A 49,507-nucleotide genomic window follows, 5' to 3' on the forward strand; every position below is an offset into this window, starting at 1 on the left:
TAAACCCAGCACCAGAAAAAAGCCCTGACTTCCCTACTCTATAACCCCAATTTCACCACAATGAACTACCTTAAAAGGAGACATTTTAATCGGGGAATAATGAGGACATTTTAAAAGAGAGAAAACAACGCTAATGAGCTTCATTTAAAATCGAGGTTATAAGCCTCGTTTTAATATGTTTTCATCCGCTAGAATAGCCAAAATAGAACATGTCTATTTTGTTAAAAGTGTAATGAAATCAGCCAACAGCGCGGTTACTCTTAATTGTTATTAAAACAGCGTAAAACCGACATTGTGTAGCATGGTTAAATGTTCTTATTTATCACAGATGTTTACCATGGCATGTTAAAGCAGCACGATTCGCGCTACATTGTTTTAATGTGCGCCATCTAATTGATTTAGCTAAGTGTTTCAATATCGACAGTTAAATCATCAGCTAACTGTTCTAATTGTTGTTGAATCATGGCTGCACTGATTTCAAGGGGAGTGTGTAACTGAAATTCAGCCACAAAAATAGGGTAGCCCCAGTTAGGTGCGCTTTGGGTGTTGGTTTTAAGTTTGGCAATATTGACGCCAAGTTGGGCTAAATGGCGTGTTACTTCTTTTACTATGCCCCGACGATCATTACCTGTTACGGTAAGCTGTTGAGTGACATAAGCGGTCACGGTTTGAGTGTGATCTTCTACGATGTGAATGTGTAATGCTTCAATGTCAGTTAATGCTTTGCGAAGTAATTGAAAGTGTTCTGTTGCAACGTCTATTTGTATTATTCCTGCAAACTGCCCGCCAAGTTGGCTAAGTGAACTGCTGAGCCAATTGGCATGATTAAAGTAGACGGTATCGGATAACTGCTCTACAAGCCCTGGTTTGTCTTTACCTATAATGGTCACAATCAGTTGTTTCATTAGGTCAGTCCTTGTCGCTATAACATGATGATGGTGTTTATTAGAGTGGTTGTTTTTAAGCATGGCTGTAAAATACGGTTTAGCCAACTCAAATCATCATCACAATGGTCTTTGTCATAAATCTGTCATTAAATAGCAATACACTTTTGAGCGTATAAATAGGTTAGAGGTCATAATGGCAAACGCCAGCACATTACTAAGGAAAGAAAATCGTTTTCGTCGAGGTAAAGATCAATTAACTCGCGTCGGCGTGACGGCGGGTGGTATTTTTGTTTTGATCACCTTGATGCTGATTTTCTTTTATTTACTGTATGTGATTGTGCCTATTTTCTCATCTGTTGCTGTTAATCCTAAACAGCACTTATCATTATCTGTAACCAGCAAAACAGCGTTGTTAGGGGTTGATGACAGTAATAAGATTGCTTATCGTTTTAGTCACGATGGTAAGGTTATTTTTGTCGATCTACACTCACCATCGCCATCAGCAACCATACTAAAACAACAGACGATCATTAAAAATCCGACTGCGTATGCGGTGAGTTTGCCGCGTGATGATATGGTGGCTTATGCTACGGCACAAGGACAGGTTAAGATCGTTAAACCTGCGTTTGCCCTTACTTTTTCTGAGGCAAATAAGCACTTACAACCCAGCATTCAATATCCTTTTGGTCAAACGCCATTAGCACTTGCTCCCGCAGGAGAGACCATCACGCAATTAGCTATTTCTGGGCGTGATGATCGTACTATTGTGGTCGGTAAAACGGCGACTAATCAACTTTATGGGTTGAGCTTATTACTGCCCGAAAATGTGGTGCAACGGGCGAATGGATGGCAACAGCAGCGGTTTGATATTACTAATACCCCCGCTAAAATTGATGATTTTCAATTAACCCCAGATGGTAAGACGCTGTATGTGTTGAGTGGATCCAATTTATATTTATATAAGTTAACCGCTAACACGGCTTTTCTGCGTAAAATTGAAAATATTGCTACAGGTAACAGTAAGCCAGTATCGATTACCCTGTTGTCTGGCGCAAATTCATTATTGATTACCAATTCTGATAATACGATTTCGCAATGGTTTGAAGTGGTAAAACAAGGAAAGCGTCAGTTAATCAGTGTCAGAACGTTTCATTTTTCGGCCAGCCCATTAGTTAAAATTGTGCCTGAATATTACCGTAAAGGCTTTTTTGCGATTCAGAAAGACGGCACGACCTCGGCTTATTACACTGCTGAGCGTAAAGTTATATACAAAGATAAAGTCTTCACTAAAGTACCGACTGATATTGCCATTTCTCCCAAAGCGAATTTATTAGTAACGCTCGATAATGGGCAATTGCAGAGTTACCAAGTTAAAAATGCGCATCCTGATATTGGGTTATCATCGTTATTACAAAAAGTATGGTATGAAGGTTATGCCGAACCTGATTATGTATGGCAATCCACCTCTGCCAGTGATGAATTTGAGCCGAAATTAAGCTTAGTGCCGATCGTGTTTGGGACGCTGAAAGCGGCGGTTTATTCGATGTTTTTTGCGATTCCATTAGCATTGGCTGGCGCGATTTATACTGCTTATTTTATGTCAAATAAAGTCAGAAGGGTGATCAAACCCACGGTTGAATTGATGGAAGCCTTACCTACCGTTATTTTGGGATTTCTAGCGGGAGTATGGTTAGCGCCTATTGTTGAGCAATATTTAGCAGGCATAGCGCTTGGAATTGTGTTGTTACCGTTGGCTATTATTGTCGTTGGTTGGAGTTGGTCAATGTTGCCCGGACAATGGCGATCACGTGTTCCCAATGGTTTTCATATTGCCTTGTTAATCCCGGTGATTATAGCGGTAACCTATGGTTGTTTTGGTTTAAGCCCGTGGATTGAAACGCAGTTTTTTAATGGTGATTTACAAGGCTATTTAAATAACCATTTAGGTATCGGTTATGATCAGCGTAATGCGCTTATTGTTGGTATCGCGATGGGGTTTGCGGTTATTCCGACGATTTTTACTATTGCCGAAGATGCTATTTTCTCGGTGCCAGCGCATTTGACCAAAGGCTCATTAGCTTTAGGGGCAACCCAATGGCAGACTTTAACCAAAGTGGTGTTACTCACTGCTAGCCCCGGTATTTTTTCTGCGATCATGATGGGACTTGGGCGCGCAGTCGGTGAAACCATGATTGTATTAATGGCAACGGGTAACACCCCTGTTATGGATTGGAACTTACTGCAAGGGTTACGTACTTTAGCAGCCACCATCGCTATTGAAATGCCCGAATCAGAAGTGGGTAGCTCGCATTATCGAGTGTTATTCCTGGCCGCCTTTGTACTGTTTGTATTTACCTTTGTATTTAATACGATTGCTGAAGTTGTTCGTCAACGACTACGTGCAAAATACAGTTCGTTATAATAAGTGATACAGCAATGATTAAATGGTTTAAATCTGGTTCGCCATGGATTTGGTTAACCGCGGGTGCCGTCAGCTTGAGCTTGGTTGCTGTACTCGGTTTATTGTTATTAATTGGCTATAAAGGCTTGAGTTATTTTTGGCCCGCACCCGTGTATCAGTTTGATGTTAATATCAATGGTAAACCGCAAGTCGTTATTGGTGAACTCTATCAACGTACCATGGTACCGGTAGATCAATTGGCAGATGCGGGTGTCGATGTTAGTCAATTTACTGAAGACAGTGTGCCGCGTTATTTAATTAAAACCGGTAATCGTGGTCAGGGTACACTCGATTTCTTAACCGTATTAAGCACTCAAATCATTCATCAACAAATCGCCAATAATATTGCGGTGGTTGATCGTGAAAGTAATGGTAAGTTCTATGGCTACCCAGTCAGTGTAATTGAAGGCGGTGAACCTCAACCGTTATCTCAACTTACGGTGGCGTTAGCACAAGCCAATAAAGTCCGTTCGGAATTGCGATCTTTACAAAATAATGAGATTGCCAATATTAACTGGCATTTAGAACGGTTACGCATTGAAAAACGCCGCTTAGAATTACGCGGTAAGCTCACGGTGGCGGATGGACAACGTATCGATCGTGAGCAAGCCAATTACAATACGATTTATAAAAACATTGAAAATCGACTATTTGCATTACAAGGGCAATTAGACACTGACGCGCTAGTGTTACGCGATCAAAGTGGCGCTAATGTTACGATTCCGATGATGCAAGTGTTGGATATGTGGCAACCCAATAATTTGTCGTGGCTTGAAAAAGTACAACATTGGGGCCATCAAGTTTATAAGTTTTTATCTGAAGCACCACGTGAAGCAAATACCGAAGGCGGTGTGTTTCCAGCCATCTTTGGTACGGTGTTTATGGTGTTATTAATGAGTATCATGGTGACACCATTAGGGGTACTTGCTGCGGTTTATTTACATGAATATGCCAGTAATAATCGGTTTACAAATTTAATTCGTATTGCCGTGATCAATCTCGCGGGCGTACCGTCAATTGTGTATGGTGTGTTTGGATTAGGCTTCTTTGTCTATATGGTTGGCGGCACTATTGATGATGTGTTCTTCTCTGCTCAATTGCCGACCCCGACCTTTGGTACACCGGGCATTTTATGGTCGGCATTAACACTCGCTATCATGACTTTACCGGTAGTTATTGTGTCAACCGAAGAAGGGTTAGCCCGTATTCCAAGTTCAGTACGTAATGGTTCGTTAGCACTTGGCGCGACACAAGCGGAAACCTTATGGCGGATTGTATTGCCGATGGCGAGCCCAGCTATCATGACTGGATTGATTCTTGCTGTTGCACGGGCGGCAGGAGAAGTAGCGCCATTAATGCTGGTGGGGGTAGTGAAAATGGCCCCGACCTTGCCGCTAGATATGCATTTTCCATATGTACACTTAGATAGAAAATTCATGAACTTAGGATTTCATGTGTATGATGTTGCCTTTCAAAGTCCTAATGTTGAAGCTGCGCGGCCATTAGTGTACGCAACCTCGTTTCTATTAGTCACGGTTATTATTAGTTTAAACTTAACGGCTATTGCGATTCGTAATCACCTTCGGGAAAAATTCCGCGCTTTAGAGCAATAACCCTAAATATCAATAAGATGAGAACAACTATGTATAACGATCGTTCGCTCTTTACTGACCACCCACCAATGGGGTTATTTGAGCCATTAGATTTATCGCTATTAGCCGAAGATAAAACCGCATTGTCGATAGAAGGTTTAAACCTCCATTATGGTCAAACGCAGGCATTATTTGATATCAACATGCGGATTGCTAAAGGCCAAGTTACTGCATTTATTGGTCCTTCAGGGTGTGGTAAATCAACGTTATTGAGCTGTATTAATCGCATGAATGATCTGATTGATGGCTGTCATATTGACGGTAAAGTCATGCTTCATGGTCAGAATGTGTATGATAAAAAGGTTGATGTTGCAGCGCTGCGGCGTCAAGTTGGAATGGTATTTCAGCGTCCCAATCCTTTTCCTAAATCAATCTATGAAAATGTTGTTTACGGACTGCGATTGCAAGGGATCAACGATCGCCGCGTGCTTGATGATGCGGTTGAAAGTTCACTGCGTTCAGCGGCATTGTGGGATGAAGTAAAAGGGCGGTTGCATGAGAATGCATTTGGTTTGTCAGGCGGTCAGCAACAACGATTAGTGATCGCGCGGGCAATAGCGATTGAACCTGAGATTTTATTATTAGATGAGCCAACATCAGCCTTGGATCCGATATCAACCTTAACCATTGAAGAGTTGATTAATGAGCTTAAAGCAAAATATACCGTTATCATCGTCACTCATAATATGCAGCAAGCGGCGCGAGTTTCCGATCAAACCGCTTTTATGCATATGGGTGAGCTAGTGGAATATACCAGTACCAATGATATATTTACCACTCCCAAAGAAAAACGTACTGAGGATTATATTACAGGGCGTTATGGTTAAGGACCGACAGCATGTTAAATACAATTAGCCTTGGCCGTCATATTTCAGGTCAGTTCAATCATGAATTAGAAAGTATTCGAACCCATGTGTTAGCCATGGGTGGCTTGGTTGAACAGCAGTTAGCAGATAGCTTAAAAGCATTACATAAACAAAATGAAGAATTAGCCAAAAGAGTTATTAGAGACGATCATAAAGTCAATGCGATGGAAGTGGCCATTGATGAAGCTTGCACGCGTATCATTGCCAAGCGTCAGCCGACAGCCAGTGATTTACGGTTAGTGATTGCGATTATTAAAACCATTACTGATTTAGAGCGGATTGGTGATGTTGCTGAAAGTATTGCAAAAGTGGCGTCGGAAAATTTCACCAATAAGCAATATAACTTATTAGTTTCACTGGAATCGTTAGGCCAACACGCGGTGCGAATGTTGCACGAAACCTTAGATGCTTTTGCCCGAATGGATGTAAAAGCGGCAATTGAAGTGTATCAAGAAGATGATCGTATTGATCGTGAATATGAAGCGATCATACGGCAATTAATGACTTATATGATGGAAGATCCTAATTCAATACCGAATGTGATGAAGGTAATGTGGGCTGCGCGTTCCATTGAACGGGTGGGGGATCGCTGCCAAAATATTTGTGAATATATTATCTATTTTGTACAGGGCAAAGATATTCGCCACACTAACCCTGAAGATATTAAAAATATGCTTTAGCAACAAATATTGCTTATGTTGTAGCGACACTAAAATTAAGCGATATCGTAAAAATAAAAAGGGACGTGATGATCTTAAATAAGATGATACGTCCCGTTTTTGTTTGTGGTGGCAATGATTATCACAGCTTAAGTTGAGCCACCACTGCCGCTATATTTGCGATTCCCGTGATTGGAATGGCGAAATCGTCAATATCAGCGCTACCCATATGCGCTTGTTTCGCTACCATAATCATATGACTTGGACGCGTGGTTTTACCTGACAGGTGGATCTCATTAATGCCGGTTCGAGCAATGATGTCACGCACGTTATGACTATTGACGCCCGCGCCCGCCATAATTTTCAAATGATTACCACAGTGTTGATGCATTTGGTTAATCATGCCAATACCGTCATAAGCATTGGCTTGTAAACCTGATGTGAGAATGCGTTCACAGCCTGCCGCCATAATCGTATCGAGTGCTGCCATTGGCTTAGCACATTGATCGATGGCGCGATGAAAGGTGATCCCCATTCCTTGGGCTTGTTTAACGAGACTCGTAAGAATGTCGTTATCCACTAAGCCATGTGCGGTTAATACACCAACAACCACGCCTTGTAATCCCGCTTGTTTAGCCGCAAAAATATCTGCCAGCATTATTTCAACATCGTCACTGCTGAATAAAAAATCACCTTGGCGCGGGCGAATCATCGCATAAACAGGAATGGTGGCATATTTAGCGGCGGCAGACATAAACCCAGCGCTAGGTGTGAGTCCACCGAGCGCTAACGATGAGCACAGTTCGATACGGGTTGCACCCGCTTGTTGCGCATTATGAAGCGATTCAAGATTATCGATACAAACTTCAAGTTGAATAGTCATTGATTATTAACAGTATGGTATTTAAGAGGGTATTTAGTGTAGAAGATTATTGCAGAGGGGGCGAACAGCGGTGATTGATAATGTGCGGTTGGTTGAAAATGAAATAACGAGGTAAAACGCGAGATAAAAAAAGGGCCCGGTATATTCCGGGCCTCATTCTATTTTTATTTGAGCTGACTTTGGCTCTATGTAGCACTAATGCAATTCATAACACCGTGAGCATGGTGTTAGTAGGTAATTATTTTTTACCTAAGTCTGCAGTGTGCTCAGATAGGTAGTCCGCTACACCTTTTGGTGATGCGTCCATACCTGCTTTACCTTCTTCCCACTGTGCAGGACATACTTCGCCATGCTTCTGGTGGAAGTTCAATGCATCAACCATACGTAGCATTTCATCGATGTTACGACCTAATGGTAAGTCGTTAACTACTTGATGACGAACCATGCCGTCTTCATCGATAAGGAAAGAACCACGGAAAGCAACACCCGCTTCTGGATGCTCAACATCGTAAGCTTTACAGATTTCGTGCTTAATATCAGCAACTAGTGGGTATTTAACTTGACCGATACCGCCATCTTTAATAGCAGTGTTACGCCATGCGTTGTGCGAGAACTGTGAATCAATTGAAACACCAATAATTTCTACACCCTTCGCTTGGAAATCTTCAAAGCGTTTATCAAAAGCAATAAGCTCAGATGGGCATACGAAAGTGAAGTCTAGTGGGTAAAAGAAAACTACTGCTTTTTTACCTTTAGTAAATTCTGCAAAGTTGAATGTATCAACGATTTCGCCGTTACCTAGAACAGCTGCAGCAGTAAAATCTGGTGCTTGACGACCTACTAGTACCATTTTGGTGCTCCTTAAATATCGGGGTTTGCCAACCTTTTTAGGCGGGCTCCATACTTGGACGAGACAAACTATAGCTAAACTGTTAAATTGAAAAAAGCGGAATAAACAGATTAAAGTAATCGAAAAATACGATGAATAAATTTCCATCACTTAAACAGCTACATTATTTAGTTACTCTATCGGAAACACACCATTTTGGCGAAGCGGCTAAACGGTGTTTTGTGAGCCAGTCGACACTAAGCTCTGGTATTCAAAATCTTGAGATGTTACTTGACTGCCATCTTGTCGAACGGGATACAAAGGCTAAAACCTTAGTGTTTACCTCAATGGGAGAACAAGTGGTAGAAAGAGCACGAGAGTTATTAGCGTGCAGCCGCGATTTGGTAGAGCTTTCTCGTTGTTGTGGTGATGGTATGGAAGGGCCACTAAGGGTTGGTTGTATTCCTACTATAGCGCCATTTTTGCTGTGTGGTTTAGTACAGCAGGTGAATGTGCTATATCCTAAGCTCAATTTATTATTACGTGAAGATACCACTACCAACTTATTAGCAGCGCTGCAACATGGTGAAATGGATGTGCTAATTTTAGCATTACCTGTTGATATTCATGGGATGGCAAGTAAAGTTGTCGGGCGTGATGCGTTTAAGATGGTGATCAGTAAACAACAAGCATCTTCAGTAACGATGCCGCTACATTATGCCGACTTGCCTGATAAATCTGTGTTTTTATTAGAGAAAGAACATTGTTTAACTGAGCATGCGGTATCGGCATGTCAATTGACGGCGAAAGAGAAAATTAATCCATTTACAGCCACGAGTTTACACACTGTTGTACAAATGGTTGCTAATGGCTTAGGCATGACTTTTATTCCACAGATGGCAATTAAACATGGCATCTTAGAGAACCAAAATTTGGTCGTTATTGAGCCACCAGGTAAAGATGCTTATCGTGAAATTGGTTTAGTATGGCGACCAACGTCAAGCCGTACTGCTACCTTTGAAAAGTTAGGTGATATCGTTAAAAGTTTATTGTAAATATATTTAATTGTTGCTGGTGGCATAATAAGCCTGAAATTATTCATAATAAGACGTTGTAATATCTGCGTACTTATTATGATTGTTCAGGCTTTTTTATTATCTTTAATATTGATAGTTGTTATTTTTAGTGGTTTTTAGTTGAATATGTTAATTGTTATCAAATAATTAACATATTCTATTATCGAGTGAATTATCTATAACTTACTGTTTTGTTGATTTAATATATTTCTTCTTACAAATTAGGCATTTGTTTGTATTGTTATTCGATTATTTTATTTATTTAATCTTGTTGTTTTATTCTAATTAATTGTTTATTAATCATAATGTTACAGCTAAAATGTATCGGGACATTTATCTTTAAACTATTTTCAAATAATGGCGAAAAACAGGTTTAGTGTAATTTAATTACGTAACTGCATACAAAAAAGCATTATTTTTCAATAAATCTAAATTCCGAGTTAATGGCTAATAATATTAGGAATTAAGTATATTACATAGTGGTTATGCTTTTTTAATTAATTGAATTTAAACGATTTTTATTTTTATTTTGTAATGGAATAAATCAGTATTATTTGCATTCCAAGCAAGGTTACGGCAACGTAAACATACGCTTAAAATAATTCAACAGGAAATCATTGCTTTTGTTATTGATAAAAGTAGTGATTAAGTTACATGCTGGAGGCGCATATGATAGATACAGCCATTCAAGCAAACGATCATTCTCAGTTATTACTGCAGCAACCGTTGACGGAACAACAACAGCAAATTTTAACCACCGATGCATTATTGTTTATTGCGCAGTTAGTTGAACGTTTTGCTGAACGAGTACCGTTATTGTTAGAGGCCCGTGAATTGCAGCAATTAGCGATTGATCGTGGTCAACTACCTGACTTTTCACCGGAGACGCGTTGCATCAGAGAGTCTGAGTGGAAAATACAAAATATTCCCCATGACTTGCAAGATCGTCGCGTTGAAATTACTGGCCCTGTCGATCGTAAAATGGTGATTAACGCATTAAATGCCAATGTAAAAGTATTCATGGCTGACTTTGAAGATTCGTTTTCACCGACTTGGAATGCGATTATTGATGGTCATCAAAACTTACGTGACGCAGTTAATGGCACTATCAGTTATACCCATCCTAAAACAGGCAAGTTATATCAACTTGATGATGATCCTGCGGTATTGATTTGTCGTGTCCGTGGTCTGCATTTACTTGAGAAAAATTTATTATGGAATGGTCAGCCTATTCCTGGCGCATTACTTGATTTTGCTTTGTATTTTTATTTGAACCACCAAGCGTTATTAGCCAAAGGCAGTGGCCCATATTTCTATTTACCCAAATTACAATCTGCTCGAGAAGCAGCATGGTGGAGTGATGTCTTTAGTTTTACTGAAGACCAATTTGGTTTAACGCGCGGTACTATTAAAGCGACGGTATTGATTGAAACCTTACCTGCTGCATTTGAGATGGATGAAATACTGTTCAATCTTAAAGAACATATTGTTGGCCTTAATTGTGGTCGTTGGGATTATATTTTTAGCTATATAAAAACCTTACGTAATTTTCCTGATCGTATTTTACCTGATCGCCAAGTGGTGACCATGGAAAAACCATTTCTTAATGCTTATTCACGGTTATTAGTCCGTACTTGTCATCGTCGTGGGGCATTAGCAATGGGCGGTATGGCGGCATTTATTCCAGCAAAAGATCCCAAGCAACAAGCATGGGTATTAAATAAGATTCAAACGGATAAAGCGCTTGAGGCAAATAATGGTCACGATGGCACATGGGTTGCGCATCCAGGATTAGCCGATACTGCGCGCGCTATTTTTGATGATGTACTCGATCAACGTGTTAATCAATTGAATGTTAGTCGAGAAGACGATGCGCCAATTACAGCGGCTGAATTATTAGCCCCTTGTGATGGAGAGCGAACAGAAGCGGGTATGCGACATAATATTCGAGTGGCTGTGCGATACATTGAAGCGTGGATTTCGGGTAATGGTTGTGTGCCTATCTATGGCTTGATGGAAGATGCGGCAACCGCTGAAATTGCACGAGCGTCAATTTGGCAATGGATAAAACACGGTAAAACGTTATCCAATGGTCAAGTAGTTACCAAAGCATTATTTGCACAAATGTTGACTGAAGAAATGCAAGTATTGCAACAAGAGTTAGGGCAAGAGCGAATTGAAAATGGACGTTTTGATGAGGCTACCTATTTAATGTCGCACTTAGCCACTAGTGATGAGTTAGACAACTTCCTGACCTTAAAAGGTTATGACTATTTAGTGTAATAACGGATTACCGCCAAGTGATTAGAGGGATATTATAATGACATTAACTCGCCAACAACAAATTGCTGCCCTAGAACAAGATTGGGCTGAAAATCCACGCTGGAAACACGTCAAGCGTACTTATACCGCAGAAGAGGTGGTTAATCTTCGTGGTTCGTTTATTCCTGAACATACTATTGCTCAACGTGGTGCTGAAAAATTATGGGAACTGGTTAATGGTAGTGCTAAAAAAGGCTATGTTAACTGTCTCGGTGCTTTGACGGGGGGACAAGCTGTTCAGCAAGCAAAAGCGGGTATTGAAGCGATTTATTTATCGGGTTGGCAAGTTGCGGCAGATAATAATACCGCCTCAGCAATGTACCCTGATCAGTCTTTATACCCAGTAGATTCAGTACCTGCGGTTGTAAAACGTATTAATAATTCGTTTCGTCGTGCAGATCAAATTCAATGGTCTAATGGTGGCTCACCCGCGGATGGGATTGACTATTTCTTGCCGATTGTCGCTGATGCAGAAGCGGGTTTTGGTGGGGTGCTAAATGCGTATGAATTAATGCGTAATATGATTGAAGCCGGTGCCGCTGGGGTTCACTTTGAAGATCAATTAGCATCAGTGAAAAAATGTGGTCATATGGGCGGTAAAGTATTAGTTCCAACCCAAGAAGCGGTGCAAAAGTTAGTGGCGGCACGTTTAGCTGCTGATGTGGCGGGAACGACAACGTTAGTGATTGCACGTACTGATGCGAATGCGGCAGATCTGTTAACGTCTGATTGTGATTTATATGATAAAGATTTTATTATTGGCGATCGCTCAGCCGAAGGTTTTTATCGTGTTCGCGCAGGGATTGATCAGGCTATTTCGCGTGGTTTGGCGTATGCACCTTATGCGGATTTAATTTGGTGTGAAACCGCTAAGCCGTGTTTAGAAGAAGCGCGTAAATTTGCTGAAGCGATTCATGAGCAATACCCTGATCAGTTATTGGCTTATAACTGTTCACCGTCATTTAATTGGGAAAAGAACCTTGATGCTGAAACCATCGCTAAATTCCAACAAGAATTAGCGAACATGGGTTATAAGTACCAGTTTATTACTTTGGCAGGTATCCATAATATGTGGTTCAACATGTTTGAACTTGCTCATGCTTACGCACAGGGTGAAGGGATGCGTCATTATGTTGAAAAAGTACAACGTCCTGAATTTGAAGCGGCGGATAAAGGTTATACTTTTGTTGCCCATCAGCAAGAAGTAGGAACGGGTTACTTTGATATTATGACTAACACCATTCAAGGTGGTAATTCGTCAGTGACGGCTTTAACAGGATCAACTGAAGAAGAACAGTTTAAGTAAACGTATTATCTACGGAAATTAATCTATCGAGGGGAGCATGATGCTCCCTTTTTAGTGGCGGTTATAAGTCACGGGCTATATCGATATCACCAAGTTCATCAAGGTTGTCTTGTTCTATAGGATCTACTTCATCTTGCATCTCTAGTAACGTCACTGCAATCGCAACAAAATCACTATTTGTAATAATTCCCACCAATTGTTTATTTTCAAGCACAGGTAAACAACCGATTTGATGTTTTTGCATATACAGTGCCGCTTCTTTAAGGCCAGCATGGCTATCGACACTAAAAATATTACGGTTCATGCAATGTTCAAGTAAAGCTTCTAACGGTGAATGTGAGTGACTGGCGATAATGGATTTTAAATTAGAGTCTTGAGCGGCAAGGACATCTCGTTGAGAAATTAATCCCAGTAAGTGATGATTATCGTCAGTAATGGGGATATGACGAATAGACTGGGTTTGCATCATTTCTTTGGCATCAAATAAGGTGTCATTGCGTGACAATGTATGCGGCTTTAGTGTCATCATATCGGCAACAGTAAACATAGAAACCTCCGTCTTTTATCTAATCGCTAAGATATTATTTTGTAATTGACTCTTTTGAATGTAGCGAATTATGGAAGATTATCCCATGACAGTGGTCATAAATTTCACATGTTAGTAATGATTAAACATCATCTATTATGACTCAATAAAGGTAACGTAGATTATTTAGGAACAATGGTGGCATCGAAAATAGGCATTAATTGCTTCGGGGTTTCGCATCTGTGGTGGAGTTAAGTATAATGTTCGCTTGCTGTTATTTAAGGCGTATTACGATGCAAGTTTCTGATTTTGATTTTGAGTTACCAGATGAGCTAATTGCTCGCTATCCACAACCTGAGCGTACCGCGAGTCGTTTGCTACATATGACAGGCAATACGGGTGAATTAGCACATAAAGGTTTTAAAGATGTGTTAGATCTGGTTGAGGCTGGGGACTTATTGGTTTTTAATAATACCCGTGTTATTCCTGCGCGTATGTATGGTCATAAAGCGTCTGGTGGTAAAATTGAAGTGTTAGTTGAGCGAATGCTGGATGATAAATCCATTCTTGCTCATGTTCGCGCATCTAAACCACCAAAGCCTGGTATGGAATTGTTACTAGGTGAGCATGGTGAGTTTTCTGCGGTAATGGTTGCTCGCCACGATACGTTATTTGAAATTCATTTTAACAGCGATAAAACCGTCTTAGAGATTTTAGATCAGGTGGGGCATATGCCATTACCACCATACATAGATCGTCCAGATGAAGATGCAGATAAAGAGCGTTACCAAACGGTTTATAACGCTAAACCTGGCGCGGTGGCTGCACCGACGGCTGGCTTGCATTTTGACGAGAAGCTGATGGCTGATCTAAAAGCGAAAGGCGTTAATTTTGCATTTGTGACCTTGCATGTTGGTGCGGGAACATTCCAGCCAGTACGTGTTGATGATATTAACGATCACCACATGCATTCAGAATATGTTGAAGTGCCTGAAGAGGTTGTTACTGCGGTTAATGAAACCCGCGCTAATGGCGGTCGTATCATTGCGGTCGGTACGACATCTGTGCGCTCACTAGAAAGTGCAGCACAAGATGCAATTCAGAAGGGCACTGAGCTAAAACCTTTCTTTGGTGATACGGAAATTTTTATTTTCCCTGGGTATCAATTCCAGTTAGTAGATGTATTAATTACTAATTTCCATCTACCTGAATCGACACTGATTATGCTAGTGAGTGCATTTGCTAGTTATGAGTACACCATGAATGCTTATCATCAAGCAGTGGCTAATCAATATCGTTTCTTTAGTTATGGCGACTCGATGTTTATTACCCGTAAAAATGTGTGATATCGATAACGTTAACACTTATTAAAAATTAAGTATTTAGGCTGCTTTTTGTTACAATTGCAGCCTTTGTTGTCTCTGCTATATGATATAAATTTATTTCTGTAGCATTTACAACATAATAAATACTTTTTTGCTCCAGTTTATCGTTACGGTTATTTAGAGTAACGCTAATGTTGTGAGCGACAATGGCCGTTATTAACGGCCATTATTTTTGTGGCTGATCAGGCAATAGCCTGTGGGGCTTAATCCCATGATGGGAATATCGTCAGATTGTTTCTCTGGCTTTTGGAGGTCTTGTGAAATTTGAATTAGATAAAACTCAAGGTCGCGCACGTCGCGGTCGCTTGCAGTTTGAACGTGGTACGGTGGAAACGCCAGCATTTATGCCAGTAGGTACTTACGGTACTGTTAAAGGCATGACACCTGAAGAAGTTGCAGAAACAGGTGCACAAATCATTCTTGGTAATACGTTCCACTTGTGGTTACGTCCTGGCCAAGAAGTGATGAAGATGCACGGTGACTTGCATGACTTTATGCAATGGAAAGGCCCTATCCTAACCGATTCAGGTGGCTTCCAAGTATTTAGTCTGGGTGCATTACGTAAAATCACTGAAGAGGGCGTACATTTCCGTAACCCTGTAAACGGTGACAGAATTTTCATGGACGCTGAAAAGTCGATGGAAATTCAAAAAGATCTTGGTTCTGATATCGTGATGATCTTTGACGAATGTACGCCATACCCTGCGACTCATGATGAAGCTAAGAAGTCGATGGAGATGTCTCTTCGTTGGGCTCAGCGTAGTCGTAACCACTTTAATGAACTTGAAAATAAAAATGCCTTATTTGGTATTGTTCAAGGTGGTGTATATGAAGATCTACGTGATGTTTCAGTTGAAGGTTTAACCAACATTGGTTTTGATGGTTATGCGGTTGGCGGTTTGGCAGTTGGTGAGCCAAAAGAAGATATGCACCGTATTCTTGAGCATACTTGTCCAAAATTACCAGCAGACAAGCCCCGTTACCTTATGGGTGTCGGCAAGCCAGAAGATCTTGTTGAAGGTGTACGTCGCGGTATCGACATGTTTGACTGTGTAATGCCGACGCGAAATGCTCGAAATGCACACTTGTTTGTGACTGGCGGTGTGATCAAGATCCGTAATGCGAAACATAAAATAGATACTACATCACTAGATCCTGAGTGTGACTGTTACACTTGTAAAAATTATTCAAAAGCGTATTTGTATCATCTAGATAAATGTAACGAAATTCTAGGTGCACGCTTAAATACAATCCATAATTTACGTTACTACCAGCGTTTGATGGCAAGTATCCGTAAAGCGATTGACGAAGATCGTTTCGATGCATTTGTAGAAGAATTCTATGCGCGTCGTGATCGTGAAGTTCCACCATTTCAAATTGTATAAATCATAATAAATCGAGGACGTTATAAATGAGCTTTTTTATCTCTCAAGCAAATGCTGCAACTGAAGGTGCATCTGCAGGTGGTTCACCATACCAGTTATTCATTATGCTGGGTCTGTTTGCTGTAATTTTTTACTTCATGATTTACCGTCCACAAGCTAAGCGTGTTAAAGAACACAAAACGCTAATGAGCTCGATGGGTAAAGGCGATGAAGTAATGACAAATGGTGGTCTTTTAGGTCGTATTACAAAGTCTTCATCTGAAAGTGATTACATTGTTATTGCGCTAAACGACAATACTGAAGTGACTATTAAAAAAGACTTCATTACCGCCGTTTTGCCAAAAGGCACAATGAAGTCTTTATAAGACTATAAAAAACATTCGCTTTGAAGGATCATAGCAGTGCTTAACCGATACCCTCTGTGGAAGAACTTGTTAGTGTTGTTCGCGCTAATTATAGGTTTGCTTTATGCACTTCCCAACGTATACGGTGAAGATCCAGCGATTCAAATAACTGGGGCGCGTGGCGCCTCAGTTACTATGACCGCTTTGGATACTGTCACCGAAGATTTAAAAAAGAACAATATCCCCTATAAATCAGTTGTATTTGAAAATGGCTCTATATTGGTCCGTTTTAAAGATACTGATATTCAAATTAGTGCCCGCGATATTCTTAATAGTGAGTTAGGCGACAAATATATTGTTGCACTCAATCTTGCACCCTCAACACCCTCTTGGTTAGAAGCTATTGGTGCTACACCGATGAAGCTTGGCTTAGACTTGCGTGGTGGTGTTCATTTCCTTATGGAAGTGGATATGGATGCAGCGATGGAAAAGCTATTAGGTCAGCAAGAAGAAACATTCAGAACTGAACTACGCCAAGATAAAATTCGTTATCGTGCCATTGATAAAAGTAAAGAAACGGTTTCTATACGTTTACGTGATGCCGCTCAACTTGAGCAGGCAAAAGCGGTATTAGAGCCTCTTCATCCCGATATGATCTTTACTGAAAGTGACGCGAAAGGACGTTTTGTATTAATCGCTAGTTTCTCTGAAGCCCGCCTTCATGAAATTCGTAATTATGCTGTTGATCAAAATATTACGATTTTACGTAACCGTGTTAATGAATTAGGCGTTGCCGAACCATTAGTACAACGCCAAGGTGCTAACCGGATTGTGGTTGAGCTACCGGGTGTTCAAGATACTGCGCGTGCTAAAGAAATTTTAGGTGCAACAGCAACGCTTGAGTTCCGTGAAGTTGATAGTAATGCTGATCTTGCGGCCGCTGCTGCGGGACGAGTTCCTGCGGGCAGTGAAGTTAAGATGACCCGTGATGGTCGTCCTGCGGTATTGAAAAAGCGTATTATTCTGGCGGGTTCTCATATTACAGATGCGACATCAAGTGCTGATGAATATGGACGTCCTCAGGTGAATATTTCGCTTGATACCGAAGGCGGTAGCAAAATGACGGCGTTCTCACGTAATAACGTTGGCAAATTAATGGCCACCATATTTACTGAGTACAAAGACAGCGGTAATCGTAGCTCTGAAGGTAAAGTCATTCTTGAAAAACACGAAGAAGTGATTAACCAAGCGACCATTCAAACGGCACTTGGACGTAACTTCCGTATTACAGGTATTGATTCACAGCCAGAAGCGCACAACCTTGCATTGTTATTACGTGCAGGTGCGTTGATTGCACCGATTTCAATTGTTGAAGAGCGCACCATTGGTCCATCTATGGGTCAACAAAATATCGATATGGGTATTCAGGCGTGTATCTGGGGCATGGTCGCTGTAATGCTATTTACCTTATTGTATTACCGTGGTTTTGGTTTGATCGCGAACTTAGCATTGATGATGAACCTAGTGTTAATTATTGGCATAATGTCGATGATTCCTGGTGCAACCATGACGTTGCCAGGTATTGCCGGGATTGTATTAACCGTAGGTATGGCCGTTGATGCTAACGTGCTTATCTTTGAACGTATTCGTGAAGAGTTACGTGATGGGCGAAGTCCTCAGCAAGCGATTCAACAAGGTTATGCCAATGCGTTTAGTACCATTGCTGATGCCAATATCACCACCTTAATGACAGCGATTATTTTGTTTGCTGTTGGCACAGGTGCAATTAAAGGTTTTGCAGTGACATTATCGATCGGTATTTTGACGTCGATGTTTACTGCGATTGTCGGTACTCGTGCTGTGGTTAACTTAGTCTATGGCGGTAAACGCGTAGATAAGTTGTCAATTTAGGAGGACGCATAAATGAAACAATTATTGAATACAGATAAAGTTACTGACTTTATGCGTTGGTCAAAGTTAGCGTTTATTTTCTCGTTAATGATGATTATTGCTTCTATTGCGACAATATCAACCAAAGGATTGAATTGGGGCTTAGACTTTACTGGCGGTACGCTAATTGAAGTGAGCTTTAAAAATCCGGCGGATTTACCATTAATTCGAGAATCATTAGCAGAGTCAGGTTTTGGCGATGCAATTGTGCAGAATTTTGGTACTGCACGCGATGTTATGGTACGACTACAACCTCGTGATGGTATTAAAGGCGAAGTTCTGGGCAACCAGATCATTGATGCTTTAAAAACCGGAACCGGTCAGCAAGTTGAAATGCGCCGAGTGGAATTTGTTGGTCCTAATGTGGGCGATGAATTGGCAGAAGCGGGTGGCTTAGCAATTTTAATTGCACTACTTTGTATTCTACTTTATGTCTCGGTGCGTTTTGAATGGCGTCTAGCAGCTGGTGCGGTGTTATCGTTAGCACACGACATTATCATTACCGTTGGTATTTTTTCGATATTACAAATTGAAGTTGATTTAACTATTGTGGCAGCATTGCTAACAGTAGTGGGTTACTCACTTAACGATACCATCGTGGTGTTTGACCGTATTCGAGAAAACTTCCGTAAGATGCGTAAGCAAACGGCTGGAGAAATTATGAACTGTTCACTTTCTCAAACATTAAGTCGAACATTAATTACTTCCAGTACCACCTTGTTTGTTGTGATTGCTTTGTTCTTAAAAGGCGGTGCGATGATTCAAGGTTTTGCATTAGCTTTATTGCTGGGTATTACTATCGGTACGTATTCTTCAATCTATGTGGCATCAGCGTTAGCGCTTAAATTGGGTATTACCCGAGAGCACTTAATGCCAACGCCAATCGATAAAGAAGGCGAAGAACTTGATGCTATGCCTTAACGATAACGCATAAATAGGTGTTGGAATAAACCTTTAAATAGACGGAGTCTTCGGGCTCCGTTTTTTATGTGGAAAGAATAATAATTGTAGTAACCATATGATTTAATTTTATATATTTTTTCGTTGTGTTTTACGTGAGGTTATCAATAAAAGAGGGATTTGAATGAAAATTTGGGGTGAAAAGAGTCACGAGTAGAAAGTGTGTGGGTATTTGTGGATAAGGCGAAATAACACAGAGGTTGATGATGTTGATAGTGATAGAAACAAAAACGCCCTGCTGGTGGAAATCAGCAGGGCGTTTTTATTTGCGGGTAGTAATCAAAGATTACTTAGCCAGAGCATCGCTACCGAATTCACGGATTTTAGCAAGCATTGGCTTAACTACACGTGCGTTACCAGCAACAATGTTGCCAGATACTAGGTAGTTAGTGTTACCCGTAAAGTCAGCACAGATAGCACCAGCTTCACGCGCGATTAATTCACCAGCAGCAAGTTCCCAAGGCTTTTGGCCTAGTTTGAACACACCATCAACACGGCCAGCAGCTAGGTAACAAAGATCCAATGCAGTACAACCTGATTGACGCATGTCATCACATTCTACAAATAAAGCATTTTGGATTTTTAGGTAGCTTTCAGCGTGTTGCTTAGCAGCAAAAGGAAGACCAGTTGCTAAAACAGTACCTGTTAGATCACGAGGCTGTGTTACACGTAGGCGAAGGCTGTTAAGTTGCGCGCCTGAACCACGAGTAGCTGTAAATAGTTCGTTACGAGCTGGGTCGTAAACTGCAGCAACTTCTGTACGGCCACGCATACGTAGAGCGATAGAAATTGCATAGTGAGGGTAACCGCGAACAAAGTTCATGGTGCCATCCACTGGGTCAATAATCCACTGACACTCTTTGTCACGTCCTTCTTTCGTACCAGACTCAGCTGCAAGAATACAGTGTTCAGGGTAAGATTTACGGATTGTCTCGATGATGATAGCTTCTGCTTCAAGATCGATATTGGTAACAACATCATTACCTTTATTAGCAACCTCAATAGATTGAGGTTTTTCTAGAGATTTAATGACATGGTCACCAGCCTTTCGCACAGCGCGAATGGCAATATTAAGCATCGGATGCATAGGATTTTCCCAACGGATGTTAAAGAACATAAAAAGCGGCGGCGAGTATAACAGAGCTATAAAAAAAAGGAAGTGGTTATTTTTTCGACATTAGCGGATGTGGAAAAAACGAAAATAGCGCAATTTTATTTATTGATGGAAGTAATAGGTAATAACGTTCATCAAATAGACATGTTTTCTTCATTTTTGTGATGGCTGTGCTACTATCTCTGAGCGTTAAATTAGACTGGAATATAGCAACATCATGTTAGATAAAATTCGCGTTGTCCTCATCGGCACGTCACACCCTGGAAATATCGGTTCAGCTGCTCGCGCAATGAAAGTAATGGGGTTAACCAACCTTGTTCTTGTTGATCCCGCGTGCGAAATTGATAGTCATACAATTGCTTTAGCGGCAGGTGCTGCAGATGTAGTTGAGAACGCTAAGATTGTAAAAACATTAGATGAAGCCGTTGCTGATTGCGGTTTAGTTGTTGGTTCAAGTGCACGTTCTCGCACTTTAGAATGGCCACAATTAGATCCACGTGAAAATGGCATTAAAGTGGTCGCTGAATCAGAGCAGCATCCAGTAGCCATTTTATTTGGTCGTGAACGTATCGGCCTCACCAATGAAGAATTACAAAAATGTCATTGCCATGTTTATATTCCGGCAAATCCTGAATATAGCTCATTGAATTTAGCGATGGCAGTACAAACAATAACTTATGAAGTTCGTATGGCGTATCTTAATGCGACTAAACATCAATCAACTCAAGTTATTGATGAATATCCGCGCGCCAATGAGCTTGAAATGTTTTACCAACATCTTGAAAAAGTAACCAGTCAAACTCGGTTTATTAATAAAAACCATCCTGGCATGGTGATGGTGAAATTGCGCCGTATGTTTACTCGTGCTCGCCCTGAGCAACAAGAGTTAAACATTTTACGTGGCATTTTATCATCAATAGAAAAGACAATTGAAACCTTAGAAAAGAACAATAAATAACAGTGGTCGCAAGTTAGCGAAAGACTCATTGTTTTAGTGGGTTAAATACTTGACCGATTTAGTCAGGTATGAGAGACTACTTGTATACATTCAAGTAGGTAGCCATGTTATGAAGTTGACTTCAAAAGGAAGATACGCTGTGACTGCAATGCTAGATGTAGCATTGCACTCACATAATGGACCAGTACCGTTGGCTGATATTTCAGAACGTCAAGGGATCTCACTGTCCTACCTAGAACAACTATTTTCGCGTCTTCGTAAAGCGGGCTTGGTAACAAGTGTCCGTGGTCCTGGTGGTGGTTACCGCTTGGGTGAAGATGCCAGCAATATCGCTGTCGGTATGGTTATCGCTGCGGTTGATGAATCAGTTGATGCAACTAAGTGCCAAGGGAAAGGCGGCTGCCAAGGCGGAGTGCGCTGTTTAACTCACACTCTATGGCATGATTTAAGTGATCGTATCAGCGGATTTTTGAATAACATCACTCTTGGTGAGTTGATGAAGGATAATGATGTACAAGTTATTGCTGATCGTCAGGATGTAATTCTACGCAGTAATAATCAACCATCATTTGCAAATAAAAAATCACACGACAGCGCCCCTATCGGTGTCGATGTCCGCTCCTAGAGACCAGACGTTCGTGTTTTCGGAGAAGAAAATGAAACTGCCAATATATTTTGATTACTCTGCAACTTGCCCGGTAGATCCTCGTGTTGCTGAGAAAATGGTTCAGTGTTTAACTATGGATGGTACGTTTGGTAATCCAGCGTCACGTTCACATCGTTATGGCTGGCAAGCTGAAGAAGCAGTTGATGCTGCTCGTGAGTATATTGCCGAGTTAGTTAATGCTGATCCACGTGAAATTGTCTTTACATCAGGTGCGACTGAGTCTGATAACCTTGCGATTAAAGGTGCTGCGCATTTCTATCACAAGAAAGGCAAGCATGTTATTACGTGTAAAACTGAGCACAAAGCGGTTCTTGACCCATGTCGTCAATTAGAGCGTGAAGGTTATGAGGTAACTTACCTTGAGCCTGAATCAAATGGTCTTGTTGATTTAGCAAAACTACGCGACGCAATGCGTGAAGATACTGTGCTGGTTTCTATTATGCATGTGAATAATGAAATTGGTGTTATTCAAGATATTGCAGCAATTGGTGAACTTTGTCGTGAAAACAAGACTGTTTTCCATGTTGATGCGGCACAATCAGCGGGTAAATTACCGATTGATGTGCAAACAACGAAAGTTGATTTGATTTCATTTTCAGCGCATAAAATTTACGGTCCTAAAGGTATTGGTGCACTGTATGTGCGTCGTAAGCCTCGTATTCGTCTTGAAGCACAAATGCACGGTGGCGGCCATGAACGTGGTTTCCGCTCTGGTACTTTACCGACTCACCAAATTGTCGGTATGGGCGAAGCATTCCGCATCGCTAAGCTTGAGATGGCACACGATTACCAACACGCTGTTGATATGCGTGAGCGTCTACTAAAAGGCCTTGAAGGCATCGAAGAGATGTCAATCAATGGTGATATGGAACACCGCATTCCGACTAATCTAAATATTAGTTTTGCGTTTGTTGAAGGCGAGTCATTGCTAATGGCATTGAAAGATCTTGCTGTATCATCAGGTTCTGCATGTACATCAGCGAGCTTAGAGCCATCATATGTATTACGTGCATTAGGCCTTAATGATGAACTAGCACATAGTTCAATTCGTTTCTCTTTTGGTCGTTTTACTACCGCTGAAGAAATTGATTATGCTGTTGTTCAAATTAAACAAGCAGTAGATAAGCTACGTGCAATGTCACCTCTTTGGGATATGTTCAAAGAAGGCATTGATTTAAATACAGTTGAGTGGGCACACCACTAATCTGCGGTTAGACATTATTCGAGGAAATTTATCATGGCATATAGTGAAAAAGTCATCGATCATTATGAAAATCCGCGTAACGTGGGTTCATTTGACAACGACGATAAAAGCATTGGTAGCGGTATGGTGGGTGCACCAGCCTGTGGCGATGTAATGAAGCTTCAGATTAAAGTATCTGAAGATGGCATTATTGAAGATGCAAAGTTTAAAACATATGGTTGTGGTTCTGCTATCGCATCAAGTTCACTGATCACCGAATGGGTGAAAGGTAAAACATTAGACGAAGCAGCATCAATCAAGAACTCTGCGATTGCAGAAGAGCTTGAGTTACCACCGGTTAAAGTTCACTGTTCAATTCTTGCAGAAGATGCAATTAAAGCAGCAGTTAGCGATTATAAAAAGAAACACGAACAAAAATAATTTCTGAGGTTTGAAGTATGGCCATTACTATCACTGAAGCGGCAGCTAGTCGCGTATCGACTTTTTTAGCTAATCGAGGCAAAGGCATTGGTTTACGCCTCGGGGTTCGCACTTCAGGGTGTTCGGGTATGGCGTATATCCTTGAGTTCGTCGATGATCTTGACGAAGGGGATCAAGTCTTTGAAGAGCAAGGTGTAAAGATTATTGTTGATGCCAAAAGCATGGTTTACCTTGATGGTACTGAGCTTGATTTCGCCAAAGAAGGCCTTAATGAAGGTTTTCAATTTAATAACCCTAACGTGTCGAGCGAATGTGGTTGTGGTGAAAGCTTCAACGTATAATTGCTTATAGCGTTTTATTAAACCTGGCTGCTGGCCGCCATTATGGCGAGTGAGTTGTCAGGTTTATTTTTTATCTCTGGTTGCGATTATGAATCATTTCGAATTATTTGGATTACCGTTTCAATTTGATGTTGATGGCGGTTTATTAGCAACACAATTCCGTGAGTTACAGCGTCGATTCCATCCTGATAACTTTGCAACTGCATCTGAGCGTGACCGATTATTATCGGTACAAAAAGCAGCTCAGATTAATGATGCCTTTCAAACGTTAAAAAATCCTGTCTCTCGTGCTGAATATATGCTTGCTGAACGCGATGAAGATATTCGTGGAGAGCAAAAGACCCTCCAAGACATGGATTTCTTGATGCAGCAAATGGAACTGCGCGAAGCACTCGAAGTTATTTCTGATTCAGCTAATCCTGAAGCGGCTTTGTTTGATTTTGAACAACAGGCCACTGCTATGTATCAGGCAAAGTTGGATCAATTGGCCGAGTTATTGAGCCAAGAAAATTGGAGTGAAGCTGCTGACGCAGTACGTAAGTTAAAGTTTATTGTTAAGTTGCGTGATGAAGTCGAACGTCTTGAAGAATCATTATTCGACTAATCAGCACTTGCGTTATTTAGACAGGAACGATAATGGCATTTTTACAGATTTCCGAACCCGGTCAAAGTGCAGCACCGCATCAACAAAAATTAGCGGTTGGCATTGATTTAGGGACGACAAACTCATTAGTAGCTACCGTTCGTAGCGGCGTTGCAGAAACATTGAAAGATGCTGAAGGACGTTCAATTTTACCCTCAGTGGTTCATTATGCTGAGAAGCATATAATTACCGGTGACGCTGCACGTGCGTATGCACAACGGGATCCTGTCAATACGATCCTATCGGTAAAGCGTCTGATGGGACGTTCATTGGTTGATATTGAGCAGCGTTATCCGCAATTACCTTATCAATTTACCGCATCAGTAAATGGTTTACCTCAGCTTGTTACCCGTCAGGGAACGATGAACCCAGTGCAGGTATCGGCTGAAATTTTAAAATCATTAAGTCAGCGTGCAGTAGAAAGTTTAGGTGGTGACCTTGAAGGGGTTGTGATCACCGTTCCTGCTTATTTTGATGATGCACAACGTGCGGGCACCAAAGATGCCGCTAAGTTAGCGAATCTAAATGTTTTGCGCTTACTTAATGAACCAACAGCTGCCGCTATTGCTTATGGTCTCGATTCGGGTCAAGAAGGTGTTATTGCTGTTTATGATCTTGGTGGCGGTACGTTTGATATTTCGATTTTACGTCTATCAAAAGGCGTATTTGAAGTGCTTGCGACCGGTGGTGATTCTGCATTAGGCGGTGATGATTTTGATCAGCTGATTGCTGACTGGGTCTTACTTCAAGCGGAATTAGTCGAGACACTAACCCCACAACAACGCCGTGAATTACAAGATGCTGCTCAACAAGCGAAAGTGGCATTGAGTGATGCTGATAGCGTGACAATGAATGTATTAGGTTGGCAGGGTGAAATTACTCGTGACCAATTCAATGCGTTAGTTACGCCATTAATAAAGAAAACATTATTTTCCTGTCGTCGCGCATTAAAAGATGCAGATATCACTATTGATGATGTGATTGAAACAGTCATGGTTGGCGGTTCAACTCGTGTCCCGTTAGTTCGTGAATTGGTGGGAACCTTCTTTGGTAAAACGCCATTAACCACTATCGATCCTGATCAAGTGGTTGCTATCGGTGCTGCTATTCAAGCCGATATTCTGGTGGGTAATAAACCCGATGCAGATATGTTGCTATTAGATGTGATTCCATTGTCGTTAGGCATTGAAACCATGGGTGGCATGATCGAAAAAATTATTCCACGTAATACCACGCTACCTGTTGCTCGCGCACAAGAATTTACTACGTTCAAAGATGGTCAAACAGCAATGTCTGTTCACATCGTTCAAGGTGAGCGTGAGATGGTGAGCGATTGCCGCTCATTAGCTCGATTTACTTTACGTGGTATTCCACCAATGGCCGCTGGAGCCGCACATATTCGTGTGACTTACCAAGTTGATGCTGATGGCTTATTGTCGGTAATGGCAATGGAAAAAAGCAGTGGTGTACAATCATCGATTCAAGTGAAGCCATCTTATGGTCTTTCTGATGATGAAATTGCAACTATGCTCCGCGATTCAATGACATTTGCTCAAGATGACAAAGATGCACGTGCATTAGCGGAACAACAAGTAGAAGCCGATCGTGTACTTGAAGCGCTAATTGCTGCGTTAACAGTAGACGGTGAAACCTTGTTAACGGCTCAAGAACGCGAAGAATTAGAAACTGTAATGATGGAACTGGTTCAATTACGTCAGAGTGGCGACGCTCGTACCATTGAAGCCGGAATTAAGAAAACTGATAAGGCCAGCCAAGAATTTGCGTCACGTCGAATGGATCAATCTATTCGTCAAGCGTTAGCTGGTCAGTCTATTGATGAGGTTTAGGCATGCCTAAGATTATAATTTTACCTAATGAAGAACATTGTCCAGAAGGCGCAATTTTAGAAGCGCAACCTGGCGAAACTATCCTAGATGTTGCATTGCGCAATGGTATTGAAATTGAGCATGCATGTGAAAAATCTTGTGCGTGTACTACCTGCCATGTTGTCGTTCGTGAAGGGTTTGATTCTCTTAAAGAGAGTGATGAACTTGAAGATGACATGCTAGATAAAGCATGGGGACTTGAGCCTGAATCTCGTCTAAGTTGTCAGGCAAGGGTTGCTAATGAGGATTTAGTTGTCGATATTCCACGCTATACCGTCAATCTTGCTTCTGAAGCCCAATAATTAACTATTAAGATAGGTCGCCATGATGGTGGCCTATTTTTTTACCTATTAATTAAGGTTATAGCCACTTATTCGAGTTACGGTTAGATTATTATTTTCTATTCAAAAATTGAGGATTTATTATGAGTTTACAATGGATTGATTCACGTGATATTGCCATTGAATTGATTGAACTATATCCGACAGTTGATCCAACCCAAGTGCGGTTTACCGATCTAAGAGATTGGATCATCGCTCTGGATGAATTTGACGATGAAATTGATCACTGTAATGAGAAAATTTTAGAAGCAGTGCAAATGTGCTGGATTGATGAACAATAATTGCAACCACCAAAAAGCCTGTTTTATTGTTGCCTCGCAAGGGTGATGGGCATAGTCTTATTAGTTATAAAAAATAGTATAACAATGACGCAGTAATCAGCTTTATTTAATGGCTTTGGCTGTGTGGTATTTATCAAGGAGTTTATCAATGTCTACCATGATGTCAGTATTTCTTTCTCATCACGTTGCGGATAGTCACTGGGGTGCAAATGCACTAGTGAGTTTTAATGCCGAAGGAACCATCATTCATGTCACTGTAAGCGATATGTTAGGTGATATTCAACGTGCAGGCCGTCGTTTAGATTCACAAGGCATTAAGCAGGTTACCCTGACAGGATCAGAGTGGGATCTCGCTGCGATTTGGGCATTCTTACAAGGTTACCGTAATCCTAAAGTTGATAATAATGTGACTTGGGAAGCGTTGAATGAAGCCGATGAGGCTGAGCTACAAGCACGCATTAAAACCATTCATTGGGTGTGTGATATTATCAATCAACCTGCTGATGTGGTTGCGCCTTCACAACTTGCAGCTCGTGCTGCTGAGTTTATTAAGTCATTAGCACCTGAATATGTGACGTATAAAATCATTAAAGGTAATGACCTATTGGATGAAGGCTGGAATGGCATTCATGCTGTCGGTCGTGGTTCAGATCACCGTCCAGCGATGCTACGTTTAGATTACAATCCTACTGGTGATGTTGATGCGCCAGTTTTTGCTTGTATTGTTGGTAAAGGTATTACTTTTGATTCAGGCGGTTATAGCATTAAGCCTTCTACGGGTATGGCAACAATGAAAGCCGATATGGGTGGCGCAGCATTAGCTACGGGTGGTTTAGCATTGGCAATGGCGCGTGGACTTAATAAGCGGATTAAATTAGTTCTATGCTGTGCTGAAAATATGATTTCAGGCCGTGCATTAAAATTAGGCGATATCATTAAATATAAAAATGGTAAAACCGTTGAAGTGTTAAATACTGATGCCGAAGGACGATTAGTACTAGCTGATGGTCTGATGTATGCCAATAGCCAACACCCTGAGTTGATCATTGATTGTGCGACATTAACAGGCTCTGCAAAAATGGCGTTAGGTAATGACTACCATGCATTATTGAGTTTCGATCCTATCTTATCTCGTCAGGCATTAGCAGCGGCAGAACATGAAGGTGAAGGTATGTGGCCACTGCCTTTAGCTGAGATTCATCGTAAAATGTTACCCTCAAATTTTGCTGATTTAGCCAATATTTCTAATGGTGATTTTATGCCAGGAGCAAGTACTGCTGCGGCATTCTTGTCATATTTTGTTGATGATTATCAGCAAGGCTGGATGCATATTGATGCCAGTGGTACTTACCGTAAGAGCGGTAATGATCAGTGGGCGGCAGGTGCAACAGGTATGGGTGTTAAAACCTTAGCCCGTATTCTCGCTCAATAATATATAGCAATAATAGTAAGCCTTCTTAATGATTTTGTTTCTAGTTAAAATCGTATAAGAGGGCTTTTTTTATATTTAAATTATGTCAATTTAAATATATAGACTATAAATAAAACAAGAGGTTATCAATAATGTTGATAATAAATTTATCTAATCTACCCGCAAGTGCGCCTTGGGGCGTTAATGCCTTGATTAGTTACCAAGCTGAGAGTGTCACCGTGCATTATGACGATGCCTTTAGTTTACGTCGTATTCAACAGGCGGGTCGTCAACTTCAAGCGCAAGGTGTTGATTCAGTTAATTTAAGTGGTGATGGTTGGAATTATGAACGTCAATGGGCATTTTATTGTGGTTTTGCCGCCACAATGGAAACCGTTACCATTAAATGGGCGTCAATTGATGAAGACGAGCTTGAATTGTTAAATGCCCGTCGCTATAGCCATGATTGGGCGCGAAAGATTATCAATGCAGGCCCTGATACAGTATATCCACAACAATTAGCTAAAGCCGCCGTAAGTTTTTTAACTGAAATTGGTGGCGAACATATTAGTGCTCAAATGATTATTGGGGATGAATTACTTGCTGATGGTTGGATTGGTATTCACAGTGTTGGCCGTGGTAGCCAGCATCCACCGGTATTATTGGAAGTTGATTATAACCCAACCGCAGATCCTGATGCGCCAGTCAGTGCTTGTTTAGTGGGTAAAGGCATCACCTTTGATTCAGGCGGTTATAGCTTAAAACCGAGTGCGGGCATGGTCAGTATGAAGTGCGATATGGGTGGCGCGGCAACCGTTACTGCTGCATTAGGGTATGCCATTGCACAAGGTTTAACACAGCGGGTAAAACTTATTCTTTGTTGTGCTGAAAATATGGTTTCAGGCGATGCTTATAAGCTTGGTGATGTGCTAACGTACAGCAATGGGGTATCGGTTGAAATTGTGAATACTGATGCTGAAGGTCGATTAGTGCTAGCGGACGGCTTGTTATTAGCCTCAGCCACTAAAGCACCATTAATTATTGATGCAGCGACGTTAACGGGGGCGGCAATGATGGCGGTTGGTAGTGACTACAATGCCATTTTTGGGTTTGATAAAGCATTATTAGCCCGCGCACAACAGTTATCTGAATTGGTTAATGAGCCTGCATGGCCATTGCCGCTTGAAAAATGGCATCAAGATTACTGTCCGTCTGCGTTTGCAGATACCGCTAATAGTCGTGTTCAAAAAGGCGGTGGTATGGGCGGTGCATCTAATGCTGCAGGTTTTTTATCGCGCTTTGTCGATACTGATAATAGCGGTTGGATTCATTTCGATCTGGCTGCATGTTATCGTGATAGCGCAGATCCTCGTTGGGCGGTCGGTGCAACGGGCTTAGGTATTGCAAATATTGCAGGATTATTATTGTAAGTAATGATGCTTATCAGTGGCTACTAAGTAAATGGACGGCAACTAGACTCAAAAGGAAATTATAATAATGACAATAGAAAAAACGTTTTCAATCGTAAAGCCAGATGCTGTTAAACGAAATTTAATTGGCGTTATTTATCAACGTTTCGAAAATGCAGGGTTGAAAATTGTAGCGGCTAAAATGTTGCAGTTGACGAAAATTCAAGCTCAAGGATTTTATGCTGAGCATGAAGGTAAACCTTTCTTTGATGAATTAGTCGATTTTATGATCTCTGGCCCTGTGATGGTGCAAGTGCTTGAAGGGGAGAATGCGATTGTTCGTTATCGAGAATTGATGGGTAAAACGAATCCACAAGAAGCGGCATGTGGCACTATTCGTGCTGATTTTGCGATTAGTTTGCGTTACAACTCTGTTCATGGCTCTGATAGTCCAATATCGGCAGAACGTGAGATTGGCTACTTTTTTGCTGCTGATGAGCTATGTCCTCGCAGTGAATGATTGCGAATCGACAAAAAAACAATAAAAACCAAATACTAAAGGGAGGCTGAGGCTTCCCTTTGTTATGTTAAAAGCAAAGATTGTTACAATCACTAAAATAACCATACAGTTAACGGGTGGAAACCCGTGCCTAAAGGCTGTACAATTTCGCGCCTTAAACCCTGATAACTATGATGAGGCTGCCATTTGCAGATCTCCGAGTTATTAAAGGCGCTGCAATAGTCATTTTTAGTGAGGCACCAACCGATGACAACTGTCAAAATTAATCTGCTGGATTTCGATCGCAAAGGTCTGCGTAAATACTTTGCCGAAGAGCTAAATGAAAAGCCATTTCGAGCAGATCAGATAATGAAATGGATTTATCATTTCGGTTGTGATGACTTTGATCAAATGAATAATATTAATAAAAAATTGCGTGAAAAATTACAGCGTGTTGCTGAAATTCGTGCACCAGAGGTATCAAACGCACAATTCTCAAATGATGGCACCATCAAATGGGCAATGCGTGTGGGTGATCAAGATGTAGAAACGGTTTATATTCCTGATGAAGATCGCGCGACTTTATGTGTGTCTTCTCAAGTAGGCTGCGCACTAGAATGTAAGTTTTGTTCAACTGGCCAACAAGGTTTTAACCGTAATTTACGTGTCTCTGAGATTATTGGTCAAGTGTGGCGTGCAGCAAAAGAGATCGGTCTTCAAAAAGAAACCGGTCGTCGTCCAATTACCAATGTCGTAATGATGGGTATGGGTGAGCCACTACTAAACATGAAAAACTTAATTCCAGCATTAGAGATTATGCTTGATGATTTAGGTTTTGGTTTATCTAAGCGTCGCGTTACTGTTTCAACTTCTGGTGTTGTCTCTGGTCTAGAGCAAATGATCGGTACTATCGACGTTGCACTTGCTATTTCATTGCATGCGCCAACGGATGAATTACGTTCGCAAATTATGCCGATCAATGATCGTTGGAATATTGAAACCTTCCTTGATGCTGTGCGTCGTTATGTTGACTCAACTAACGCTAATCGTGGTCGTGTAACGATTGAATATGTGTTACTTGATCATGTTAATGATGACATGGAACATGCGCGTCAACTTGGACGTTTATTAAAAGACACACCCGCTAAAATTAATCTTATTCCATTCAATCCATACCCGGGTTCACCGTACAAAAAACCTAGTAATTCACGTATAGATCGCTTTATGAAAACTCTAATGGAGTATGATTATACGGTCACTGTACGTAAAACACGTGGTGATGATATTGATGCGGCATGTGGTCAGCTTGTCGGCGATGTAATTGATCGTACTAAGCGCACACAAGCAAAATTACCCATGGGTGAGTCTATTGCAGTTAAAACCCTTTAATTAGATTAGGCGATTATAATCACTTCGCGGTTTAACATGGATGTTAAGGTGAGTAAAAATGATACGATGGATGAAGTATCCATTATTTTCTTGTTTATTGTTGGCCGGATGCGCCACTGTGATGGTAGAAGATAACGCTGAACAATTTAATGCCATTGATGCTGCTGAAGCACGAATGACATTAGGGTTAAATTATTTAAAAGTAGGTCAATGGCAACGCGCACGGGATAATTTGGAACTAGCATTAGAGTATGCACCTGATTATTATCGTGTCCAAAATGCCATGGCCTATTATTATCAAAAGGTGGGTGAAAAAGACGCTGCAGAGAAAATGTACAAGCAAGCCTTAAAAGACGCGCCTAAAAATGGTGATGTACTTAATAATTATGGGGCCTTTTTGTGTAGCGAAGGACGTTATGATGAAGCTATCAATACGTTTATTAAAGCAATTAACCAACCTTACTATTATCTTATTTCAGCAAGTTATGAAAATGCCGGTTTATGTAGCCGTAAACAAGGTAATGACGTACAAGCAATAGATTATTTTGAAAAAGCACTTTCACATGATCCATATCGTCCAAAATCAATGTTACAACTAGCGCAGTTAGAATTAGAGGCTAATAATTATAAAGACGCTCGTGTACGGTTGTTTAAATTTAATAAGCGATATGGATATACAGCAAATAGTTTGTTGTTGCTCATTCAGTTAGAAAACCAAAATGGACGGTTAACTTTGGTCAATAAATACGCTAACTTATTAAAAGAACAATTTCCTGATTCTCAGCAATATCAGAATTATCTAGCCAATGAATACTGAACCTAATGATTCACCTCAATCTGATAATGTTGCTCGACCTGGTGATATGCTTCGTCAGGCACGTGAGCAACTAGGTTACTCACAAACAGATATTGCAAATCGACTACGATTACGTTTATCCGTTATTAATGATATTGAAAGTAATTGTTTTGACAGTGAGAAAATATCTACATTTACTCGAGGGTACGTGAGATCGTATGCAAAGTATGTTGGTTTAGATGATGTTGCGGTGGTTGCTCTATTAGACAATTACGGTCACTCAAAACCTAAAGCACAAGAAATGCAGAGTTTTTCACGTCGTACTAACCGTGAAGCGCATGATAGTCGTATCATGGGGTTAACATGGATCCTTGCAGTGATTTTTGTCGGTGTTACCGCCGTGTGGTGGTGGCAAAATGGCCATTTAGATCAAGATATAACGCCAGTCGTTGACGTTGCTAACGTTGAAGAGGTTGCCCCTGTAAGTGATACGGAAGCAAAGGTTGAGGTGGTAACATCTCCAGCTATTGGCACTTCCACCGCAATGGTAACAGATGGAACAACCCCAACGGCTTCTACTGACGTAACTGCACTTACTGATGCTGGACAAACACCAGCAGTGATCACTGATGCAGCGACTCCTACCGTAGAGCCTGTGGTTGTTACTACGACAGATGCTGATATAGATTCAACGATAGTGACGCCTACAGTGACAACCGACGTTGAAGCAGCGCCAGCATTACAATTAACCTTTGCCGCTGATTGTTGGATTGATATTCGTGACGCAAATGGTAAACGTCTTGAAAGTGGTATTAAGACTGCAGGTCAAACACTTGATATTAATGGTAAGGCACCATTTCGAGTTCGACTTGGCGCACCAAGTGCCGTTAAAATAGAACTTAAAGGGCAACCTTTCGATCTTAGTCGCTATCCGGCAGGTCGACCTATAACGTTAACGTTGCCGCAGTAATAGAGAATAATAAAACATGCATAACGAATCACCCATTATACGTCGCCAATCAAGCCGAATTTATGTCGGTAATGTGCCTATTGGCGATGGCGCTCCCATTGCTGTTCAATCAATGACTAACACTTTAACTACCGATGTTGATGCCACTGTGGCTCAAATTCGAGCATTGGCAAAAGTAGGAGCTGACATTGTTCGTATTTCGGTACCGACAATGGATGCTGCTGAAGCGTTTAAACTGATCAAACAGCAAGTCAATGTACCATTGGTTGCTGATATTCATTTTGATTACCGCATTGCATTAAAAGTGGCTGAATACGGTGTTGATTGTTTGCGTATTAATCCTGGTAATATTGGTCGTGAAGATCGTATTCGCTCGGTGGTTGAATGTGCGCGTGATAACAATATTCCGATTCGAATTGGTGTTAATGGCGGTTCGTTAGAAAAAGAAATCCAACAAAAATATGGAGAGCCAACTCCCGCAGCGTTAGTTGAATCTGCTTTGCGTCATGTTGAGATTTTAGATCGGCTTAACTTTGATCAATTTAAAGTGAGCGTTAAAGCTTCTGATGTATTTCTAGCGGTAGAGTCTTACCGTCAGTTAGCAAAACAAATTATACAACCGCTGCATTTAGGTATTACTGAAGCGGGTGGTGCGCGTGCAGGTTCTGTGAAATCTGCGGTAGGTTTGGGGATGTTACTTGCTGAAGGCATTGGTGACACCTTACGTATCTCATTAGCCGCAGATCCTGTTGAAGAGATTAAAGTCGGTTTTGATATTTTAAAATCATTACGTATTCGCTCGCGCGGGATTAACTTTATTGCGTGCCCAACTTGTTCCCGTCAAGAATTTGATGTTATCGCAACCGTCAATGCATTAGAGCAACGTTTAGAAGATATTATTACCCCGATGGATGTTTCTATCATTGGCTGTGTGGTCAATGGCCCAGGCGAAGCAGAAGCATCACATTTAGGTATTGCTGGCGGTAATCGTAAAAGTGCTTTTTATGAAGATGGTATTCGTCAAAAAGAACGTTTTGATAACGATAACGTCATTGATGCGCTTGAGGCTAAAATCCGCGCAAAAGCATCAATGTTAGACCTAAAAAATCGTATTGAGATTACACAATAAGATAAAATAGCAAAAACCATGCTGTTATTGTGACAGTGTGGTTCACTATTTCTGCAATAAATTATATATTCGATTTAAACCCCCATCGAAAACTGAGAATAATTGTGGCGAAAAAAATTCAAGCAATTCGAGGCATGAACGATTGCCTTCCAACACAAACTCCACTTTGGCAGAAAGTCGAAGGTACTGTTAAACAAGTGATCAGTGCATATGGTTACAATGAAATACGTATGCCAATTGTTGAGTCGACACATTTGTTTAAACGTGCAATTGGTGAAGTCACTGATGTCGTTGAAAAAGAAATGTACACTTTTGAAGATCGTAATGGTGATAGCTTAACATTACGTCCAGAAGGAACGGCAAGTTGTGTTCGTGCTGGCATTGAAAATGGTCTGCTTTATAACCAAGAACAGCGACTATGGTACATGGGTCCAATGTTCCGTCATGAGCGTCCACAAAAAGGTCGTTACCGTCAATTCCACCAAGTGGGTGTGGAAGTGTTTGGTATTGATGGCCCAGATGTCGATGCAGAACTTATCATGATGACAGCTCGTCTATGGCGTGAGCTTGGTATTAATGACCATGTTCGTCTAGAGTTAAATTCTATTGGTTCACTGGAAGCTCGTGCAGAATACCGTGTTGCATTGATTGCGTTCCTTGAACAGCATATGGAAGTGTTAGATGAAGATGCGAAGCGTCGCATGTACACTAATCCATTACGTGTTTTAGATACTAAAAATCCAGCAATTCAGGAAATTTTAGTTGATGCACCAATGCTTTCTGCGTACTTAGATCCAGAATCACAGCAACATTTTGCTGGTTTATGTGAACTATTAGACGCTGCTGGCATCAAATACCAAGTAAATGAACGTCTTGTACGTGGTTTAGATTATTATAACCGTACTGTATTTGAGTGGATCACTGATAGTTTAGGTGCACAAGGTACAGTATGTGGTGGTGGTCGTTATGACGGTCTAGTTGAACAACTAGGCGGTAAAGCAACCCCATCAGTGGGTTTCGCAATGGGACTTGAGCGTTTGGTATTACTGATGGAAGCATTAGAACAAGACGATGTACGTCGTTCGGTTGATGTTTACATGGTAACTGCAGGTGAAGGAACATTAGCGGCTGGTATGATGCTGGCAGAAAAATTACGTAATCAACTACCTCAGTTACGCATTATGTCTAACTTTGGTGGTGGTAATTTTAAAAAGCAATTTAAACGCGCTGATAACGTAGGTGCAGCTATTGCATTGGTTCTTGGTGAAAATGAAATAGCAGAAAACACCGTCGTAGTTAAAGATTTACATGGCGGTGAACAAACAACTATGGCACAGGATGAGGTTGCCGCGAAGCTGGCAGCACTGATTTAAGAGAGGACAGGAAGTGAACGACTACGCCACAGAAGAACAACAGGTTGAAGCGATAAAATCGTGGTGGCAAAATAACGGCAAAGCCGTTGTTCTCGGCGCTGTGATTGGTTTAGGCGGTCTATTAGGTTGGCGTTACTACCAGTCTGAAGTCCATGTTGCTAAGCATTTAGCTTCAGACTCCTATACTCAAGTAGTTACAGCTCTCGACAATAAAAGTAAAACTGCTGTCACTGAAGCGCAAACGTTCATCAAAGCTAATAAAGACAGTCAGTATGCTGTTCTTGCTGCATTACAATTAGCGAAAGTTCAAGTTGAAAATAATCATCTTGATGGTGCGATTGAGCAACTTAATTGGGTGATCAATAACACTAAAGATAACGCTATTTTACCGTTAGCTGTAACACGTCTAGCACGTATTTACGCAGAACAGCAGAAATTTACTGAAGCATTAGCTGAACTGAAAAAAGTAACGATTCCAAGCTGGAATGAAAATATTGCTGAGTTACGTGGTGATATATTACTGCAAAAAGGCGATATTCAAGCAGCACGTGATGCATATATAGAAGCTCAGCAAGATGGTTCATCACCAGCATTGCAAATGAAGCTTAATGACTTAGCTCAATAAGGCGAACATAATGCATAAGGTGTTAAAACGAGCTTTAGCCGTAGCAATTGCTGTGAGCGTATTGTCGGGTTGTGCGAGCGAAGTTGATTCTATTCATATGGCTCCATTGCCTAAAGTCGATAATACTTTTACGCCTAAAACAGATTGGAGTCATAGCGTTGGTGACGGTGTTTCTGGTTACTATTCAAAGCTAACGCCCGCTGTTGGCCAAGGTAAAGTCTTTGTTGCTGACCGTAATGGTTTAGTCGAAGCTTTAGATTCTAGCAATGGTAAAGTGTTATGGAAAAATGATTTAGAAAAAGAGACCGCTGTTAAAATTTCTGGAGGCTTAGTTTTAGCTGAAGGAAAAATATTTATTGGTACAGAAAATGCTGACGTAATAGCATTAGATGCTGAAACGGGTAAAGAAGTTTGGCGCGCTAAAGTTGCTGGAGAAGTGTTGTCAAAGCCATTAGTTGATAATGGTATTGTAGTTGTTAATACCAGTAGTGGTGTGCTTGAAGCTTTGAATGCTGATACTGGTACGAGCAAATGGCAAATCAACAATGAGATACCAACATTAACATTACGTGGTACCAGTTCTCCAGTTGCGATTTCTGGTGGTGTTTTCTGGGGCTTATCAAATGGTCGTTTAGAAGGCGCAATCTTAAATGATGGTCGTGTGCTATGGCAGCAAACCATTTCAACGCCTAAAGGTTCTACTGAAATTGATCGTTTAGTGGATGTCGATGCCGCTCCTGTAATTGCAGGCGATCGATTATATGCTATCGGCTATAATGGTACATTAGTATCAATTGATCTTCGTAGTGGTCAAATTGCGTGGAAACGTAATTATTCATCAGCAACCAATTTTGTCGTTGATGGTAATGAGTTGTTCTTAGTAACGGCTAAAGATCATATCGTTGCAGTTGATGCACGTAGTGGTACTGAATTATGGCAAAATAAAGATCTTCAATATCGTCAACTAAGTGCGCCTGCTGTTATTGATGGCTATTTAGTTACTGGTGATGCTGAAGGGTATCTACACTGGTTAGATACTCAATCAGGTGAATTTGTATCACAAGAGTCGGTTGATGGTAGCGGTATTGCGGTTCCGCCAGTTGCATTAGATAACAATGGGTTTATTGTTGTCACTCGTGATGGCGAAATCAACAAAATGCAAATATCGAAATAAGTCGGTATACTGTCACTAGATTAATTTGTCGGCTCCAGCTGTCTTATGCAGTTGGAGCCGTTGTTGTTATATCCGTTGTGTATATTATTGTCGGATGAAGATAAGTAAATATACTTATTTGAGGCAAGAATGAACGGTTGTATGTCAATTAAGACTATGAAAAATAAGAGGTAGTTATGATTCCTGTTGTTGCCCTTGTCGGGCGCCCTAACGTGGGTAAATCGACGTTGTTCAATCGTCTTACCCGCACGAGGGATGCACTTGTTGCAGACTTTCCTGGTTTAACTAGGGATCGTAAATACGGTAGAGCTGAGTTAGAAGAGCACGAATTTATTGTTATTGATACCGGTGGTATTGATGGTACAGAAGAAGGTGTTGAAAGCAAAATGGCTGAACAGTCATTAGCGGCAATCGAAGAAGCAGATGTTGTACTGTTTCTTGTTGATGGTCGTGCTGGATTAACATCTTCTGATGAAGCAATTGCAAAACACCTTCGTAGCCGTGAAAAGCCAACATTTTTAGTGGTAAACAAAGTTGACGGTATGGATCCCGACAGCGCGAGTGCAGAATTTTGGCGTTTAGGCGTTGATGCTATGTACCAAATTGCAGCCACTCAAAACCGTGGCGTAACTGCGCTAATGGAACGTGCTTTAGCGCCATTCTCTGATAAATTAAATGCAGAGTTAGCCGCGGCAAATGGCGAAGATGGTGAGCTTATACTTGAAGATTTAACATCAGTTAAAGATATCGAGAAAGCTAATCTTTCTGAAGAAGATGCTGAAGCTGCGTATAAACGTCTACAAGAACAACCTATTAAGATGGCTATCATTGGTCGTCCTAACGTAGGTAAATCAACGCTGACTAACCGTATTTTAGGTGAAGAACGCGTTGTTGTTTACGATATGCCAGGAACGACACGTGACTCTATTTACATTCCAATGGAACGTGATGGTCAAGAGTACGTATTGATTGATACTGCTGGTGTCCGTCGTCGTAAGAACATGAGCATGGCGGTTGAGAAGTTTTCTGTTATCCAAACATTGAAAGCTATCGAAAATGCCAACGTTGTGTTGTTAGTGATTGATGCCCGCGAAAATATTTCAGATCAAGATTTAAGTTTACTTGGTTTTGTACTGAACTCTGGTCGCTCGTTAGTGATTGCAGTTAATAAGTGGGATGGTTTAAGTAACGACGTTAAAGAGCGTGTTAAATCTGAACTTGATCGTCGTCTTGGTTTTGTTGACTTTGCGCGTATTCACTTTATTTCTGCACTACACGGTACCGGTGTTGGCCATTTATATGAATCAGTTATTGAAGCATATAAGTCAGCAACTAAACGTATCAGTACATCTTTGCTAACCCGTATTATGCAAATGGCACAAGATGATCACCAGCCACCAATGATTCGTGGCCGTCGTGTGAAACTTAAATATGCCCATGCTGGTGGTTATAACCCACCAATTATTGTTATTCACGGTAACCAAGTAAGTGACCTACCAAGTTCTTACAAACGTTACTTGATGAACTACTACCGTAAGTCATTAGAAATGATGGGTACACCTATTCGAATTCAATTCCAGAGTAGTGAGAACCCATTTGAAACGACAAAGCAAAAGTTGACTGTTTCTCAAGAACGTCAGCGTAAGCGCTTAACCAGTGCTTTACACGATCGTCGTAAGTAATTTAGCGATAGAGTGTATTGTCTCTTGATGTAAAAGCCCAGCCATTGTGTTGGGCTTTTTTATAAGGAAAATATCATGGTTGTTGTTACACCAACAATTGTTATGCCAACGATTATTACGCCAACAAAAGTACTTTTCACTCAAAATATCTGGCAAATAAACAGTGCCGTTGTTTGTGCTGTTGCTGCTAAAAATGGCGGCACGTGGATCGTTGTTGAGCAAACCCCCTTTCATCCTGTAAGCCATATTTGGCCAGATCATCCCGCGGATCGTGGTGAATTAATTTATCAATCCCAGAATTATACTGTGACAGATTGTGTTGTAGGTGCGATAGAAATAGCCACGCAGCAATTATATATCGCCGCTGATATTCCTGTTAAACGTGATACTGATGGTTGGGTGTTTGTTGTGGCTCATCATCTAGCATTACCGCTTGCTCTTTGTGTTGCTGAAGAGGTAACACTGGTGGTTGATAAAGCGTATCAACAGGGGTTAAGCCGTGGTCACAGTGGCGGTCATTTATCATCATTAGCATTAAATAAAGTGCTACATACTGATTTTTGGCGAAAAGATCCGAGTCGACGTGATGAGCTTGGCTATTACGATTTCCATAGTTACGCGCAAGAAAAGAGCATTGCGAGTGAAAATTGTAATACTGATCATTATCGATTAGGTAAAACTTTGCGTAAACGTGGACTTAATAGTGTTGAAATGATCGCGGATATTGAACAAATAACCGTTAAAATTAACCAACAATTAGCGCTATGGATAGCATTAGCGACGCCAATAGTGATGCGTCGTGAAGGTGATGCATTAACAGATTCTCGTTATTGGCAATGTGATCTTGGTGATGAGGGAATCATTGAAATTCCTTGTGGTGGAACGCATGCGACCTCATTAGCAGAATATCTTGCGTTAACGGTAAAGTTTGAAGTTATCTCTGATCAACAATTAGTAATGATAACGACGGCCGTTATGGCATAAATAATAATATGATCATGATATTTAAATCGTCTACGGACGATTTTTTTGTAGGTGTAATTGTCTATTTTTTATAGCGTTAATAAAGGTGAAGATAACTGTTTTTATTGTTGAATGAGAATAACTATGCGTTATCTTAATGTTTAATATGGTCAATATTTATACTTTTTTCAATATGATCCTGATTTATTAAATATTAGATCAGAGCGGTTTTTGTGATATTTTTTAGAGTTTAATACTGTTTAAAATTCATATACAGGATATGTAACTTATGCTTTCGGGATGTGTATTGATAAATATTCTTTTGAGAGCTGATCGCTGATCAAGTTTAATAAACACAATGATCACCCATAAGGGTGATGATCATATTAGGGATCATGGTGTCATTATGACAATGAGTGATCGAGAGAATTACGAAGCATTAGTTAGGGTTGTGCTAAATATTTAAAAAGTGATATTTAATTTTAGTAGCATCTAACGCAATAATTTTGCATGCTAGAACAAATTCATTTAGGAGTTAAAAAGAGTGATTAAAAATACTTGTCCGCAATGTGAGAGTGAATTGAGTTGGAAAGATCAGGGATATTTTTGTGAGTATTGCCAACAAAAAGTGACTAAAACTGCATTTTGTCCTGATTGTTCTGAGCAATTAGAGAAATTACAAGCGTGTGGATCTGCGAGTTACTTTTGTAATTATTGTAATGAGTTAAAATCAAAATCACGCGTAAAAATCGTATTTAATAAAGCAGAAGATTAATATTTTAGCGCAATTATGCCGCAATAAAAAAATTATATTGCGGCATTGAAGAGTGATGGATAACGAGTATTAATTGTTATTAACGGTGGTATGAATCTTACCATCTGTGACTGTTGTGATCAGTTGATCACCCGCTTTAACTTGATCACAACGACGAATAAGATCCCCTTTATCATTACGCGTAATTGAGTAACCACGGCTTAGGGTTGCCAGTGGGCTTACGGTATCTAATTTTTCGGCAGATAACGATAATTTATGCTGAGCATTTAACAGGTTACGATCCATTGCATCCAATAAACGTCGCTTGGTATTAATAAGTGTGGTTGTGTTGTGTTGCAGACGTTGCTGTGGTGAATGAAGTGATAATTTATATTGGTTTTGAGTAATACGTTGTTGTTGTTTTTGTATTTTTTTCAGCATTATCTGCTGTAATCGACGGGTTATATCATCTAGATGCTGTTGTTGTTGGTTTAAACGCAGCTGTGGATGTTGACGATCTAAACGGTGCTTTAATTGATTCACATGCTGTTTTTTATCAGCGAAATAAAACTGAATCGCATGGCGTAATTGTTGTTGTTTCTGAGCAATTTTATCGGTTTGTGCTGAGCTATCACGACTGATTAATTCTGCCGCAGCAGAGGGCGTCGGTGCGCGCATATCTGCGACAAAATCAGCAATGGTGACATCAACTTCATGGCCGACAGCACTGACGATCGGGATCTGACTTGCTGCAATGGTTCGTGCAACAATTTCTTCGTTAAATGCCCATAAATCTTCTAATGAACCACCCCCTCGACCAACAATTAAAATATCACATTCTTGGCGTGAGTTTGCCCGTCCAATGGCTTGAGCTATTGATATGGCTGCACCATCACCTTGAACCATTGTCGGATAAATAACCACCGCTAAACTTGGATCTCGACGTTTTAATACTTGCAGAATATCGTGAAGAGCTGCGCCTGTTTTAGAGGTAATAATACCGACACGTTGAGGTTGTTGTGGTAATGGTTTTTTCAATGCTTGAGCAAATAATCCTTCAGCAGCAAGGGTCATTTTTAGTTGTTCAAATTGTTGCTGTAAACGACCATCCCCTTCAGGTTGCATGCTTTCAATAATCAACTGATAGTCGCCGCGAGGTTCGTAAATTGATAACCGCGCTTTAACTAAAACTTGATTACCATTGCCGGGTTTAAAGCTGACATGGCGATTGGTACCTTTGAACATCGCGCATTTTACTTGAGCACGAGAATCTTTAAGGGTGAAATACCAATGGCCAGAAACGGGCATTGAAAAATTTGATAATTCGCCGACGAGCCAAACTATCCCCATTTCATTTTCAAGGATTAGGCGGACTTGTGCATTGAGACTGGAAACGGTGTAGATACGATCGTTGGATTGGCTTTGAGAAGCGAATAGAGTCACGAAGGAGTACCTGCTAACGAACGAATGAATGGCGGCAGGCGGTCAAAAAACTATCAAATAGAACGAAAAACGCCTAGGCAGATCAATGGACAGATCTTGGCCGTATTTCGTCGACCGCATCACCGGATAGTTAACCGAAATATACTACTCAGCAAATGTTTTTTGTCAATTAAAAAAATAAAAATAATTCTAGCCAAACGATTGCTTCATACGTATAATCCGTTCGCAATATTTTAATCTTCTTTGTAAACCTTTAAATTGGTGTGAGATATTGCATGTTACGAATTAAAAAAGAAGCGTTGACGTTTGATGATGTATTACTAGTTCCTGCTCATTCTACAGTCCTACCTAACACTGCCGATCTGCGCACTCGTCTCACGAAAGAGATTGCTCTTAACATTCCTATGCTATCAGCATCTATGGATACAGTGACTGAAGGTCGCCTCGCCATTGCACTTGCTCAAGAGGGCGGCATTGGTTTTATCCACAAGAATATGTCTATCGAACAACAAGCGGCTGAAGTTCGCATGGTTAAAAAGTTCGAAGCAGGCGTTGTTGCAGAACCTGTTACTGTTAAACCAAATAACACTATCGCAGATGTTAAACGTCTGACCTTAGAAAATGGTTTTGCAGGTTATCCTGTGGTTGCAGATAACAATGAATTAGTTGGTATTATTACTGGCCGTGATGTTCGTTTTGTTACTGACCTTTCAATTAAAGTTGAAGAAGTAATGACTTCTAAAGAGAAGTTAGCTTCAGCAAAAGAAGGCGCATCTCGCGAAGAAGTTGAAGCGATTATGCAACAGTACCGTGTTGAAAAAGTACTGTTAGTTGACGACAATTTCCGCCTAAAAGGGATGATCACTGCGAAAGACTTCCAAAAAGCAGAACGTAAACCAAACGCGTGTAAAGATGAGCGCGGCAGTTTACGTGTAGGTGCTGCTGTTGGTGCTGGTGCGGGTAATGAAGAACGCGTTGCTGCATTGGTTGAAGCTGGTGTTGACGTATTACTTATCGATTCATCTCACGGTCATTCAGAAGGCGTTTTACAACGTATTCGTGAAACACGTGCCGCTTTCCCTAATCTTCCTATTGTTGGCGGTAACGTTGCAACAGCAGACGGTGCTCGCTCATTAATTGAAGCTGGCGTAAGTGCAGTTAAAGTGGGTATCGGCCCAGGTTCAATCTGTACTACACGTATTGTGACTGGTGTGGGTGTTCCTCAAATTACTGCGATTTCAGAAGCTGCATCAGTGGCTGATCAATACGGTATTCCAGTTATTGCTGATGGTGGTATTCGTTACTCTGGCGATTTATGTAAAGCGATTGCTGCGGGTGCATCATGTGTGATGGTTGGCTCAATGTTCGCTGGTACTGAAGAAGCACCGGGTGAAGTTGAACTGTATCAAGGTCGTTCTTATAAATCATACCGTGGTATGGGTTCACTTGGCGCAATGTCAAAAGGCTCTTCAGACCGTTATTTCCAATCAGATAACGCAGCAGATAAGCTTGTACCTGAAGGTATTGAAGGCCGTGTTGCTTACAAAGGTTTGATGAAAGAAATCGTTCATCAGCAAATGGGTGGTTTACGTTCAAGCATGGGCTTAACTGGCTCTGCAACAATTGAAGACTTACGTACTAAAGCTGAATTTGTACGGATTTCAGGCGCAGGCATGAAAGAGTCGCACGTACATGATGTGATAATCACAAAAGAAGCGCCTAACTACCGTACGGCTTAATTATTAAGCAGTCAGTATTCGTTGAACGAAAACGATTGCCTAAGTTGCGAAGTTAGATAAAATCGGGGCTAGATATAGCCCCCAATACATTCAATTTTTGAGATAGTTCTATAATGACCACTACCGCAAATATTCATGACCAACGTATTCTTATTTTGGATTTTGGTTCACAATACACTCAGTTAATTGCCCGCCGTATCCGTGAAATCGGCGTTTACTGTGAGCTTTGGAGCTGGGATGTTGATGAAGCTGATATTCGTGATTTCAATCCAAACGGTATTATTCTTTCTGGTGGTCCTGAAAGCGTAACTGAAGCGGGTTCTCCTCGCGCACCACAGTATGTATTTGAAGCGGGTGTTCCTGTGTTTGGTGTATGTTACGGCATGCAGACCATGGCAGAACAACTGGGTGGTAAAGTTGCAGGTTCTGATGAGCGCGAATTTGGTTATGCGCAAGTTAAAATTGTTGAGCAAACTGCTTTCTTAAAAGATATTCAAGATGCTGTTGCTGCTGATGGTACGCCATTACTTGATGTATGGATGAGCCACGGCGATAAAGTTGTCGAGATTCCAGCTGATTTTATTAAAGTTGCTGAAACTGATACTTGCCCATTTGCTGCAATGGCAAATGAAGACAAGCGCTTCTACGGGGTGCAATTCCACCCTGAAGTAACGCATACGCGTCAAGGTATGAAGTTAATTGAAAACTTCGTGATGAATGTGTGTGGCTGTGAAAAGCTATGGACATCAGCCAATATTATTGAAGATGCAATTGCACGTATCAAAGAGCAAGTCGGTGACGATGAAGTTATCCTTGGTCTGTCTGGTGGCGTTGATTCATCAGTGGTTGCAATGCTTATTCACCGTGCGATTGGCGATAAGCTAACATGTGTATTTGTTGATAACGGTTTACTTCGTCTTAACGAAGGCCAGCAAGTAATGGACATGTTTGGTGATGACTTTGGTCTGAAAATCATCCATGTTAAAGCAGAAGATCGTTTCTTAGATGCGCTTGCAGGTATTGATGAGCCTGAAGCGAAACGTAAGAAAATTGGTCACGTGTTTGTTGACATCTTTGATGAAGAATCAAAGAAATTAAAAAATGCTAAGTGGCTAGCACAGGGTACGATTTATCCTGATGTGATCGAATCAGCCGCATCTAAAACAGGTAAAGCGCACGTAATCAAATCTCACCATAACGTTGGCGGTTTGCCAGATGATATGGCAATGGGTTTGGTTGAACCATTACGTGAGTTATTTAAAGATGAAGTACGTAAGATCGGTCTAGAACTTGGTTTGCCTTATAACATGCTTTACCGCCACCCATTCCCTGGGCCTGGTTTAGGTGTTCGTGTGTTAGGCGAAGTGAAGAAAGAATACTGTGACTTACTACGTCGTGCAGATGCAATCTTTATTGAAGAGCTACATAACGCTGATCTTTACAATAAAGTATCGCAAGCGTTTACTGTATTCTTACCTGTACGTTCAGTGGGCGTGATGGGTGATGGTCGTAAGTATGATTGGGTTGTATCGCTACGTGCGGTAGAAACAATCGACTTTATGACTGCGCATTGGGCACATTTACCTTATGATTTCTTAGGTAAAGTATCGAACCGTATCATCAATGAAGTCAATGGTATTTCACGTGTTGTTTACGATATTTCTGGTAAGCCACCCGCAACGATTGAGTGGGAATAATTACAGGTTTATTAGCACTAATTGAATAATAAAAAGCACCTACGGGTGCTTTTTTTATGGCTGCTATTTAATGCGATTAAAGTAAGATTTATCTTTTTATTTGTGATTTGTTGCTTATTTGTTTGAATTATGTTTTTTGTAAGTGTCGTATTAATGATTGGTTACAATATGTAGTGGTTAGTAGGTGTTATTAGTAGGTTTATAACACTGTTTGTTGTGGTAATTTCATTACGATCGTTCAGCGAATATTCATATTTGATTTGGACAAAAAATGAGATCGACTACATGTAAGTCGATCCGCATAGCAAACATAACCAGCATAAGGACATGGAATTACCATGAACGACAAAATATTGAAGCAAGCACCACCCCCTTCGACGAGTGCGATGGACAAGTTTTTAAATGGTATTGAGCGCACAGGTAATAAAATTCCTGATCCCGCGTTACTGTTCTTTTGGGGTTTAGTTACCGTTTGGATTCTTTCTGCTGTGCTCTCGCAGTTTGATTTTGGCCTTATGCATCCAGTGACTAAAGAAGTTGTTCAAGTCAATAACTTGTTAACTGGCGATGCGATGGCAAGTTTCTTGGCGAACATGGTGAAAAACTTCACTGGGTTTGCGCCATTAGGTATTGTATTAGTTGCTATGTTAGGTGTGGGTGTTGCTGAAGCGTCAGGCTTTATTAATACTGGCCTGAAAAAGATGCTAAATGTTACGCCAGCTAAGCTACTTACGCCGATGCTGATTTTAGTGGCAATTGTATCGCACACTGCTGCTGATGCAGGTTATGTATTGGTTATTCCACTTGGTGGTATTATCTTCCACGCAGCTGGTCGTCATCCTCTTGCGGGTATTGCAGCGGCGTTTGCTGGTGTTTCTGGTGGTTTCTCTGCTAACTTTATTCCTTCTGGTATCGACCCATTATTAGCGGGCTTTACCCAAGAAGCTGCACGTATCATGGATCCAACTTACATTGTTAATCCGTTAGCAAACTTAATGTTCACTGGTCTATCATCGTTCATTATTGTGGGTATTGGCTGGTACATCACCGATAAAGTAATTGAGCCTCGTTTACAAAAAACAGCGATTGATGAAGATGCAGAAGAAGCACCTGATATGGGTTCTTTTACGCCACTAGAAAGCAAAGCATTCTCATACGCTGGCTGGACAATGGTTGTGGGTATCGTGCTATTAGTTGCTGCAGTATGGCCTGAAACCTCGCCATTGCGTTCGCCTACGGGTGAAGTTGCTGCCTTTAATGCACCAGTGATGCAATCTATTGTACCGTTGATTTTCATTCTGTTTGTTATTCCCGGTATTATCTACGGTAAAGTTGCAGGTACATTTAAGCAAAGTGGTGATGTGATTAAAGCGATGTCGACTACCATGGCGGGCATGGCTGGCTTTATGGTAATGGTGTTCTTTATTGCTCAGTTCTTGGTGGCGTTTACGCAATCAAACTTAGGTACGCTATTAGCACTTTCTGGTGCGCAATTATTGCAACAAATGAACTTACCGGGTCAAGTCACCATCGTTGGTATGATTCTACTAACAGCCAGTGTTAACTTATTGGTGGGCTCAGCGTCTGCTAAGTGGGCATTGATTGGTCCTATTATGGTTCCAATGTTAATGGCAGTGGGTATTTCACCGGAATTAACTCAAGCGGCTTACCGTGTTGGTGACTCTGTCTCTAACATTATTTCACCAATGATGGTGTTCTTCCCATTAGTGGTTGTTTACATGCAACGTTATGTTAAGAGTTCAGGTATTGGCACCTTAGCGTCAATGATGATGCCGTACTCAATTGCAATGTTAATTGGTTGGACTATCTTCCTATTAGTATTCTGGACCCTAGGTATTCCTCTAGGTGTTCAAGCGCCTTACACTTACAGTATGTAAATAATTAGAGTTGAATAACGATAGTGAGTATTAATAAATAATTATCGTTAACGAAAAAAAGCCTCGAACAGGTAAACTGTTTGAGGCTTTTTTGTGTTTTATTAATCCCTGTCTGCAAAGAAGAGTTTAATAAAAATTAGCGGTTATTTATTGAAGTTTTCAACGTGGAAGCGAAGATGATCGTCAATAAATGAGGCCATAAAGTAGTAGCTGTGGTCATAACCATCTTGCATACGCACTTCTAGTGGGTAGCTATTTGCTTCCGCTGCTGCAACAAGGGTTTCAGTACGAAGCTGACCATCATTGTAGAAGTTATCGTGCGTGCCTTGATCAACCAACATTGGTAATTTAACTTCAGCAATACGCATCAATTCACTTGAATCATATTGCTTCCAGTTTTTAGTATTACTACCAAGATAACCAGTAAGCGCTTTTTGGCCCCAAGCACTATTCATTGGATTCGAGATAGGACTAAATGCTGATGCAGAGCTATAACGCTCAGGATTACGTAATGCAATCATCAATGCGCCATGTCCACCCATTGAGTGACCAGTGATGGCGCGCTGATCAGTGACTGGGAAGTGTGCTTCAATCAATGTTGGTAATTCATTCACAATGTAATCATACATATGGTAATGACGGTTCCACGGTGCTTCTGTTGCATTAACATAGAAACCAGCACCAAGACCAAAGTCATACGCACCTTGTGGGTCGTCAGCAACACCTTCACCACGAGGGCTAGTATCTGGAGCAACAATAGCGACACCCAATTCAGCAGCCATACGTTGTGCGCCTGCTTTTTGCATAAAGTTTTCATCAGTACATGTCAGTCCTGATAACCAGTAAATAACGGGTACTTTTTGTCCTGCTGCACATTGTGGTGGCAGGTAAATAGTAAAACGCATATCGCAATTAAGGACTTCTGAACGGTGAGTATATTGCTTATGCCAGCCGCCAGCGCTTTTGTTACAACTAATATTTTCTAAAGGCATTGGATTTAGTCTCTTGTTAAAGCTGCGCAGAGTGTAGGCGCTCTGCGCATTTTTTATGACGTTATTAGAATAAAGCTTATTTTAGGAAAGCTTACTTATCGAAGTGAATAACCGTACGGATACTCTTACCTTCGTGTAGTAGCTCAAAAGACTTGTTGATGTCTTCTAGACCCATGTTAAATGAGATGAAATCGTCAAGTTTAAACTCACCAGCCATG

The 49,507-nt window shown here is 40.9% G+C and carries 44 protein-coding genes and 1 pseudogene; 37 read left to right on the plus strand and 8 right to left on the minus strand.

Annotation, left to right across the window (positions count from 1 at the left end; all coding sequences use genetic code 11):
• Nucleotides 1-398: 398 nt before the first annotated feature.
• Nucleotides 399-905: a glycine cleavage system transcriptional repressor gene (locus CIK00_RS18855; RefSeq protein ID WP_101770151.1), complete on the minus strand. Its 507-nt coding sequence runs from the start codon at nucleotides 903-905 to the stop codon at nucleotides 399-401.
• Nucleotides 906-1,080: 175 nt separating this feature from the next.
• On the opposite strand from CIK00_RS18855, the gene CIK00_RS18860 reads away from it, so the two are divergent.
• The 4 genes from CIK00_RS18860 to phoU are packed head-to-tail and all read left to right on the plus strand — an operon-like array spanning nucleotide 1,081 to nucleotide 6,546.
• Nucleotides 1,081-3,309 carry an ABC transporter permease subunit gene (locus CIK00_RS18860; protein ID WP_101770152.1) on the plus strand — a complete coding sequence of 743 codons (2,229 nt, stop codon included), beginning with the start codon at nucleotides 1,081-1,083 and terminating at the stop codon, nucleotides 3,307-3,309.
• 14 nt (nucleotides 3,310-3,323) lie between these two features.
• Complete coding sequence (gene pstA / locus CIK00_RS18865) at nucleotides 3,324-4,961, plus strand: phosphate ABC transporter permease PstA (RefSeq protein ID WP_101770153.1); 1,638 nt, start codon at nucleotides 3,324-3,326, stop codon at nucleotides 4,959-4,961.
• 29 nt (nucleotides 4,962-4,990) lie between these two features.
• Nucleotides 4,991-5,827, plus strand: a complete 837-nt coding sequence (gene pstB, locus CIK00_RS18870; RefSeq protein ID WP_181314829.1) for a phosphate ABC transporter ATP-binding protein PstB — start codon at nucleotides 4,991-4,993, stop codon at nucleotides 5,825-5,827.
• A gap of 11 nt (nucleotides 5,828-5,838) precedes the next feature.
• Nucleotides 5,839-6,546 carry a phosphate signaling complex protein PhoU gene (gene phoU, locus CIK00_RS18875; protein ID WP_045037146.1) on the plus strand — a complete coding sequence of 236 codons (708 nt, stop codon included), beginning with the start codon at nucleotides 5,839-5,841 and terminating at the stop codon, nucleotides 6,544-6,546.
• A 121-nt stretch (nucleotides 6,547-6,667) separates the two neighbouring features.
• On the opposite strand, the gene CIK00_RS18880 is transcribed toward phoU, so the two are convergent.
• Both CIK00_RS18880 and CIK00_RS18885 read right to left on the minus strand, forming a co-directional pair.
• Nucleotides 6,668-7,408, minus strand: coding sequence for a copper homeostasis protein CutC (locus CIK00_RS18880; protein WP_101770154.1), 741 nt, complete (start codon nucleotides 7,406-7,408; stop codon nucleotides 6,668-6,670).
• Nucleotides 7,409-7,646: 238 nt separating this feature from the next.
• Complete coding sequence (locus CIK00_RS18885; RefSeq protein ID WP_101770155.1) at nucleotides 7,647-8,258, minus strand: peroxiredoxin C; 612 nt, start codon at nucleotides 8,256-8,258, stop codon at nucleotides 7,647-7,649.
• 131 nt (nucleotides 8,259-8,389) lie between these two features.
• Between CIK00_RS18885 and CIK00_RS18890 the strand changes: the two genes are divergently transcribed.
• The 3 genes from CIK00_RS18890 to aceA all read left to right on the plus strand — a co-directional run bounded on the left by CIK00_RS18890 (nucleotide 8,390) and on the right by aceA (nucleotide 12,941).
• On the plus strand, nucleotides 8,390-9,292 hold the full coding sequence (locus tag CIK00_RS18890) for a hydrogen peroxide-inducible genes activator (protein WP_101770156.1): 903 nt from the start codon (nucleotides 8,390-8,392) through the stop codon (nucleotides 9,290-9,292).
• A gap of 690 nt (nucleotides 9,293-9,982) precedes the next feature.
• Nucleotides 9,983-11,596 carry a malate synthase A gene (gene aceB, locus CIK00_RS18895; protein ID WP_101770157.1) on the plus strand — a complete coding sequence of 538 codons (1,614 nt, stop codon included), beginning with the start codon at nucleotides 9,983-9,985 and terminating at the stop codon, nucleotides 11,594-11,596.
• Between the two features lie 37 nt (nucleotides 11,597-11,633).
• Nucleotides 11,634-12,941, plus strand: coding sequence for an isocitrate lyase (gene aceA, locus CIK00_RS18900; protein WP_101770158.1), 1,308 nt, complete (start codon nucleotides 11,634-11,636; stop codon nucleotides 12,939-12,941).
• Between the two features lie 61 nt (nucleotides 12,942-13,002).
• Here the strand turns inward: aceA and CIK00_RS18905 are convergent, their stop codons facing one another.
• The gene (locus tag CIK00_RS18905) at nucleotides 13,003-13,488 is read right to left on the minus strand and encodes a CBS domain-containing protein (RefSeq protein WP_101770159.1); all 486 of its coding nucleotides are present in this window, start codon (nucleotides 13,486-13,488) and stop codon (nucleotides 13,003-13,005) included.
• A gap of 272 nt (nucleotides 13,489-13,760) precedes the next feature.
• Here CIK00_RS18905 and queA point away from each other — a divergent pair, with 272 nt between their 5' ends.
• From queA to secF, 5 genes are all read left to right on the plus strand, one after another.
• Entirely contained in the window at nucleotides 13,761-14,813 is a 1,053-nt protein-coding gene (gene queA, locus CIK00_RS18910; RefSeq protein WP_101770160.1) for a tRNA preQ1(34) S-adenosylmethionine ribosyltransferase-isomerase QueA, read from the plus strand.
• A 296-nt stretch (nucleotides 14,814-15,109) separates the two neighbouring features.
• On the plus strand, nucleotides 15,110-16,237 hold the full coding sequence (gene tgt / locus CIK00_RS18915; protein WP_101770161.1) for a tRNA guanosine(34) transglycosylase Tgt: 1,128 nt from the start codon (nucleotides 15,110-15,112) through the stop codon (nucleotides 16,235-16,237).
• A gap of 26 nt (nucleotides 16,238-16,263) precedes the next feature.
• The gene (gene yajC / locus CIK00_RS18920) at nucleotides 16,264-16,602 is read left to right on the plus strand and encodes a preprotein translocase subunit YajC (protein WP_101770162.1); all 339 of its coding nucleotides are present in this window, start codon (nucleotides 16,264-16,266) and stop codon (nucleotides 16,600-16,602) included.
• A 36-nt stretch (nucleotides 16,603-16,638) separates the two neighbouring features.
• Nucleotides 16,639-18,492, plus strand: coding sequence for a protein translocase subunit SecD (gene secD / locus CIK00_RS18925; RefSeq protein WP_101770163.1), 1,854 nt, complete (start codon nucleotides 16,639-16,641; stop codon nucleotides 18,490-18,492).
• 12 nt (nucleotides 18,493-18,504) lie between these two features.
• Complete coding sequence (secF, locus tag CIK00_RS18930) at nucleotides 18,505-19,452, plus strand: protein translocase subunit SecF (protein ID WP_101770164.1); 948 nt, start codon at nucleotides 18,505-18,507, stop codon at nucleotides 19,450-19,452.
• A 325-nt stretch (nucleotides 19,453-19,777) separates the two neighbouring features.
• On the opposite strand, the gene suhB is transcribed toward secF, so the two are convergent.
• Complete coding sequence (suhB, locus tag CIK00_RS18935; protein WP_101770165.1) at nucleotides 19,778-20,578, minus strand: inositol-1-monophosphatase; 801 nt, start codon at nucleotides 20,576-20,578, stop codon at nucleotides 19,778-19,780.
• A gap of 244 nt (nucleotides 20,579-20,822) precedes the next feature.
• On the opposite strand from suhB, the gene trmJ reads away from it, so the two are divergent.
• From trmJ to CIK00_RS19045, 22 genes are all read left to right on the plus strand, one after another.
• The gene (gene trmJ, locus CIK00_RS18940; protein ID WP_101770166.1) at nucleotides 20,823-21,563 is read left to right on the plus strand and encodes a tRNA (cytosine(32)/uridine(32)-2'-O)-methyltransferase TrmJ; all 741 of its coding nucleotides are present in this window, start codon (nucleotides 20,823-20,825) and stop codon (nucleotides 21,561-21,563) included.
• Nucleotides 21,564-21,672: 109 nt separating this feature from the next.
• Nucleotides 21,673-22,188: a Fe-S cluster assembly transcriptional regulator IscR gene (iscR, locus tag CIK00_RS18945; protein ID WP_045037132.1), complete on the plus strand. Its 516-nt coding sequence runs from the start codon at nucleotides 21,673-21,675 to the stop codon at nucleotides 22,186-22,188.
• Nucleotides 22,189-22,219: 31 nt separating this feature from the next.
• Complete coding sequence (locus CIK00_RS18950; RefSeq protein ID WP_101770167.1) at nucleotides 22,220-23,434, plus strand: IscS subfamily cysteine desulfurase; 1,215 nt, start codon at nucleotides 22,220-22,222, stop codon at nucleotides 23,432-23,434.
• A 33-nt stretch (nucleotides 23,435-23,467) separates the two neighbouring features.
• Nucleotides 23,468-23,854 (plus strand): Fe-S cluster assembly scaffold IscU, encoded by a 387-nt coding sequence (iscU, locus tag CIK00_RS18955; RefSeq protein ID WP_045037130.1) that lies wholly within the window; start codon nucleotides 23,468-23,470, stop codon nucleotides 23,852-23,854.
• A gap of 17 nt (nucleotides 23,855-23,871) precedes the next feature.
• Nucleotides 23,872-24,195, plus strand: a complete 324-nt coding sequence (gene iscA / locus CIK00_RS18960) for an iron-sulfur cluster assembly protein IscA (RefSeq protein ID WP_036795847.1) — start codon at nucleotides 23,872-23,874, stop codon at nucleotides 24,193-24,195.
• Between the two features lie 88 nt (nucleotides 24,196-24,283).
• Nucleotides 24,284-24,799, plus strand: coding sequence for a co-chaperone HscB (gene hscB / locus CIK00_RS18965; protein WP_101770168.1), 516 nt, complete (start codon nucleotides 24,284-24,286; stop codon nucleotides 24,797-24,799).
• 32 nt (nucleotides 24,800-24,831) lie between these two features.
• Nucleotides 24,832-26,685, plus strand: coding sequence for a Fe-S protein assembly chaperone HscA (gene hscA, locus CIK00_RS18970; protein ID WP_101770169.1), 1,854 nt, complete (start codon nucleotides 24,832-24,834; stop codon nucleotides 26,683-26,685).
• A gap of 2 nt (nucleotides 26,686-26,687) precedes the next feature.
• Nucleotides 26,688-27,026, plus strand: coding sequence for an ISC system 2Fe-2S type ferredoxin (gene fdx / locus CIK00_RS18975; RefSeq protein WP_101770170.1), 339 nt, complete (start codon nucleotides 26,688-26,690; stop codon nucleotides 27,024-27,026).
• A gap of 122 nt (nucleotides 27,027-27,148) precedes the next feature.
• On the plus strand, nucleotides 27,149-27,346 hold the full coding sequence (iscX, locus tag CIK00_RS18980) for a Fe-S cluster assembly protein IscX (RefSeq protein ID WP_045037127.1): 198 nt from the start codon (nucleotides 27,149-27,151) through the stop codon (nucleotides 27,344-27,346).
• Nucleotides 27,347-27,494: 148 nt separating this feature from the next.
• On the plus strand, nucleotides 27,495-28,778 hold the full coding sequence (gene pepB / locus CIK00_RS18985) for an aminopeptidase PepB (RefSeq protein WP_101770171.1): 1,284 nt from the start codon (nucleotides 27,495-27,497) through the stop codon (nucleotides 28,776-28,778).
• A 131-nt stretch (nucleotides 28,779-28,909) separates the two neighbouring features.
• Entirely contained in the window at nucleotides 28,910-30,187 is a 1,278-nt protein-coding gene (gene pepB, locus CIK00_RS18990; RefSeq protein WP_101770172.1) for an aminopeptidase PepB, read from the plus strand.
• Nucleotides 30,188-30,254: 67 nt separating this feature from the next.
• Nucleotides 30,255-30,686, plus strand: a complete 432-nt coding sequence (ndk, locus tag CIK00_RS18995; RefSeq protein WP_101770173.1) for a nucleoside-diphosphate kinase — start codon at nucleotides 30,255-30,257, stop codon at nucleotides 30,684-30,686.
• Between the two features lie 246 nt (nucleotides 30,687-30,932).
• A complete protein-coding gene (locus tag CIK00_RS19000) occupies nucleotides 30,933-32,054 on the plus strand; it encodes a bifunctional tRNA (adenosine(37)-C2)-methyltransferase TrmG/ribosomal RNA large subunit methyltransferase RlmN (RefSeq protein WP_101770174.1) in 1,122 nt (373 codons plus the stop codon).
• A gap of 58 nt (nucleotides 32,055-32,112) precedes the next feature.
• Nucleotides 32,113-32,871: a type IV pilus biogenesis/stability protein PilW gene (gene pilW / locus CIK00_RS19005; RefSeq protein ID WP_101770175.1), complete on the plus strand. Its 759-nt coding sequence runs from the start codon at nucleotides 32,113-32,115 to the stop codon at nucleotides 32,869-32,871.
• On the plus strand, nucleotides 32,861-33,820 hold the full coding sequence (gene rodZ, locus CIK00_RS19010) for a cytoskeleton protein RodZ (protein WP_101770176.1): 960 nt from the start codon (nucleotides 32,861-32,863) through the stop codon (nucleotides 33,818-33,820). Before pilW ends, rodZ begins: the two co-directional genes overlap by 11 nt.
• A gap of 16 nt (nucleotides 33,821-33,836) precedes the next feature.
• Nucleotides 33,837-34,949: a flavodoxin-dependent (E)-4-hydroxy-3-methylbut-2-enyl-diphosphate synthase gene (gene ispG / locus CIK00_RS19015; RefSeq protein ID WP_101770177.1), complete on the plus strand. Its 1,113-nt coding sequence runs from the start codon at nucleotides 33,837-33,839 to the stop codon at nucleotides 34,947-34,949.
• A gap of 104 nt (nucleotides 34,950-35,053) precedes the next feature.
• Nucleotides 35,054-36,322, plus strand: a complete 1,269-nt coding sequence (gene hisS, locus CIK00_RS19020) for a histidine--tRNA ligase (RefSeq protein ID WP_101770178.1) — start codon at nucleotides 35,054-35,056, stop codon at nucleotides 36,320-36,322.
• 13 nt (nucleotides 36,323-36,335) lie between these two features.
• Complete coding sequence (locus CIK00_RS19025) at nucleotides 36,336-36,947, plus strand: YfgM family protein (RefSeq protein WP_101770179.1); 612 nt, start codon at nucleotides 36,336-36,338, stop codon at nucleotides 36,945-36,947.
• A gap of 10 nt (nucleotides 36,948-36,957) precedes the next feature.
• Nucleotides 36,958-38,121 (plus strand): outer membrane protein assembly factor BamB, encoded by a 1,164-nt coding sequence (gene bamB, locus CIK00_RS19030; protein WP_101770180.1) that lies wholly within the window; start codon nucleotides 36,958-36,960, stop codon nucleotides 38,119-38,121.
• A 176-nt stretch (nucleotides 38,122-38,297) separates the two neighbouring features.
• Nucleotides 38,298-39,803 (plus strand): ribosome biogenesis GTPase Der, encoded by a 1,506-nt coding sequence (gene der / locus CIK00_RS19035; RefSeq protein WP_101770181.1) that lies wholly within the window; start codon nucleotides 38,298-38,300, stop codon nucleotides 39,801-39,803.
• A 75-nt stretch (nucleotides 39,804-39,878) separates the two neighbouring features.
• Nucleotides 39,879-40,787 carry an alanyl-tRNA editing protein gene (locus CIK00_RS19040; protein WP_233426581.1) on the plus strand — a complete coding sequence of 303 codons (909 nt, stop codon included), beginning with the start codon at nucleotides 39,879-39,881 and terminating at the stop codon, nucleotides 40,785-40,787.
• A gap of 523 nt (nucleotides 40,788-41,310) precedes the next feature.
• Nucleotides 41,311-41,541, plus strand: coding sequence for a zinc ribbon domain-containing protein (locus CIK00_RS19045; protein ID WP_101770182.1), 231 nt, complete (start codon nucleotides 41,311-41,313; stop codon nucleotides 41,539-41,541).
• A 69-nt stretch (nucleotides 41,542-41,610) separates the two neighbouring features.
• Here CIK00_RS19045 and xseA read toward each other — a convergent pair whose 3' ends face one another.
• Nucleotides 41,611-42,963, minus strand: a complete 1,353-nt coding sequence (xseA, locus tag CIK00_RS19050; protein ID WP_101770183.1) for an exodeoxyribonuclease VII large subunit — start codon at nucleotides 42,961-42,963, stop codon at nucleotides 41,611-41,613.
• A gap of 275 nt (nucleotides 42,964-43,238) precedes the next feature.
• On the opposite strand from xseA, the gene guaB reads away from it, so the two are divergent.
• The 3 genes from guaB (at nucleotide 43,239) to CIK00_RS19065 (ending at nucleotide 48,297) form a co-directional block, all read left to right on the plus strand.
• Complete coding sequence (gene guaB / locus CIK00_RS19055; protein ID WP_101770184.1) at nucleotides 43,239-44,702, plus strand: IMP dehydrogenase; 1,464 nt, start codon at nucleotides 43,239-43,241, stop codon at nucleotides 44,700-44,702.
• A 113-nt stretch (nucleotides 44,703-44,815) separates the two neighbouring features.
• Entirely contained in the window at nucleotides 44,816-46,399 is a 1,584-nt protein-coding gene (guaA, locus tag CIK00_RS19060; protein ID WP_101770185.1) for a glutamine-hydrolyzing GMP synthase, read from the plus strand.
• Between the two features lie 338 nt (nucleotides 46,400-46,737).
• Entirely contained in the window at nucleotides 46,738-48,297 is a 1,560-nt protein-coding gene (locus CIK00_RS19065; RefSeq protein WP_101770186.1) for an AbgT family transporter, read from the plus strand.
• Nucleotides 48,298-48,440: 143 nt separating this feature from the next.
• Here CIK00_RS19065 and fghA read toward each other — a convergent pair whose 3' ends face one another.
• Together fghA and CIK00_RS19075 are read right to left on the minus strand one after the other, a co-directional pair.
• Nucleotides 48,441-49,289 (minus strand): S-formylglutathione hydrolase, encoded by an 849-nt coding sequence (gene fghA, locus CIK00_RS19070; RefSeq protein WP_101770187.1) that lies wholly within the window; start codon nucleotides 49,287-49,289, stop codon nucleotides 48,441-48,443.
• 91 nt (nucleotides 49,290-49,380) lie between these two features.
• Nucleotides 49,381-49,507: pseudogene (locus tag CIK00_RS19075) on the minus strand (S-(hydroxymethyl)glutathione dehydrogenase); the annotation flags it as partial.

The sequence above is a fragment of the Photobacterium carnosum genome, assembly GCF_002849605.1.
Classification (GTDB): domain Bacteria; phylum Pseudomonadota; class Gammaproteobacteria; order Enterobacterales; family Vibrionaceae; genus Photobacterium; species Photobacterium carnosum.

Excerpts from the sequence above, each read along its gene's own strand:
- CIK00_RS18855 (WP_101770151.1), bottom strand. The coding sequence starts at position 905 with ATGAAACAACTGATTGTGACCATTATAGGTAAAGACAAACCAGGGCTT.
- CIK00_RS18860 (WP_101770152.1), top strand. The coding sequence starts at position 1,081 with ATGGCAAACGCCAGCACATTACTAAGGAAAGAAAATCGTTTTCGTCGA.
- pstA (WP_101770153.1), top strand. The coding sequence starts at position 3,324 with ATGATTAAATGGTTTAAATCTGGTTCGCCATGGATTTGGTTAACCGCG.
- pstB (WP_181314829.1), top strand. The coding sequence starts at position 4,991 with ATGTATAACGATCGTTCGCTCTTTACTGACCACCCACCAATGGGGTTA.
- phoU (WP_045037146.1), top strand. The coding sequence starts at position 5,839 with ATGTTAAATACAATTAGCCTTGGCCGTCATATTTCAGGTCAGTTCAAT.
- CIK00_RS18880 (WP_101770154.1), bottom strand. The coding sequence starts at position 7,408 with ATGACTATTCAACTTGAAGTTTGTATCGATAATCTTGAATCGCTTCAT.
- CIK00_RS18885 (WP_101770155.1), bottom strand. The coding sequence starts at position 8,258 with ATGGTACTAGTAGGTCGTCAAGCACCAGATTTTACTGCTGCAGCTGTT.
- CIK00_RS18890 (WP_101770156.1), top strand. The coding sequence starts at position 8,390 with ATGAATAAATTTCCATCACTTAAACAGCTACATTATTTAGTTACTCTA.
- aceB (WP_101770157.1), top strand. The coding sequence starts at position 9,983 with ATGATAGATACAGCCATTCAAGCAAACGATCATTCTCAGTTATTACTG.
- aceA (WP_101770158.1), top strand. The coding sequence starts at position 11,634 with ATGACATTAACTCGCCAACAACAAATTGCTGCCCTAGAACAAGATTGG.
- CIK00_RS18905 (WP_101770159.1), bottom strand. The coding sequence starts at position 13,488 with ATGTTTACTGTTGCCGATATGATGACACTAAAGCCGCATACATTGTCA.
- queA (WP_101770160.1), top strand. The coding sequence starts at position 13,761 with ATGCAAGTTTCTGATTTTGATTTTGAGTTACCAGATGAGCTAATTGCT.
- yajC (WP_101770162.1), top strand. The coding sequence starts at position 16,264 with ATGAGCTTTTTTATCTCTCAAGCAAATGCTGCAACTGAAGGTGCATCT.
- secF (WP_101770164.1), top strand. The coding sequence starts at position 18,505 with ATGAAACAATTATTGAATACAGATAAAGTTACTGACTTTATGCGTTGG.
- suhB (WP_101770165.1), bottom strand. The coding sequence starts at position 20,578 with ATGCATCCGATGCTTAATATTGCCATTCGCGCTGTGCGAAAGGCTGGT.
- trmJ (WP_101770166.1), top strand. The coding sequence starts at position 20,823 with ATGTTAGATAAAATTCGCGTTGTCCTCATCGGCACGTCACACCCTGGA.
- iscR (WP_045037132.1), top strand. The coding sequence starts at position 21,673 with ATGAAGTTGACTTCAAAAGGAAGATACGCTGTGACTGCAATGCTAGAT.
- CIK00_RS18950 (WP_101770167.1), top strand. The coding sequence starts at position 22,220 with ATGAAACTGCCAATATATTTTGATTACTCTGCAACTTGCCCGGTAGAT.
- iscU (WP_045037130.1), top strand. The coding sequence starts at position 23,468 with ATGGCATATAGTGAAAAAGTCATCGATCATTATGAAAATCCGCGTAAC.
- iscA (WP_036795847.1), top strand. The coding sequence starts at position 23,872 with ATGGCCATTACTATCACTGAAGCGGCAGCTAGTCGCGTATCGACTTTT.
- hscB (WP_101770168.1), top strand. The coding sequence starts at position 24,284 with ATGAATCATTTCGAATTATTTGGATTACCGTTTCAATTTGATGTTGAT.
- hscA (WP_101770169.1), top strand. The coding sequence starts at position 24,832 with ATGGCATTTTTACAGATTTCCGAACCCGGTCAAAGTGCAGCACCGCAT.
- fdx (WP_101770170.1), top strand. The coding sequence starts at position 26,688 with ATGCCTAAGATTATAATTTTACCTAATGAAGAACATTGTCCAGAAGGC.
- iscX (WP_045037127.1), top strand. The coding sequence starts at position 27,149 with ATGAGTTTACAATGGATTGATTCACGTGATATTGCCATTGAATTGATT.
- pepB (WP_101770171.1), top strand. The coding sequence starts at position 27,495 with ATGTCTACCATGATGTCAGTATTTCTTTCTCATCACGTTGCGGATAGT.
- pepB (WP_101770172.1), top strand. The coding sequence starts at position 28,910 with ATGTTGATAATAAATTTATCTAATCTACCCGCAAGTGCGCCTTGGGGC.
- ndk (WP_101770173.1), top strand. The coding sequence starts at position 30,255 with ATGACAATAGAAAAAACGTTTTCAATCGTAAAGCCAGATGCTGTTAAA.
- CIK00_RS19000 (WP_101770174.1), top strand. The coding sequence starts at position 30,933 with ATGACAACTGTCAAAATTAATCTGCTGGATTTCGATCGCAAAGGTCTG.
- pilW (WP_101770175.1), top strand. The coding sequence starts at position 32,113 with ATGATACGATGGATGAAGTATCCATTATTTTCTTGTTTATTGTTGGCC.
- rodZ (WP_101770176.1), top strand. The coding sequence starts at position 32,861 with ATGAATACTGAACCTAATGATTCACCTCAATCTGATAATGTTGCTCGA.
- ispG (WP_101770177.1), top strand. The coding sequence starts at position 33,837 with ATGCATAACGAATCACCCATTATACGTCGCCAATCAAGCCGAATTTAT.
- bamB (WP_101770180.1), top strand. The coding sequence starts at position 36,958 with ATGCATAAGGTGTTAAAACGAGCTTTAGCCGTAGCAATTGCTGTGAGC.
- der (WP_101770181.1), top strand. The coding sequence starts at position 38,298 with ATGATTCCTGTTGTTGCCCTTGTCGGGCGCCCTAACGTGGGTAAATCG.
- CIK00_RS19040 (WP_233426581.1), top strand. The coding sequence starts at position 39,879 with ATGGTTGTTGTTACACCAACAATTGTTATGCCAACGATTATTACGCCA.
- guaB (WP_101770184.1), top strand. The coding sequence starts at position 43,239 with ATGTTACGAATTAAAAAAGAAGCGTTGACGTTTGATGATGTATTACTA.
- guaA (WP_101770185.1), top strand. The coding sequence starts at position 44,816 with ATGACCACTACCGCAAATATTCATGACCAACGTATTCTTATTTTGGAT.
- CIK00_RS19065 (WP_101770186.1), top strand. The coding sequence starts at position 46,738 with ATGAACGACAAAATATTGAAGCAAGCACCACCCCCTTCGACGAGTGCG.
- fghA (WP_101770187.1), bottom strand. The coding sequence starts at position 49,289 with ATGCCTTTAGAAAATATTAGTTGTAACAAAAGCGCTGGCGGCTGGCAT.